Source organism: Streptomyces sp. NPDC006326 (genome assembly GCF_040612915.1).
Lineage (GTDB): Bacteria > Actinomycetota > Actinomycetes > Streptomycetales > Streptomycetaceae > Streptomyces.
Map to the genome: position 1 here is coordinate 55,006 of NZ_JBEXRC010000028.1, position 45,284 is coordinate 100,289.

The 45,284-nt window shown below is 72.0% G+C and carries 39 protein-coding genes and 3 tRNA genes (1 of these 42 running past the window's edge); 22 read left to right on the plus strand and 20 right to left on the minus strand.

Annotation, left to right across the window (positions count from 1 at the left end; translation table 11 throughout):
• On the minus strand, positions 1-761 hold the 5' portion of the coding sequence (locus tag ABZ128_RS21820) for an MFS transporter (RefSeq protein ID WP_356850432.1). The gene continues 502 nt to the left of window position 1, outside the view; only the first 761 of its 1,263 coding nucleotides appear in the window; it begins with the start codon at positions 759-761; the stop codon falls past the left edge of the window.
• 214 nt (positions 762-975) lie between these two features.
• On the opposite strand from ABZ128_RS21820, the gene ABZ128_RS21825 reads away from it, so the two are divergent.
• Positions 976-2,127: a glutamate--cysteine ligase gene (locus ABZ128_RS21825; RefSeq protein WP_356850433.1), complete on the plus strand. Its 1,152-nt coding sequence runs from the start codon at positions 976-978 to the stop codon at positions 2,125-2,127.
• Between the two features lie 169 nt (positions 2,128-2,296).
• On the opposite strand, the gene ABZ128_RS21830 is transcribed toward ABZ128_RS21825, so the two are convergent.
• From ABZ128_RS21830 to ABZ128_RS21840, 3 genes are all read right to left on the minus strand, one after another.
• Positions 2,297-2,373, minus strand: a tRNA-Ile gene (locus ABZ128_RS21830).
• Between the two features lie 182 nt (positions 2,374-2,555).
• Positions 2,556-2,628: transfer RNA gene (locus ABZ128_RS21835), tRNA-Asn, on the minus strand.
• A gap of 5 nt (positions 2,629-2,633) precedes the next feature.
• Positions 2,634-2,706, minus strand: a tRNA-Asn gene (locus ABZ128_RS21840).
• 145 nt (positions 2,707-2,851) lie between these two features.
• On the opposite strand from ABZ128_RS21840, the gene ABZ128_RS21845 reads away from it, so the two are divergent.
• The 4 genes from ABZ128_RS21845 to ABZ128_RS21860 all read left to right on the plus strand — a co-directional run bounded on the left by ABZ128_RS21845 (position 2,852) and on the right by ABZ128_RS21860 (position 8,471).
• A complete protein-coding gene (locus ABZ128_RS21845) occupies positions 2,852-3,163 on the plus strand; it encodes a YtxH domain-containing protein (protein WP_356850434.1) in 312 nt (103 codons plus the stop codon).
• Between the two features lie 49 nt (positions 3,164-3,212).
• Positions 3,213-4,682 carry an FGGY family carbohydrate kinase gene (locus ABZ128_RS21850; protein ID WP_356850435.1) on the plus strand — a complete coding sequence of 490 codons (1,470 nt, stop codon included), beginning with the start codon at positions 3,213-3,215 and terminating at the stop codon, positions 4,680-4,682.
• A gap of 136 nt (positions 4,683-4,818) precedes the next feature.
• Positions 4,819-6,552, plus strand: coding sequence for an ABC transporter ATP-binding protein (locus tag ABZ128_RS21855; RefSeq protein ID WP_356850436.1), 1,734 nt, complete (start codon positions 4,819-4,821; stop codon positions 6,550-6,552).
• Positions 6,549-8,471: an ABC transporter ATP-binding protein gene (locus tag ABZ128_RS21860; RefSeq protein ID WP_356850437.1), complete on the plus strand. Its 1,923-nt coding sequence runs from the start codon at positions 6,549-6,551 to the stop codon at positions 8,469-8,471. Before ABZ128_RS21855 ends, ABZ128_RS21860 begins: the two co-directional genes overlap by 4 nt.
• Before the next feature lie 158 nt (positions 8,472-8,629).
• Here the strand turns inward: ABZ128_RS21860 and ABZ128_RS21865 are convergent, their stop codons facing one another.
• The 4 genes from ABZ128_RS21865 to ABZ128_RS21880 all read right to left on the minus strand — a co-directional run bounded on the left by ABZ128_RS21865 (position 8,630) and on the right by ABZ128_RS21880 (position 13,655).
• Complete coding sequence (locus ABZ128_RS21865; RefSeq protein WP_356850438.1) at positions 8,630-9,706, minus strand: RNA polymerase sigma factor; 1,077 nt, start codon at positions 9,704-9,706, stop codon at positions 8,630-8,632.
• Between the two features lie 209 nt (positions 9,707-9,915).
• Positions 9,916-11,991 carry a molybdopterin oxidoreductase family protein gene (locus tag ABZ128_RS21870; protein WP_356850439.1) on the minus strand — a complete coding sequence of 692 codons (2,076 nt, stop codon included), beginning with the start codon at positions 11,989-11,991 and terminating at the stop codon, positions 9,916-9,918.
• 171 nt (positions 11,992-12,162) lie between these two features.
• Positions 12,163-12,927 carry a glucose 1-dehydrogenase gene (locus tag ABZ128_RS21875; RefSeq protein ID WP_356850469.1) on the minus strand — a complete coding sequence of 255 codons (765 nt, stop codon included), beginning with the start codon at positions 12,925-12,927 and terminating at the stop codon, positions 12,163-12,165.
• A gap of 53 nt (positions 12,928-12,980) precedes the next feature.
• The gene (locus ABZ128_RS21880; protein WP_356850440.1) at positions 12,981-13,655 is read right to left on the minus strand and encodes an ElyC/SanA/YdcF family protein; all 675 of its coding nucleotides are present in this window, start codon (positions 13,653-13,655) and stop codon (positions 12,981-12,983) included.
• 325 nt (positions 13,656-13,980) lie between these two features.
• Between ABZ128_RS21880 and ABZ128_RS21885 the strand changes: the two genes are divergently transcribed.
• From ABZ128_RS21885 to dnaG, 4 genes are all read left to right on the plus strand, one after another.
• Complete coding sequence (locus ABZ128_RS21885; RefSeq protein ID WP_356850441.1) at positions 13,981-14,721, plus strand: CbiX/SirB N-terminal domain-containing protein; 741 nt, start codon at positions 13,981-13,983, stop codon at positions 14,719-14,721.
• A gap of 65 nt (positions 14,722-14,786) precedes the next feature.
• Positions 14,787-16,091 (plus strand): deoxyguanosinetriphosphate triphosphohydrolase, encoded by a 1,305-nt coding sequence (locus ABZ128_RS21890; RefSeq protein ID WP_356850470.1) that lies wholly within the window; start codon positions 14,787-14,789, stop codon positions 16,089-16,091.
• A 93-nt stretch (positions 16,092-16,184) separates the two neighbouring features.
• On the plus strand, positions 16,185-17,459 hold the full coding sequence (locus ABZ128_RS21895) for an FAD-dependent oxidoreductase (protein ID WP_356850442.1): 1,275 nt from the start codon (positions 16,185-16,187) through the stop codon (positions 17,457-17,459).
• A gap of 78 nt (positions 17,460-17,537) precedes the next feature.
• A complete protein-coding gene (gene dnaG / locus ABZ128_RS21900) occupies positions 17,538-19,445 on the plus strand; it encodes a DNA primase (RefSeq protein ID WP_356850443.1) in 1,908 nt (635 codons plus the stop codon).
• A 67-nt stretch (positions 19,446-19,512) separates the two neighbouring features.
• Here dnaG and ABZ128_RS21905 read toward each other — a convergent pair whose 3' ends face one another.
• Together ABZ128_RS21905 and cutA are read right to left on the minus strand one after the other, a co-directional pair.
• Positions 19,513-19,929: a gamma-glutamylcyclotransferase family protein gene (locus tag ABZ128_RS21905; RefSeq protein ID WP_356850444.1), complete on the minus strand. Its 417-nt coding sequence runs from the start codon at positions 19,927-19,929 to the stop codon at positions 19,513-19,515.
• On the minus strand, positions 19,926-20,240 hold the full coding sequence (gene cutA, locus ABZ128_RS21910) for a divalent-cation tolerance protein CutA (RefSeq protein WP_356850471.1): 315 nt from the start codon (positions 20,238-20,240) through the stop codon (positions 19,926-19,928). Before cutA ends, ABZ128_RS21905 begins: the two co-directional genes overlap by 4 nt.
• A 357-nt stretch (positions 20,241-20,597) precedes the next feature.
• Between cutA and ABZ128_RS21915 the strand changes: the two genes are divergently transcribed.
• A complete protein-coding gene (locus ABZ128_RS21915; protein ID WP_356850445.1) occupies positions 20,598-21,140 on the plus strand; it encodes a hypothetical protein in 543 nt (180 codons plus the stop codon).
• A gap of 136 nt (positions 21,141-21,276) precedes the next feature.
• A complete protein-coding gene (locus ABZ128_RS21920) occupies positions 21,277-21,897 on the plus strand; it encodes a class F sortase (RefSeq protein ID WP_356850446.1) in 621 nt (206 codons plus the stop codon).
• Between the two features lie 57 nt (positions 21,898-21,954).
• Here ABZ128_RS21920 and ABZ128_RS21925 read toward each other — a convergent pair whose 3' ends face one another.
• Positions 21,955-22,731, minus strand: coding sequence for a TSUP family transporter (locus ABZ128_RS21925; protein WP_356850447.1), 777 nt, complete (start codon positions 22,729-22,731; stop codon positions 21,955-21,957).
• Positions 22,732-22,980: 249 nt separating this feature from the next.
• On the opposite strand from ABZ128_RS21925, the gene ABZ128_RS21930 reads away from it, so the two are divergent.
• The 3 genes from ABZ128_RS21930 to nirD are packed head-to-tail and all read left to right on the plus strand — an operon-like array spanning position 22,981 to position 27,166.
• Positions 22,981-24,288, plus strand: coding sequence for an FAD-dependent oxidoreductase (locus ABZ128_RS21930; RefSeq protein WP_356850448.1), 1,308 nt, complete (start codon positions 22,981-22,983; stop codon positions 24,286-24,288).
• Between the two features lie 2 nt (positions 24,289-24,290).
• Positions 24,291-26,825, plus strand: a complete 2,535-nt coding sequence (gene nirB, locus ABZ128_RS21935; protein WP_356850449.1) for a nitrite reductase large subunit NirB — start codon at positions 24,291-24,293, stop codon at positions 26,823-26,825.
• Positions 26,822-27,166: a nitrite reductase small subunit NirD gene (gene nirD, locus ABZ128_RS21940; protein ID WP_356850450.1), complete on the plus strand. Its 345-nt coding sequence runs from the start codon at positions 26,822-26,824 to the stop codon at positions 27,164-27,166. Before nirB ends, nirD begins: the two co-directional genes overlap by 4 nt.
• A 54-nt stretch (positions 27,167-27,220) precedes the next feature.
• On the opposite strand, the gene ABZ128_RS21945 is transcribed toward nirD, so the two are convergent.
• From ABZ128_RS21945 to dusB, 5 genes are all read right to left on the minus strand, one after another.
• The gene (locus tag ABZ128_RS21945; RefSeq protein WP_356850451.1) at positions 27,221-27,628 is read right to left on the minus strand and encodes a VOC family protein; all 408 of its coding nucleotides are present in this window, start codon (positions 27,626-27,628) and stop codon (positions 27,221-27,223) included.
• 133 nt (positions 27,629-27,761) lie between these two features.
• Positions 27,762-28,223, minus strand: a complete 462-nt coding sequence (locus ABZ128_RS21950) for a group III truncated hemoglobin (protein WP_356850452.1) — start codon at positions 28,221-28,223, stop codon at positions 27,762-27,764.
• A gap of 131 nt (positions 28,224-28,354) precedes the next feature.
• Positions 28,355-29,407, minus strand: coding sequence for a winged helix-turn-helix domain-containing protein (locus ABZ128_RS21955; protein ID WP_356850453.1), 1,053 nt, complete (start codon positions 29,405-29,407; stop codon positions 28,355-28,357).
• A 393-nt stretch (positions 29,408-29,800) separates the two neighbouring features.
• Positions 29,801-32,509, minus strand: a complete 2,709-nt coding sequence (gene ppdK / locus ABZ128_RS21960) for a pyruvate, phosphate dikinase (protein WP_356850454.1) — start codon at positions 32,507-32,509, stop codon at positions 29,801-29,803.
• Positions 32,510-32,885: 376 nt separating this feature from the next.
• Positions 32,886-34,028: a tRNA dihydrouridine synthase DusB gene (gene dusB / locus ABZ128_RS21965; protein ID WP_356850455.1), complete on the minus strand. Its 1,143-nt coding sequence runs from the start codon at positions 34,026-34,028 to the stop codon at positions 32,886-32,888.
• Positions 34,029-34,092: 64 nt separating this feature from the next.
• Between dusB and ABZ128_RS21970 the strand changes: the two genes are divergently transcribed.
• From ABZ128_RS21970 to ABZ128_RS21985, 4 genes are all read left to right on the plus strand, one after another.
• Positions 34,093-35,535 (plus strand): MFS transporter, encoded by a 1,443-nt coding sequence (locus tag ABZ128_RS21970; protein ID WP_356850456.1) that lies wholly within the window; start codon positions 34,093-34,095, stop codon positions 35,533-35,535.
• 122 nt (positions 35,536-35,657) lie between these two features.
• Positions 35,658-36,701 (plus strand): aldo/keto reductase, encoded by a 1,044-nt coding sequence (locus ABZ128_RS21975; RefSeq protein WP_356850457.1) that lies wholly within the window; start codon positions 35,658-35,660, stop codon positions 36,699-36,701.
• 21 nt (positions 36,702-36,722) lie between these two features.
• Positions 36,723-37,316, plus strand: coding sequence for a TetR family transcriptional regulator (locus tag ABZ128_RS21980; RefSeq protein ID WP_356850458.1), 594 nt, complete (start codon positions 36,723-36,725; stop codon positions 37,314-37,316).
• A 208-nt stretch (positions 37,317-37,524) separates the two neighbouring features.
• The gene (locus ABZ128_RS21985) at positions 37,525-38,178 is read left to right on the plus strand and encodes a VC0807 family protein (protein ID WP_356850459.1); all 654 of its coding nucleotides are present in this window, start codon (positions 37,525-37,527) and stop codon (positions 38,176-38,178) included.
• A gap of 81 nt (positions 38,179-38,259) precedes the next feature.
• Here the strand turns inward: ABZ128_RS21985 and ABZ128_RS21990 are convergent, their stop codons facing one another.
• Positions 38,260-39,642 (minus strand): glycine--tRNA ligase, encoded by a 1,383-nt coding sequence (locus tag ABZ128_RS21990; RefSeq protein ID WP_356850460.1) that lies wholly within the window; start codon positions 39,640-39,642, stop codon positions 38,260-38,262.
• A 167-nt stretch (positions 39,643-39,809) separates the two neighbouring features.
• Here ABZ128_RS21990 and ABZ128_RS21995 point away from each other — a divergent pair, with 167 nt between their 5' ends.
• Genes ABZ128_RS21995 through ABZ128_RS22010 form a run of 4 tightly spaced genes read left to right on the plus strand, consistent with a single transcriptional unit; the run spans position 39,810 to position 42,957 of the window.
• Positions 39,810-40,787 carry a metal ABC transporter substrate-binding protein gene (locus ABZ128_RS21995; RefSeq protein ID WP_356850461.1) on the plus strand — a complete coding sequence of 326 codons (978 nt, stop codon included), beginning with the start codon at positions 39,810-39,812 and terminating at the stop codon, positions 40,785-40,787.
• Positions 40,788-40,816: 29 nt separating this feature from the next.
• The gene (locus ABZ128_RS22000) at positions 40,817-41,608 is read left to right on the plus strand and encodes a metal ABC transporter ATP-binding protein (RefSeq protein ID WP_356850472.1); all 792 of its coding nucleotides are present in this window, start codon (positions 40,817-40,819) and stop codon (positions 41,606-41,608) included.
• Positions 41,608-42,474, plus strand: coding sequence for a metal ABC transporter permease (locus tag ABZ128_RS22005; protein WP_356850462.1), 867 nt, complete (start codon positions 41,608-41,610; stop codon positions 42,472-42,474). Before ABZ128_RS22000 ends, ABZ128_RS22005 begins: the two co-directional genes overlap by 1 nt.
• Before the next feature lie 51 nt (positions 42,475-42,525).
• A complete protein-coding gene (locus tag ABZ128_RS22010; RefSeq protein ID WP_356850463.1) occupies positions 42,526-42,957 on the plus strand; it encodes a transcriptional repressor in 432 nt (143 codons plus the stop codon).
• A 53-nt stretch (positions 42,958-43,010) separates the two neighbouring features.
• Here the strand turns inward: ABZ128_RS22010 and ABZ128_RS22015 are convergent, their stop codons facing one another.
• Genes ABZ128_RS22015 through recO form a run of 3 tightly spaced genes read right to left on the minus strand, consistent with a single transcriptional unit; the run spans position 43,011 to position 45,157 of the window.
• The gene (locus tag ABZ128_RS22015) at positions 43,011-43,553 is read right to left on the minus strand and encodes a YcxB family protein (protein ID WP_356850464.1); all 543 of its coding nucleotides are present in this window, start codon (positions 43,551-43,553) and stop codon (positions 43,011-43,013) included.
• A 24-nt stretch (positions 43,554-43,577) separates the two neighbouring features.
• Positions 43,578-44,399 (minus strand): isoprenyl transferase, encoded by an 822-nt coding sequence (locus tag ABZ128_RS22020; protein ID WP_356850465.1) that lies wholly within the window; start codon positions 44,397-44,399, stop codon positions 43,578-43,580.
• Between the two features lie 11 nt (positions 44,400-44,410).
• Positions 44,411-45,157: a DNA repair protein RecO gene (recO, locus tag ABZ128_RS22025; RefSeq protein WP_356850466.1), complete on the minus strand. Its 747-nt coding sequence runs from the start codon at positions 45,155-45,157 to the stop codon at positions 44,411-44,413.
• Positions 45,158-45,284 lie beyond the last annotated feature (127 nt).

Below are 45,284 nucleotides of genomic sequence, written 5' to 3' on the forward strand. Positions count from 1 at the left end.
AACAGCGCCTTCGGCTGCGCCAGCACCATGGCGGCCAGGTCGGAGAAGAAGGTCATCCGGATGTTGGGCCGGGTCCCGAGGAAGCGCAGCCCGTCCAGCACCGAGGCCCGGCCCCGCTTGCCGTCCGCCCGGTCGGGCAGCATGGCCGGCAGCCGCCACATGGCGTAGAGGGCGGCGCAGAAGGTGACGGCGTCGATCAGATAGGCGGACTGGTAGCCCCACCAGCCGACGGCGAGCCCGCCGAACACCGGGCCGATCATCGTCCCGGAGGTCATGGTGACCGAGTTCAGCGCGTTGGCGGCGGGCAGCTGTTCGGCGGGCAGCAGCCGGGGGATCATCGCCGACCGGGCGGGCCCGTTGAGCGCGCCGCAGACGGCCTGGAGCGCGACGACCGCGTACAGCAGCCAGACCCGGTGGAAGTCGAGCACGGCGGCGCCGGCCAGCGTGACCGACAGGGCGGTCAGGCCGAGGGAGCTGTAGAGGCCGAGCTTGCGCCGGTCCACGGTGTCGGCGATGGCTCCGCCGTAGAGCCCGAAGGCGACGAGCGGGACGAGCGAGAAGAGGCCGACCAGCCCGACGGAGAAGCTGGAGCCGGTGATGTCGTAGACCTGGAGCGAGATCGCGAGGGCGGTCATCGCCTGGCCCATCCAGGAGATGGTGCCGCCGATCCACAGCCGCCGGTAGTCGGGAGAGGTGCGCAGCGGGGTCAGGTCCGCGAATATGCGCCGCGGGGGCCGGGTGGGGGTGCTCGTACCAGTCACAGCGGATGATAACCGGCGGCCCGGCGGTCTCCCGGGGACCGCTCACCGTGTTCACGCACCCGCAACAGTCGTCCCACCGGGTTCCGGACGCCCCGGCGCGGGCTGCACGGTGCGGTAACTCGCCATAGTCACAAGACATTTGACCGAATCGGCGTGCGCTGCTCCCCCGTTGCTCGGCTCATGATGAAAAGACTCGTATGTCCAGGGAGGCGTAGTGATCGAACCTGGCAACAGCACCACGAGCACCGGCAACGCGGACAACGGCGTCCCCGCTGCGCTGACCGTCGGCGTCGAGGAGGAGTACCTCCTCGTCGACGCCCGTACCTTCCGGGTGGTCCCCGCCGCCCCGCTCGTCCTCGACACCGCCGCGGGCCTGCCGCACGAGGTGCACCCCGAGGGCACCCGCTACCAGGTGGAGATCTCCACCCCGGTCGCCGATTCGGCGACGATGCTGCGCGCGGAGCTCGCGACGCTGCGGCGCACCCTCGCCCGGGCGGCCCGGGCCCACGGCTGCCGGCTGCTGGCCGCGCCCTCGCCGGTCGTGGCGGTGGAGCAGCCGCTGCACCTGACCGACGACGAGCCGCGCCAGCGGGAGCAGCACCGCCGCTTCGGCGCGCTCACCGACACCCTGGTGAGCTGCGGCCGCCACATCCACATCGGCACCCTCGACGTGGACACGGCGGTGAGAGTGTCCAACCGGGTCAGGCCCTGGCTGCCCACGCTGATCGCGCTGGCGGCGAACTCGCCGTTCTGGGGCGGACGTGACACGGGCCACGCCAGCTGGCGGGCGATGGCCTGGGCGGGCTGGCCGTCGGCCGGCCTGCCCCCGCACTTCACGTCCACGGCCCACTTCCGGCGCTCCGTACAGACCCTGCTGGGCTCGGGGGCCGCCCTCGACACCAAGATGGTCTACTGGGACCTCCGCCCTTCCGGGCACTGGCCCACCCTCGAAATGCGGGCGCCCGACATGTCGGCGGACATCGACACGGCCGTCCTCCAGGCCGAACTGGTCCGGGCCCTGGTGGCCACCGTACTGCGCGACATCGCGGAGGACCGCCCGGAGCCAGCGCTGCGGGAGGACGTCCTGCGCCTGGCCCGCTGGCGGGCAGCCCACGACGGCCTGGAGGGCTTCGGCCTGGACCCGCACACGGGCGCGGAGCTCCCGGCGGCGGACCTGGCGGAGGCCCTGCTGGACCTGGTGGCCCCGGAACTCGCGGCGGCGGGCGAACTCGACCACGCGGCCAAGACCCTGGGCGGCCTCCTCCGCGACGGCTCGGGCGCCCACCGCCAACGCGCGGCCTTCGCCCGCCGCCAGGACCTGCTGGACGTACTGCGCCACATGGCGGACGAAACGGAGGACTTCTGACCCGCGGCCGCCCACGCGAGCGCGTCCGGCAGCCCGGCTGCGAGGAGTTGGCGCAGCACCGGAACGGGCGGCGGACACCACGGCGGCCGAAACGCGAAGGTGCCCCGCCCCGGAAAGCCCGGGCGGGGCACCATACGGCCGGCCGAAACGTTTCTTCCGACCAGTGCTGTGGTGGGGCGGGTGGGACTCGAACCCACGGCCGACGGATTATGAGTCCGCTGCTCTAACCGGCTGAGCTACCGCCCCTTCACGGCGTGGCGCGTACATGTGTGCGCGCCGTCTGCCGCAGCATAGCCGCTCATACGATCTCCTGCCTCGGATGCCTCGCATGATCGGCTTCGCCTGTTGAGGGAGACCGTTCTGAGGGCTGCCCGGTTCCACGACCAGGCAAAAAAGAAGAGGACCCGCACGGGTCCTCTTCTCTCACGCTCCCCCGGCTGGACTCGAACCAGCAACCCTCCGGTTAACAGCCGAATGCTCTGCCAATTGAGCTACAGGGGACTGCGCTCCCCCGACTGGACTCGAACCAGTAACCTGCCGGTTAACAGCCGGCTGCTCTGCCAATTGAGCTACAGGGGATTGCTGCGGTGCACCGAACAGCCCACCTCCGGCCTTGCCGGGGGGCGAGCGCCCGTTGCGAGTCATAGATTAGCGCAAGCAGGGGGGTGCTCCGCCAATCGGTATCTCCAGCAGGCCGGGCACCACACGACGAAGGGTGGCAGGCATGCGGTACAAGGTCACGTTCATGCTCGGAGTGGCCGTCGGGTACGTCGTCGGGACCAGGGCCGGGCGCGAGCGGTACGAGCAGATGAAGAAGTCCGCACGCGACCTCGCGCAGAACCCGGCCGTGCGCAATGCGGCCGAGACCGCCGGGCATACCGGGCGGGCCTTCGCGGGCAAGGCGTTCGCGGCGGTGGGCGACAAGGTCGGCGGCGTCGTACCGCCCTCGCTGGCCGGGCGGGTACGGGGCCTGCGCGACCGGGTCGGCGGCGGTGGCGGCGGCGCCGAGGACGAGTGGGGAACCAGCAACACCTGAGGCGTCGGAGGCGGAGGAGACGGGCCCGGGGTGCGGCAGAATTCTCCGTATGGGGATAGTCGCCGGGCTGGACAGCTCTTCCGCCTTCACTCGCATCGTCGTCTGCGACACCGACACCGGTGCCGTGCTGCGCCAGGGGTACGCGCCCCATCCGCAGCCCGCCACGGATCCCGAGAGCGTCCATCCCCACGAGACCGACCCCCAGGCCTGGCTGCTGTCCCTCGGCGAGGCCGCGGGCGGCGGCCTCCTGGAAGGGGTCCAGGCCATCGGCGTCTCCGCGCAGCAGCACGCGCTGCTCCCGCTCGATGCGCAGGGCGGGCTCGTCCGCCCCGCGCTCGTCGGCAACGACAAGCGGGGGCAGGTCGCCGCCGCCGACCTGATCGAGGCGCTCGGCGGCCGGCAGGCCTGGGCCGAGGCCGTCGGGTCCGTCCCCCAGGCCGCGCAGCCGATCGCGAAGCTCGCCTGGCTGGCCCGGACGGAACCGGAGGCGGCCCGGCGGGTGGCCGTGCTGATGTCCGCGCACGACTGGCTGGTCTGGCAGCTGCTCGGCCGTCCGGCCCGCCGGACCACCGACCGGGGCGGCGCCTCCGGTACGGGGTACTGGTCGCCGGCCACCGGCGCCTACCGCCCCGACCTGGTCGAGCTGGCCCTCGGCCACATGGCGCTGCTGCCCGAGGTCCTCGGGCCGGCCGAGGCCGCCGGGACCACTCCGGAGGGGCTGCTGATCTCCGCGGGCACCGGCGAAACCATGGCCGCCGCGCTCGGGCTCGGCCTCGGCCCCGGCGACGCGGTGGTCTCGCTGGGCGCCTCCGGCTCCGTGACGGCCGTCCACCACGAGGCGCTGTCGGAGCCGAACGGTCTGATCACCTCGCTCGCCGACGCCACCGGCATGCACCTGCCGGTGGTGAACGTCTCCAATGCCGTACGGGCCCTGCGCGGCACCGCCGATCTGCTGGGCACCGACCTCGAAGGGCTGTCGGAGCTCGCGCTGAAGTCGACGCCGGGCGCGCACGGCCTCGTACTCCTGCCGTACCTGGAGGGTGAGCGGACGCCGAACCTGCCGCACACCGCCGGGACCCTGTCCGGGCTGCGGCGGGACTCGATGAAGCCGGAGCACCTCGCGCGGGCCGCGTTCGAGGGGATGCTGTGCGGGCTGGCCGACGCGCTCGACGTGCTGCGCTCGCGCGGGGTCGAGATCCGGCGGGTGTTCCTGCTGGGCGCGGCGGCCGAGCTGCCGGCCGTACAGGCCGCGGCGCCGGGGCTGTTCGGGGCGCAGATCGTCGTACCGGCGCCGGCGGATTACGCGGCGCTCGGCGCGGCCCGCCAGGCGGCGTGGGCCCTCGGGGTGCAGCAGGGGACGCTGGCCCCGCACACCCCGCCGGTCTGGCCGGCGCCGGCGGCGCAGGCCTTCGAGCCCGGCGAGGAGTATCCGGCCTGGCAGGCGGTGCGCCAGCAGTACGTGGCGACGCGCGAGCAGATCCACCCGGGGGCGTTCCAGCAGGTCCCGCAGGTTCTCTAGGGTCCAGGCTGCGGTCCTGCGCGAGGCGGAGGCCGGTCTGGTCCTTTTGACCGGCCTTTGCGAAAACCGGTGGGGTTCGGCCGCGCGGTGGCCGAAGATGGAGTGACCCCTCGATCTTGCCGACCGGAGCCTACGCGTGCTCATACGACTTCTGCGGACCCACCTGAGTCCGTACCGGAAACCGATCGCCCTCCTGGTGCTGCTGCAACTGCTGCAGACCAGTGCGAGCCTCTACCTCCCGACGCTGAACGCGGACATCATCGACAGCGGTGTGGTCAACGGCGACACCGGCTACATCCTGCGCTTCGGCGCGCTGATGCTCGGCGTGTCCCTCGTCCAGCTCACCTGCAACATCGGTGCGGTGTACTTCGGTGCCCGCACCGCGGCGGCCCTCGGCCGCGACATCCGGGCCGCCGTCTTCGACCGGGTGCAGAGCTTCTCCGCGCGGGAACTGGGTCAGTTCGGCGCGCCTTCGCTGATCACCCGTACGACGAACGACGTCCAGCAGATCCAGATGCTGGTGCTGATGACCTTCACGCTGATGGTCTCGGCCCCGATCATGTGCGTGGGCGGCATCGCCATGGCGCTCTCGCTCGACGTGAAGCTGTCGGGCGTGCTCCTGGCCGTGGTGCCCGTCCTCGGCCTCTCGGTCGGAACGATCGTCTTCAGGACGCGACCGCTGTTCCGGAAGATGCAGGAGCGCCTGGACGTCGTGAACCGGGTGCTGCGCGAGCAGATCACCGGCAACCGGGTGATCCGCGCCTTCGTCCGCGACGACTACGAGAAGGACCGCTTCCGGGACGCCAACACGGCCCTGACCGACGTCTCGCTCGCCTCCGGCAGGCTGCTGGCCCTCATGTTCCCCACGGTGATCGTGGTCGTGAACATCTCCAGCGTGGCCGTGATCTGGTTCGGTGCGATGCGCATCGACAGCGGCGGCATGGAGATCGGTCAGCTGACGGCCTTCCTCGCCTACCTGATGCAGATCGTCATGTCCGTGATGATGGCCACCTTCATGTTCATGATGGTGCCGCGCGCCGAGGTCTGCGCCGAGCGGGTCCAGGAGGTGCTGGACACCGAGTCCAGCGTGGTCCCGCCCGCCGAGCCGGTGCGCGAACTCGCCCGCCGCGGGCAGCTGGAGCTGCGCGGCGCCGACTTCCGCTACCCCGGCGCCGAGGTGCCGGTGCTGCGCGGGGTGGACCTGGTCGCCCGCCCGGGTGAGACCACCGCGGTCATCGGCTCGACCGGCAGCGGCAAGTCGACGCTGCTGGGCCTGGTGCCACGGCTGTTCGACGCGACCGGCGGCGAGGTGCTGGTCGACGGCGAGGACGTACGGCGCCTCGACCCGGAGCTGCTCGCCAGGACGGTCGGCATGGTCCCGCAGAAGCCGTACCTCTTCTCCGGGACCGTCGCCTCCAACCTGCGGTACGGGCGGCCCGAGGCCACCGACGAGGAGCTGTGGCGCGCGCTGGAGGTGGCGCAGGCCAAGGACTTCGTGTCCGAGCTGGAGGGCGGTCTCGACGCGCCCGTCACCCAGGGCGGGACCAATGTCTCCGGTGGTCAGCGCCAGCGTCTGGCGATCGCCCGCACGCTCGTGCAGCGTCCGGAGATCTACCTGTTCGACGACTCCTTCTCGGCTCTGGACTACGCGACGGACGCGGCGCTGCGCGCGGCGCTGGCCCGCGAGACCGAGGACGCCACCGTCGTCATCGTCGCCCAGCGGGTCTCCACGATCCGTGACGCCGACCGGATCATCGTCCTCGACGAGGGCCAGGTGGTGGGCGAGGGACGCCACCACGAGCTGATGGCCGACAACGAGACCTACCGGGAGATCGTGCTCTCCCAGCTGACGGAGGCGGAGGCCGCATGAGCGGGCCCGGAGGACGGATGATGATGGGGCCGGCTCAGCGGTCCCTGGACTTCAAGGGCTCGGGCAAGCGGCTGCTGCGGCAGATCGCCCACGACCGGGCCAAGCTGTGGGGCATGGTCGCCGCCGTCGTCGCCAGCGTCGCCTGCTCGGTGGTCGGCCCGAAGATCCTCGGCCGGGCCACCGACCTGGTGTTCGCGGGGATCGTCGGCCGGCAGCTGCCGGAGGGGATCACCAAGCAGCAGGCCCTGGACGGGATGCGCGCCCGGGGCCAGGGCGGCATGGCGGACATGCTGTCCGGCACCGAGTTCACCCCCGGCGAGGGCATCGACTTCGGCGCCGTCGGGACGGTGGCGGTCTGGGCGCTGGTGGTCTTCACCCTGGCCGGTCTGATGATGCTGGTGGCCACGCGGCTGTCGAACCACATCATGAACGGCACCGTGTACCGGATGCGCGAGGACCTCCAGGCCAAGCTGTCGCGGCTGCCGCTGTCGTACTTCGACCAGCAGAAGCGCGGCGAGGTGCTCAGCCGGGCCACGAACGACATCGACAACATCGGCCAGACGCTCCAGCAGACGATGGGGCAGCTGCTCAACTCGCTGCTGACGATCGTCGGTGTGCTGGCGATGATGTTCTGGATCTCCCCGCTGCTGGCGCTGGTGGCGCTGGTGACGATTCCGGTCTCGGCCGTGGTGGCCGGGAAGATCGGCAAGAAGTCGCAGCCGCAGTTCGTGGAGCAGTGGAAGTCCACGGGCGCGCTGAACGCCCATGTGGAGGAGATGTACTCCGGCCACAACCTGGTCAAGGTGTTCGGCCGGCAGAAGGAGTCGGCGGCCGTCTTCGCCGAGCAGAACGAGGCCCTGTACCGGGCCTCCTTCAAGGCGCAGCTGGTCAGCGGCATCATGCAGCCGGTGATGTTCTTCATCTCGAACATCAACTACGTGCTGGTCGCGGTCGTCGGTGGTCTGCGGGTGGCCTCGGGCAGCCTGTCGATCGGTGACGTGCAGGCCTTCATCCAGTACTCGCGCCAGTTCTCGATGCCGCTGACCCAGGTCGCCTCGATGGCGAACCTGGTGCAGTCGGGGGTCGCCTCGGCCGAGCGGGTGTACGAGCTGCTGGACGCGCAGGAGCAGGACCCGGACGTCGAGGTTCCGGAGCGTCCGCAGAAGGTGCGCGGCCAGGTCACGCTGGAGGAGGTGGCCTTCCGCTACGAGCCGGACAAGCCGCTGATCGAGAACCTGTCGCTGAGCGTCGAGCCCGGCCAGACGGTCGCGATCGTCGGCCCCACGGGCGCGGGCAAGACCACGCTCGTGAACCTGCTCATGCGGTTCTACGAGGTCACGGGCGGCCGGATCGCCCTGGACGGGGTGGACATCGCGAAGATGACCCGCGAGGAGCTGCGCGGGGACATCGGGATGGTGCTCCAGGACACCTGGCTGTTCGGGGGCACGATCGCGGAGAACATCGCGTACGGCGCCTCGCGCGAGGTGACGCGGGCCGAGATCGAGGAGGCGGCGCGGGCCGCGCACGCCGACCGCTTCATCCGCACCCTGCCGGACGGCTACGACACGGTGCTGGACGACGAGGGCGCCGGTGTCAGCGCCGGTGAGAAGCAGCTGATCACCATCGCCCGGGCGTTCCTGTCGGACCCGGTGATCCTGGTGCTGGACGAGGCGACGAGCTCGGTGGACACCCGTACCGAGGTGCTGATCCAGAAGGCGATGGCGCGCCTCGCGGACGGCCGTACGTCCTTCGTGATCGCGCACCGGCTGTCCACGATCCGCGATGCGGACGTGATCCTGGTGATGGAGAACGGCTCGATCGTGGAGCAGGGATCGCACGAGGAACTGCTGGAGTCCGAGGGGGCGTACGCGCGCCTGTACGCGGCGCAGTTCGCGCAGGCGGTCGCCGAGGTCGACTGAGGCCGGCCTGCCGGCCGGCGGACGCCGGTCGGCAGGGAGGGGGTGCCCGGGATGCCGGGCGCCCCCTTTCCTCTTTCGTGCACTCGTCCTCGTGTCCTCGTTTTCTTGTCGGTCGTCTGCGTGCCGGTCGTCTGCGTGCCGGTCGTCCTCTGCGGTGGTCAGTCGAGGTAGCCGCGGAGCTGGTCGGCGAAGGCGTGGTCGCGCAGTTTGCCGAGGGTCTTGGACTCGATCTGGCGGATCCGCTCGCGCGTCACGCCGAAGATCCGGCCGATCTCCTCCAGGGTGCGGGGCCGTCCGTCGACGAGGCCGTAGCGCAGCTGGACGACCTTGCGCTCGCGCTCGCCGAGGGTGGAGAGCACGGCTTCGAGGTGCTCGCGCAGCAGGAAGAACGCGGCGGACTCCACGGGGGAGGCGGCGTCCCCGTCCTCGATCAGGTCGCCGAGCGCGACGTCGTCCTCCTCGCCGACCGGCGCGTGCAGCGAGACCGGCTCCTGGGCGAGGCGCAGCACCTCCGTGACCCGCTCCGGGGTCAACTCCAGGTGGACGGCGACCTCTTCGGCGGTGGGCTCGTACCCGCGCTCCTGGAGCATGCGGCGCTGGACGCGCACCACGCGGTTGATCAGCTCCACGACATGGACGGGCACGCGGATGGTCCGGGCCTGGTCGGCGAGGGCCCGGGACATGGCCTGCCGGATCCACCAGGTGGCGTACGTGGAGAACTTGTACCCGCGGGCGTAGTCGAACTTCTCAACGGCCCGGATGAGGCCCAGGTTCCCCTCCTGGACGAGGTCGAGCATCGTCAGGCCGCGGCCCACGTAGCGTTTCGCGACGGAGACGACGAGGCGGAGGTTCGACTCGATGAGGCGGCGTTTGGCCATCCGGCCCATGACGACCAGCTTGTCCAGGTCGAGGGCGAGCGCCAGGTCCAGGTCGGGGGTGTTGCCGAGCTTTTCCTCGGCGAACAGTCCGGCTTCCACGCGGCGGGCGAGCTCGACCTCCTCGGCGGCGGTGAGCAGCGGAATCCTGCCTATCTCGCGCAGGTACTGCCGGAACAGGTCGGCGGAGGGTCCCGCTGTGCCGCTGTCGCCGCGCCGGGGCTGCTCCGGCACCTGCTCGATCAGCTCCAGTACCTCGGGCTCGTCGTCCACGCTCTCGACCTCGGGCTCTTCGCCTGCTGTGGCCTCGGTGTCGTGGACGGGCGGGCTCACGTTGACGGTCAGGATCTGGGTCTGCACGGGGGCGACCTCCAGGGCTCCGAGGACGGGGGCACCGCACCTCAGTGTGGGGTACGACACATCGCCGCCACGAGGGGCGTGCGAGCACTTTCTGAGCCCGCTGCGTGACCGGATGGTTACCCGCCGCCGGAAACCCCGATGCGGATCGGACGCATGTCCGACAAGACCGGCGGCACTTCCCCCGCACGAACCGCACGTGACCGCGGCGGTCAGGCCGGTTCGACGCGGACCGCGCAGACCTTGAACTCCGGCATGCGGGAGGTGGGGTCGAGGGCCGGGTTGGTCAGGGTGTTGGCACGTCCCTCCCCCGGCCAGTGGAACGGCATGAAGACCGTGTCCGCGCGGATGGTGTCCGTGATGCGGGCCGGGGCCACCGCGCGGCCGCGCCGGGAGGTGACCGCGAGCGGGGTGCCGTCGGTGGCGCCGATGCGGGCGGCGAGGCGGGGGTGCAGTTCCACGAAGGGGCCGGGGGCGGCCGCGTTGAGCTCGTCCACGCGGCGGGTCTGGGCGCCCGACTGGTACTGGGAGACCACGCGGCCGGTGGTGAGCAGGACGGGGTACTCGGCGTCCGGGACCTCGGCCGCGTCGCGGTGCGAGACGGGGACGAACCGGGCCCGGCCGTCGTCGGTGGCGAAGGCGTCCAGGAAGAGGCGCGGCTGCCCCGGGGAGCCCTCGGGGCAGGGCCAGTAGACGCCCTGCTCGGCCTCGATGCGGGCGTAGGAGATGCCCGAGTAGTCGGCCGGGCCGCCGGCCGAGGCGCGGCGCAGCTCCGTGAAGACCTCCTCGGGGTCGGTGGGGAAGCCCTTCTCGATGCCGAGGCGGGCCGCCAGGCCGTGCAGCACCTCCAGGTCGGTGCGGACGCCGGGCGGCGGGGTCAGGGCCCGGCGGCGCAGCAGGACCCTGCCTTCCAGGTTGGTGGTGGTGCCGGTCTCCTCGGCCCACTGGGTGACCGGCAGGACCACGTCCGCGAGGGCTGCCGTCTCGGAGAGCACCACGTCGGCGACGGCCAGGAAGTCCAGGGAGCGGATGCGGCCTTCGACGTGGGCGGCGCGCGGGGCGGAGACCACCGGGTTGGAGCCCATCAGGAGCAGGGCCTTCACGTCCGTGCCGAGGGCGTCGAGGAGTTCGTAGGCGCTGCGGCCCGGGCCGGGCAGGGTGGCGGGGTCGACTCCCCAGACACCGGCGACGTGCGCCCGCGCCGCGGGATCGGTCAGCTTGCGGTAGCCGGGGAGCTGGTCCGCTTTCTGGCCGTGCTCGCGGCCGCCCTGGCCGTTGCCCTGGCCGGTGAGGCAGCCGTAGCCGGAGAGCGGGCGGCCCGCACGGCCGGTGGCGAGGCACAGGTTGATCCATGCGCCGACGGTGTCGGTGCCCTTGGACTGCTGCTCGGGTCCGCGGGCGGTGAGGACCATCGCGGAGGAGGGCGCGCAGAACAGCTCGACCGCCTCGCGCAGGCGCGGGACCGGGATGCCGGTGATCCGTTCCACCAGCTCCGGCCAGTGCGCCATGGCCGCCGCCCGGGCCTCCTCCCAGCCGGTGGTGCGCTCGGCGATGAACTCCTCGTCGGTGCGGCCCTGGGCGACGACGAGGTGCAGCAGGCCCAGGGCCAGGGCGAGGTCCGTTCCCGGGCGGGGGGCCAGGTGCAGGTCCGCCTGCTCGGCGGTGCGGGTGCGGCGCGGGTCGACGACGATCAGCGTGCCGCCGTTCGCCTTGAGCTCGGTGAGGAAGCGCAGGGCGGGCGGCATGGTCTCGGCCAGGTTCGAGCCGACGAGGATGACGCAGCCGGTGCGCGGGATGTCCTCCAGCGGGAAGGGCAGTCCGCGGTCCAGTCCGAAGGCCCGCTGGTGGGCGGCGGCGGCGGAGGACATGCAGAAGCGGCCGTTGTAGTCGATCTGCGAGGTGCGCAGGGCGACCCGCGCGAACTTGCCGAGCGCGTACGCCTTCTCGTTCGTGAGACCGCCGCCGCCGAACACCCCGACGGCGTCCCGCCCGTGGGCACGCCCGGTGCGGGCGAGCCCTTCGGCGACGGCGTCGAGGGCCTCCTCCCAGGTGGCCGGGGCGAGCTCTCCGGTGCGGGTGCGCACCAGCGGCTCGGTCAGGCGTACCCGGGAGGACAGCACGGCGGGGGCGGTACGGCCCTTGCCACACAGCGCGCCCCGGTTCACCGGGAAGTCCCGCCGCTCCTCCACCACCACGCCCTCCCCGCCCGGCTCGGGCCGCAGGAGCATCCCGCATTGCAGCGCGCAGTAGGGACAGTGCGTGGCGGTGGCTGATTCCGGGGTGTGCATACGCCTCAGCCTGGGGCGGTGGTGTTACGTCCAGCCGCCGCGTCCGGTTACGCCTCATGTACGAGCACCTCAGCGCGCCCCCCGGCGGCCCGTGAGGGGCCGGGCCCACCACCCGGGGCCGCGGCGCGTGCCCCTGCCGGGGGTTACCCTCCGCGTCCCTGCCTGCCCGGGTCACTGCCCGGTCAGGTGCCTCACCGTCGGGCCGGCCGTCCAGCCGCCGTCCACCGCCAGCTCGGCGCCGGTCACGTACGCGGAGGCGTCGGAGAGGAGGAAGGCGACGGCCGCGGCTATCTCCTCCGGGACGCCGACGCGGCCCAGCGGGGCGCCGGGGAAGTTGCCCGCGCCGGCCTGTATGCCCACCGGGGCGGTCATGGGGGTCAGCGTCATACCGGGGTGCACCGAGTTCACCCGGATCCCCGCTTCGGCGAGCTCGACCGCGCCGATCTTCGACAGTCCGCGCACGCCCCACTTGGAGGCGCCGTACCCGGCGGTGAGGGCCAGGCCGGTCAGGCCCGCCGCCGAGGAGATGTTGACGATGGAGCCGCCGCCCGCCGCCCGCATCAGCGGGACGGCGGTCTTGATCCCGATGAACACGCCGACCAGGTTGGTCTCGACGACCTCGCGGAAGTGCTCGACGCTCTCTTCCTCCAGGAGCCGCCCGGCGGCTATGCCCGCATTGTTGACCAGGCCGTCGATACGGCCGAACACGGCCATCGCGTGGTCGAGCGCGGCCTGCCAGTCCGCCTCGCTCGTCACGTCGTGGCGCAGGAACCGCGCCGCGCCGCCGAGCCGGTCGGCGGTCTCGGCGCCCTCCGCCTCCAGCACGTCCGTGATCAGCACCCGGCCGCCCCCGTCCACCACGGCCCGCGCGGCCGCGGCGCCCAGCCCGCGGGCTCCGCCGGTGATGACGACGGTCTTGCCGCCCAGATCCACCACAGCCATGGTCCCCACCCCTTGGTATATGACTGATCGGCACAGCCGACGGTGCGTCAGTGTGGCAGAGCTCCCAGGGCCTGCGACACCCCCGGCTCCTTGGGCCCGAGGAACCGCGGCTCCGGCTTGAAGGCGGCGTCCAGCGCCGCCTTGCCCGCGGCGAAGACCTCGCGCGCCCCGCCGTAGTACCAGGTCTCGTCGTGCTCGTCGTCGACCCCGACCCCGTAGGACTCCACGCCCGCCGCCTCGCACAGGGCGACGGCCCGGTGTATGTGGAAGCCCTGGCTGACCAGCACCGCCCGCTTCACCCCGAAGATCTCCCGGGCCCGGACGCAGGAGTCCCACGTGTCGAACCCGGCGAAGTCGCTGACGATCCGCTCGCCCGGCACCCCGTGCCCCGTCAGGTACGTCCGCATCGCGTCCGGCTCGTCGTACTCCGTGCGGCTGTTGTCACCGGTCACGAGGACGACCTTGACCTTGCCCGTGCGGTACAGCTCGGCCGCCGCATCGAGCCGGTTCGCCAGATACGGCGTCGGCTTGCCGTTCCACAGTCCCGCCCCGAAGACCACCGCCACCCCCGCGGCCGGCGCGTCGGCGGTGCTCCGCAGCCGGTCCGCGGCCACCGCATGGGTCCACGCCGACGGCAGCAGCGCCAGCACGCAGCCCGCCATCACCGCCTGCACGGCCCGCCGCCGGCCCGCCACCGACCTCATCCAGCCCGGCATCCTCATGATCGGTCCCCCCTTGCCACACCCCGTACATCGTTCGCACGGATTGACGATCACGCCCCGGTCCCCAGTTCCCCCCTCCTCCTCTTTCACTCGGACGAATGAGCGAGTGAGCTCCCGGTAAACGCCCGTCACCCCCGCGCAACGCCGACGCAACGTGCGGCCCGCAGGATCGGTTCATGACGGAGCTGGTGCACCCTCCCGAGTCCCTGTCCTTTCCGCTTCCCCCCGCCACGGCCACCGAGCTGCTGACCCGGATCACGGCCCAACTGGGCGCACAGCTCAGCGGACTGCGGCCCCCGGGGGCCCGGACACACGGAGTCCACGCATGCAGCCCACCCTCGTCGCCGTCGCCCACGGCAGTCGCGACCCGCGCGCCCTCCACACCGTCCGCGCCCTCCTCGACCGCGTCCGCGAGCTCCGCCCCCGCCTCGACGTCCGGCTCGGGCACATCGAGCTGAACGAGCCGCTGCTCGGCGAGACCCTCCACCGCACCACCGGCGCGGCCGTGCTCGTCCCGCTGCTGCTGGGGCGCGGGCACCACGTCAAGCGCGACCTCCCGGCGGCCGCCGCCCGCGCCGCCCACCTGCGCACCCGCGTCGCCGCACCGCTCGGCCCGCACCCGCTGCTCGTGGAGGCCCTGTACGAACGGCTCCTGGAGGCCTGCCCGGACCCGGAGGACCGCTCCGCCGTCGTCCTCGCCGCCGCCGGCTCCCGCGACCCCGACTCCGCGGCCGACACCCGGCGCACCGCCGCCCTGCTCTCCGAACGCCTCGGCGGAGCGCCCGTCGTTCCGGCCTACGCGTCCGCCGCCGCCCCCGCCGTCCCCGACGCCGTGCGCGCCCTCGCCGCCCGCGGCCACCACCGGGTCGCCGTGGCCTCGTACTTCACCGCCCCCGGCCGCTTCGCCGCCCAGAGCGCGGCCGCCGCGTCCGGCCCGGCGTCGGCCCCGCTCGGGGACCACCCCGCCCTGGCCCGCCTCGTCCTGCTCCGCTACGACCAGGCCCTGGCCCGCCGGCGCGGCGAACGGGACGAGCACGCAGGCCGCCTGGAACTCGCCAGCGCATGAAGGGCCCGCGGGTTCGGAATGCTCGGATTGTCGGCGCCTGCGGTTAACGTCGGAGCATGGAAGGCATGGAAGGCTCCGCACCCGCCCCGTACGCTCCGGCCGACACCGAACGCTGGGCCGCCGAGCCCGACAAACGGCCCGGCCGCACCGCCTTCCAGCGCGACCGCGCCCGCGTGCTGCACTCGGGCGCGCTGCGCCGCCTCGCCGGGAAGACCCAGGTCGTCACCCCGGGCAGCCGCTCGTACGACTGGGACGCGAGCCCCCGCACCCGGCTGACCCACTCGCTGGAGTGCGCCCAGGTCGGCCGGGAGCTGGGCGCGGCCCTGGGATGCGATCCCGATCTGGTGGAGGCGGCCTGCCTCTCGCACGACATGGGTCACCCGCCCTTCGGCCACAACGGCGAGGAGGTGCTGAACGAGTTCGCCAAGGACTGCGGCGGCTTCGAGGGCAACGCCCAGTCGCTGCGCCTGCTGACCCGCCTGGAGCCGAAGCGCTTCGTACCCGATCCGGAGACGGGCGAGCCGGCCAGCGTCGGCCTCAACCTCACCCGGGCCTGCCTGGACGCGGCCACCAAGTACCCCTGGCCCCGCGGCGGGCACCCCACGGATCCCGACTCGGTCAAGTTCGGCGCGTACGACGACGACCTGCCGGTCTTCGAGTGGCTGCGCCGCGGCGCGCCCGCGGACCGCAAGTGCTTCGAGGCCCAGGTCATGGACTGGTCCGACGACGTCGCGTACTCGGTGCACGACTTCGAGGACGGCCTGCACGCCGGACACCTGGACCCCAACCTCCTCTTCGCCGAACCGGAGCGCGCCGCCATCTGGCGGGTCGCGATCGGCCGGTACGTGCCCGCCGGCACCGATCCGGAGGAGCTGCGGGAGGCCTTGGACCGGCTGATGGAGCAGGACTGGTGGCCGCACGGGTACGACGGATCGGCCGTCGCCCAGGCCCGGCTGAAGGACGCCACCAGCCAGCTGATCGGCCGGTTCTGCCTGGCCGCGGAGGGAGCGACCCGGGAGGCGTACGGTTCCGGCCGCCTCACCCGGTACGCCGCCGAGCTGGTCGTCCCGCGCGAGGCGCGCAACGAGTGCGCGGTCCTCAAAGCGGTGGCGGACCTCTACGTCATGCAGCGCGACGAGCAGGAGCGGCTTCGGGCCGATCAGCGCATCGTCCTGGCCGAACTCGCCGAGGCGCTCAGCGCCCGCGCGCCCGAGGGCCTGGACCCGCAGTTCCGGGCGCTCTTCGACGCGGCCCCGGACGACAGAGCGCGCAAACGAGCGGTCATCGACCAGATCGCGGCGCTCACGGACGCCTCGGCGCGCTCTCTACACGCCCGGCTCACGATGCACAGGCGCAGCGCCGAGGGGTGAGCCGATCGGGCCACTCCCCCTTCACGCAGCCCGCTCAGTGCGGGACGCTCGCATGTGGTGGCAAGTGGCGGAGAGGTTATGAGGAGGCATCAGGTGGTCGACGCACATCGGACGTTCGTCATCGTCGGCGCAGGTCTGGCCGGGGCCAAGGCGGCCGAGACGCTGCGGTCGGAGGGGTTCACGGGGCGGGTGATCCTGATCGGCGACGAACGCGACCACCCCTACGAACGGCCGCCGCTCTCCAAGGGGTACCTCCAGGGCAAGGAGGAGCGCGACAGCGTCTTCGTCCACGAACCGTCCTGGTACGCGCGCGCCGACATCGAGCTGCACCTGGGCCAGCCCGCCGTCCAGTTGGACCGGGAGGCCAAGCGGGTGGTCCTCGGCGACGGCACGGCGCTGCACTACGACAAGCTGCTGCTGGCCACCGGAGCCGAGCCGCGCCGCCTCGACATCCCGGGGACCGGCCTGGCCGGGGTGCACCACCTGCGCCGGCTGGCCCACGCGGAGCGGCTGCGGGGCGTGCTGACCACCCTCGGCCGGGACAACGGCCATCTGCTGATCGCGGGCGCGGGCTGGATCGGGCTGGAGGTCGCGGCCGCGGCGCGCGGGTACGGGGCCGAGGTCACCGTCATCGAGCCGCTGGCGACGCCGCTGCACGCGGTGCTCGGCCCGGAGATCGGCCGGCTCTTCGGCGATCTGCACACCGAGCACGGGGTCCGCTTCCACTTCGGCTCGCGGCTCACCGAGATCGTCGGCCACGACGGCATGGTGCTGGCCGCCCGGACGGACGACGGGGACGAGCACCCGGCGCACGCCGTGCTGGCGGCGATCGGGGCGGCGCCGCGGACCGCGCTGGCGGAGACCTCGGGGCTGGCGCTGATCGACCGCGAGCACGGCGGCGGCATCGCGGTGGACGCCTCCCTGCGCACCTCCGACGCCGACATCTTCGCCGTCGGCGACGTGGCCGCCGCCCACCACCCGCTGCTGGGCACCCGGCTGCGGGTGGAGCACTGGGCGAACGCGCTCAACGGCGGACCGGCGGCGGCGCGGGCGATGCTGGGCCAGGAGGTCTCCTACGACCGCATCCCGTACTTCTTCTCCGACCAGTACGACGTGGGTCTGGAGTACTCGGGGTACGCCCCGGTCGGCGGCTACGACCAGGTGCTGATCCGCGGGGACGTGGCCCGGCGGGAGTTCATCGCCTTCTGGCTGTCGGAGGGGAGGGTGCTGGCCGGAATGAACGTGAACGTGTGGGACGTCACCGAGCACATCCAGGCCCTGATCAGGTCGAAGGCGCCCGTCAACCGCGAGGCGCTGGCGGACCCGACCGTTCCGTTGGCCTCCCTGGTACCGGCTCCGGGGGCGTGAGCGGAGGCTCGCGCGGGGCTGCCCGGAGACGGGCGGGGGCCTGACGGGATTGTCTGCGCCCGGCCGTAGACTTTGCGGGTGGCAGGACGGATCAACGACGACGACGTGAAGGCGGTACGGGACGCGGTCCCGATCGACGCCGTCGTGTCCGACTACCTCCAACTGCGCAACGCGGGCGGGGGCAACCTCAAGGGCCTGTGCCCCTTCCACGACGAGAAGTCCCCGTCCTTCCAGGTCAGCCCCAGCAAGGGCCTCTACCACTGCTTCGGCTGCCAGGCGGGCGGGGACACCCTCGACTTCATCATGAAGATCGACCACCTCTCCTTCTCAGAGGCGGTCGAGCGGCTGGCCGGACAGGCCGGCATCACCCTGCGGTACGAGGAGGGCGGCTACACCGCCGGCACCAGCGGCCGCGGTGAGCGGATCCGGCTCGTCGAGGCGCACAAGGCGGCCGCCCAGTTCTACGTCGAGCAGCTGGACGGCCCGGAGGCGGAGATCGGCCGCACGTTCCTGGCCGAGCGCGGCTTCGACCAGGCGGCGGCCGCCCACTTCGGCGTGGGCTACAGTCCGGCCGGCTGGGACCACCTGACCCGCTTCCTTCGCGGCCGGGGCTTCAGCGACAAGGAGCTGATCCTCTCCGGGCTGGCCCAGGACAGCCGCAGCGGGAAGCCCATCGACCGCTTCCGCGGCCGGCTGATGTGGCCGATCCGCGACATCACCGGCGAGGTGGTGGGCTTCGGCGCGCGCAAGCTGCGCGAGGACGACAACGGGCCGAAGTACCTGAACACGCCCGAGACGGCGATCTACAAGAAGTCCCAGGTGCTGTACGGCATCGACCTGGCGAAGAAGGAGATCGCGAAGACCTCGCGGGCCGTGGTCGTCGAGGGCTACACGGACGTGATGGCCTGCCACCTGGCCGGGGTGACGACCGCGATCGCGACCTGTGGCACGGCCTTCGGCGGTGACCACATCAAGATCCTGCGCCGCCTGCTGATGGACAACGCGACGGCCGAGGTGATCTTCACCTTCGACGGCGACGCGGCCGGGCAGAAGGCCGCCCTGCGCGCCTTCGAGGACGACCAGAAGTTCGCCGCGGAGACCTCGATCGCGATCACCCCGGGCGGCATGGACCCGTGCGACCTGCGGCTGGCGCAGGGCGACGCGGCCGTGGCGGGCCTGGTGGAATCGCGCACCCCGCTGTTCGAGTTCGCCCTGCGGCACATCGTGGCCCGGCACAACCTGGAGCACCCGGCGGGGCGGGCGGCCGCCCTGGACGAGGCGGCGCCGGTCGTCGCCCACATCAAGAACATCGCGATCCAGCACGAGTCGGCGGTCCAGCTGGCGGGCATGCTGGGCATCCGCGACGAGCAGTTCGTGGTCAAGCGGGTCGCGCAGCTGGCCCGCTGGGCGCGCGAGCGCGGCGACCGGCCCGGCGCCGACCGGCAGCCCGGCCCGCGCAGCCGCCCGTACGAGGCCGCGCCGGCGCCCGCCGCACAGCCGGGCGGCCCCGCGCTGAACCTGCGCAGCCCCGCGCACCGCACCGAGCGCGAACTGCTCAAGCTGGCGCTGCAGCGGCCGGAGCTGGTGTCCCCCGCCTTCGACGCGTACGGGGTGGACGAGTTCACCGCTCCCCCGTACGCGGCGGTCCGCCAGGCCGTCCAGGACGCGGGCGGCGCCTCGGCGGCCGCCTCGGACTACCTGGCCCGGGTCCGCGAGGCCGCGCCGAACGACACGGTGCGGGCGCTCGTCACCGAACTGGCGGTCGAGGCCATCCACGCGAAGACGGTGGACGAGGTGTACGCCGGCGTCCAGCTGGTCCAGGTCCGGCTGCGCGCGGTCGACCGCCGGGTGCACGAGGTCCAGGGCACCCTGGCGCGCATGGGCCCCCAGGCCCCGCCGGAGCAGCTGGCGGCGGTCCAGGAGGAGCTGTGGGTGCTCCAGCAGTACGGCCAGCGCCTGCGCAACCGCGGCGCCGAGGGTCTGTAGCCCCCGAGAGCTCCCCGGAATGCTCCCCGCCGGCTCCTCGCAGGCTCCCGGGTGCGGCGGGCATGCCTCAGCGCTTGAGCCAGTCGCCGCCGGGTATCTCGACGCCGGTGGCGCGCAGGCGGCGGGCGAGCAGGGGGGCCGCCAGGTAGACCCAGGCGGTGGTGCGGGTGCCGTCCGGGCGGACCGCTTCGCGCCGGACCCGGTCGTAGACGTTCAGGGGCCGGTCCGGGCCGTAGTACTCCTCCAGCCGGTCGAGCTCGGCCAGCAGGCTCTCGTACGCCTCCGGCGCCGGGGTGACCAGCTCGCCGACGATCTCGGAACCCGTGTGCGGGACGGCGTACGGGAATCCGGGGCCGTCGTAGAGCAGCGCGCCGGGGAGCCGGGCGGGCTCCTCGGCGGCGGTGCGGCCCCGCAGGAACAGGTCGTGGTTGACCTCGCCGGGCCGCAGGGTCCCGTAGACGAAGAGGGGGAGCCCGGCGCTCATCCGGCGCTCACCTCGGCCGCGACCCAGGCCAGGTAGTCCGCGCTGCCCCGCACCACCGCAGTGGCGATGATCTCCGGGGTGTCGTAGGGGTGCTCGGCGGTGAGCCGGGCCTCCAGGGCGGGGTAGGCGGACGCGGTGGTCTTGAACGAGACCTGCCACTCCTGGGAGGTCTCCAGGGCGCCCTTCCAGTGGTAGACCGAGGTCACCGGGCCGGTCACCTGCGCGCACGCGGCCAGCCGGGCCTGCACCGCGGTCCTGGCGAGGGCCGCTGCCTGCTCGGCCGAGTCGACCGTGGTCAGCACGGTGAGCACCTGGCCGTGCGGGGTCTGCGGCTGGTGCGGCCCTTGCGGCTCTTGCGGCTCTTGCGGCCGGTCGACCGATGTCACGGGGCCCTCCCTCGATGTCCCACGGAACAGCTCCTGGTCCGGGACCTGCGGGTCCCGAGTTTCCCAGCGTGCCCCCACCGTACGCACTGCTGTGCCGCAAACTCCCGCCGCCGGCAGCGGTGCAGCCATCACCCGGACGGGGTCAGGGCGCAGAGGGCGGCGGACACTGCCGTGACCTGGGCAGACAGGGTCGAGCGTAGATCACCTGACGGCCCTTCAGCAGGCGGTGCGCCGGTATGCCGGGTTACCTCGGATCACGACCCCGTGTTTCCAGGAGCCGCCATGCGCCGACGCACCGCCCATGTGCTCACCGCCACCGCGCTGACCGCTGCCGCGTTCACCGGCCCGGTCGCGGGCGCCGTCGTCGCCGCGGAACTCGGGACGGCGGGCTTCGCTCCGGGCGACTTCGCCGCGCTGGAGGTCTGGCCCAAGTCCGGCGCCACGGGGGCCACCGTCACGGTCAACACCACCGCCTGCGGCGCGGGCGGCCACGCCGACGGCGACGCGACCACGGTCGGCGGCGGCCGGTTCAAGCTGGTGCCGGGCACCCACAAGGAGGTGGTCGTGGGCCAGTTCCAGATCGCCCGCGGCACCCGCGCCGGCACCTACGCCATCGGCGCGACCTGCGCGAACGGCAAGTTCGCCACGGGCAACCTGATCGTCACCGAACGCGGCCCGCAGGGCCACGTCCGTACGGGAGTGGGAGGCGGGACGAGCACCACCACCGACCCCACCAAGATCGCGGCGGGAGCGGCCGTGCTGGCCGCGGCCGCCGTCGGCGGTACCTGGCTCCTGCGTCGCCGGGCGAGCGGCACGCGGAGCTGACGGGCGCCCACCGCGGCTGCGGCCGCGGTCCGACCGGTACCGCCCCCCGTCGCCCGCCCCGCGAGGTCCCCCCCGTTCGCGGGGCCGGGCGACGGCCTGTTCCACGCAGAGCACATCGATCGCCAAGGGGGCGCGCATGGGCACGGGCCAGGCCCGCCGCGGCGGGCTCGTCGCGCTCACCGCCTGCGTGGGCATCTGGCTCGTCACCAGCGGCTCCGGCGAGTCCGTACAGCCCCCACTGCCCTCCCCCGCCGAGGCGCTGAACGGGCAGACGTCCTACTCCGGCAGCATCGACCCGCTGCCCGGCTCTCCGCCGACCCGGATCCGGATCCCGTCGATCCGGGTGGACGCCCCGCTGACGGGGCTCGGCCTCGGGCCGGACGGCAGCCTTGAGGTACCGCCGCCCGCCCGCCGCGACCTGGCCGGGTGGTACCGCGACGGCACCACGCCCGGCGCGGTCGGCACCGCCGTCATCCTCGGCCACGTCGACCACGCCTCCGGGCCTGCGGTCTTCTACCACCTGGGCGCGCTGCGCCGCGGGGCGACGATCGAGGTGCCGCGCGCAGACGGGAGCACGGCCGTGTTCACCGTCCACGCCGTCGAGGTCTACGACGCCAAGGCCTTCCCGGACGCGCGCGTGTACGGGCCTTCGCCGCGCGCCGAGCTGCGGGTGATCACCTGCGGCGGCGGTTTCTCGCCCCGCACCGGCTACCGGGGCAACGTGGTCGTCTTCGCACACCTCACCGGGACCCGCTGAGGGACGCCTGCCCGGTCGGCTGCGGCCGGATCAGCCGGATCAGCCGGATCAGCCGGATCAGCCCCACTGCTCCAGGCCGAGCTTGACCACGAGGGCGCCGACCACGGTCAGCAGCACGCCCCGGACGAACCCGCTGCCCTTCTTCAGCGCCATCCGCGCGCCGACCATGCCGCCGGCCAGGTTGAAGGCGGCCATCAGTGCGGCCAGCTGCCACAGCACCATGCCCTGGTACGCGAACATCGCGAGGGCGCCGGCGTTCGTGCAGCAGTTGACGATCTTGGCGGTGGCGGAGGCGGTGACCAGGTCGAGGTGGAGCAGCGCGGTCAGTGCGAGGACCAGGAAGGTCCCGGTTCCCGGCCCGATGAGGCCGTCGTAGAAGCCGATCCCCAGACCGGCGAGCCCGATCGCGAGCAGCACGCGCCGGCGGCTGACGGGCGAGGCCGAGGGGGCGGTGCCGAAGGCGGGCCGGAAGGTGACGAAGGCACCGACGACCAGGAGCACCACCATGATCAGCGGGCGGAGTGCGTCCTTGCTGATGCCGCCGGCCAGCGCCGCGCCGCCCATGGATCCCGCGAGGGCGGCCAGGCCGATCCGGACGGCGAGCTTCACGTCCAAGGGCGCCTTGCGCACGTACGTCACCGCAGCCCCCGCGGTGCCGACGATGGCCACGGCCTTGTTGGTGCCGAGCACCGCGGCGGGCTGGGCGTTCGGAAGGCCGAGCAGCAGGGCGGGCAGGAGCAGCAGTCCGCCGCCGCCCACCACGGCGTCGATCCAGCCGGCCGCCGCGGCGGCCACGCACAGCATGATGATCATGGTCGTCGATATGTCAGGCACGGTCCCGACCCTAGGAAGAAGTCGGCTGTACGGGCCATCGATCGCCGAAAACTTGCGCAAAGGTTGAGCTTCGTCCCGGGCGCGCCACCCGTCCCACCGGGCGCGCCACGCGTCCCACCGGTCTCACCGCCCGTCCCGCGCGCCCCGGCCCCTCCCTCACCGGCCTCCGGCCGGGACGCTGAGGTGCGCGTTCCGTCCGGGTAACAACGGCGATGCGGCAGGGAAACAGCGGCGGCGCACGCTCGTGCCATGACCTCGAAACAGCGTGTGGTGGTGATCGGCGCCGGACTGGCCGGCCTGCGGTTCGCCGCGCGGCTGGGCGCCGGCGCCCAGGTGCGGGTCCTCGGCGAGGAGCCGCACCTGCCGTACAACCGGGTGCTGCTGGCGGAGGTCCTGGCGGGCCGGTACGCCCCCGACGTGACCGCCCTCCCGGCCCCCGGCGCGACGGTGCGGCGGGGCGTACGGGCGGTCCGGATCGACCGGGCCGAGCAGCTCGTGCACTGCGACGACGGCAGTGCCGAGGCGTACGACACCCTGGTCCTGGCCACCGGCTCCAACCCGGTCCTCCCGCCGCTGCGCGGGCTGTTCACCCCGTGCGGCCGGGAACTCCCCGACGGGGTGCACGCGTTCCGCACGATGGACGACTGCCTGGCGCTGTCGGCGGCCGTGGCGGCGCGGCCCGGTGTGCGGGCGGTGGTCATCGGCGGCGGTCTCCTCGGGGTCTCCGCCGCCCGGGCACTGGCCGAGCGGGGGGCCCAGGTGGTCCTGGCCCAGCAGGGCGAGCGCCTGATGGAACGCCAGCTGGACGCGGACGCCTCGGAGCTGCTGCACGCCCATCTGGCCGCGCTCGGCATCGAGATCCACACCCAGTGCCGGGTCCGCGGCCTGGTCACGAGCCCGGCCGCCGCGAGGCCGGGGGCGGATCCTGAGGGGCGCGCCGTCACCGCCGTCGAGCTCGCCGACGGCTACCGCCTCGACGCCGACCTCGTGGTGCTCGCCTGCGGCGTACGCCCCCGTACGGGCCTCGCGCTGGCCGCCGGGCTGCCCGTACGCACCGGCATCGTGGTCGACGACCGGCTGCGGACCGCCGACCCCCGCATCCACGCCATCGGCGACTGCGCCGAGCACGCCGGGCGGGTGTACGGCCTGGCCGGTCCCGCGCTGGAACAGGCCGACGCCCTGGCCGCCGTCCTCGCCGCGGGCGCACCCGCCGACGAAGCCGACGCCGGAACCGACGGCGACGGCACCGGGAGCCCCACCGCCCCCGGCTACGGCGGAACCCGCGCCCTGACCCGCCTCACCCTCGCGGCCGCCGGCCCCGGTCCCTTCGACCTCGCCGTCTTCGGCGAGACGACCCCGCTGCCCGGGGACGACGTGGTCCGCCTCACCGACGCCACCCGCCGCACCTACCGCAAGGTCGTGGTCCGCGGCGACCGGCTCGTCGGCGGCGTCCTGCTCGGCGAGCTGTCCACCGTGGGCGCCCTCGCCCGCAGCTGGGAAGGCGACCAGCCCCTCAACGACCTGACGCACCTGCTCACCGACGACGGAGGCTCCTGAACATGGCCGCTCCCACGCCCACGCCCACCCCCGCCATCGTGCTCATCGGCCACGGCATGGTCGGCCAGCGCTACCTGGAGGCACTCGCCGAGCGCGGCGCCACCGCCACCCACCGGATCACCGTGCTCTGCGAGGAGCCCCGGCCCGCCTACGACCGTGTGCACCTGACCTCGTACTTCTCCGGCAGCACCCCCGAGGACCTCTCCCTGACCCCGGCCGGGTTCATGGAGGAGCACGGGATCGAGCTCCTCCTCGGCGATCCCGCCGAGACCATCGACCGCGACGCCCGCACCGTCACCTCCCGCTCCGGGCGGGTGGTCCCGTACGACGTGCTCGTGCTCGCGACCGGCAGCTACCCCTTCGTGCCGCCCGTTCCGGGCAAGGACGCCCCGGGCTGCTTCGTGTACCGCACCATCGAGGACCTCCTCGCGATCGAGGAGTACGCGAAGACCCGGACCACCGGCGCCGTCGTCGGCGGCGGCCTCCTCGGCCTGGAGGCGGCCGGAGCCCTCCAGGGCCTGGGCCTCTCCTCCCGCATCGTGGAGTTCGCCCCCCGCCTGATGCCCGTCCAGGTCGACGACGGCGGCGGCGCCGCCCTGCTGCGCACCATCGAGTCGATGGGCCTGACCGTGCACACCGGCGTCGGCACCCAGGAGGTCGTGACCGGCGAGGACGGCGCGGTGTGCGGGATGCGGCTCTCCGACGGCACCACCGTCCCGACCGAACTGGTCGTCTTCTCCGCCGGCGTCCGCCCCCGCGACCAGCTGGCCCGCGACTGCGGGCTGGAGACGGGCGAACGCGGCGGCATCCGCGTCGACTCCCGTTGCCGCACCTCCGACCCCTTCGTCTACGCCATCGGTGAGTGCGCACAGGCCGTGGACGGCCGCGTCTACGGCCTGGTCGCCCCCGGGTACGAGATGGCCGAGACGGCCGCCGAGGACCTCCTGGGCCGCGAGAAGGAGTTCACCGGAGCCGACCTCTCCACCAAGCTCAAGCTCCTCGGGGTCGACGTGGCCTCCTTCGGCGACGCCCACGGCGCCGCCGACGGCAGCCTCGACGTCGTCTACTCCGACTCCCGCTCCGGCGTCTACAAGAAGCTGGTCGTCTCCCCCGACGGGGTGCTGCTCGGCGGCGTCCTGGTGGGCGACGCGGACGCGTACGGGCTGCTGCGCCCGCTCACCGGAAGCGTCCCGCCCATCGCCCCGGACCAGCTGGTCCTGCCGGCCGGCCTCGGCCCCGCCGCACAGCTCGGCCCGGCGTCCCTGCCCGACAGCGCGGTGATCTGCTCCTGCCACAACGTCACGAAGAAGGCGATCGCCGCCTGCGCGAGCCTGGCCGAGGTCAAGCAGTGCACGAAGGCGGGCACCGGCTGCGGCGGCTGCCTCAAGGTGATCGGCCAGCTGCTGCCGCCCCCGGCCGACAAGGGCCTGTGCGCCTGCTTCCCGTTCACCCGGGCCGAGCTCTACGAGATCGTCCGCACCCGCCGCCTGACCTCGTACGAGCAGCTCCTCGACGGCCACGGCAGGCCGGAGGCGCGCGGCGGGGACGGCTGTGAGGTGTGCAAGCCCGCCGTCGGCTCGATCATCGCCTCGCTCGCCCCGACCCTCGGTGCGAGCGGCTACGTCCTGGACGGGGAGCAGGCCTCCCTCCAGGACACCAACGACCACTTCCTCGCGAACCTCCAGCGCAACGGCTCCTACTCGGTCGTCCCGCGCATCCCCGGCGGCGAGATCACCCCCGACAAGCTGATCGTGATCGGCGAGGTGGCCCGCGACTTCGGCCTCTACACGAAGATCACCGGCGGGCAGCGCATCGACCTCTTCGGTGCCCGCGTCGACCAGCTCCCGCAGATCTGGGCCCGGCTCGTCGATGCCGGCTTCGAGTCCGGCCACGCGTACGGGAAGGCCCTGCGCACGGTGAAGTCCTGCGTCGGGCAGACCTGGTGCCGCTACGGCGTACAGGACAGCGTGCGGATGGCCATCGACCTGGAGCTGCGCTACCGCGGGCTGCGCGCCCCCCACAAGCTCAAGTCGGCGGTCTCCGGCTGCACCCGGGAGTGCGCGGAGGCGCAGAGCAAGGACTTCGGGGTGATCGCCACGGCGAACGGCTGGAACCTCTACGTCGGCGGCAACGGCGGGGCCACGCCGCGCCACGCCGACCTGCTGGCCCAGGACCTGTCCGACGCCGAACTGGTCCGGCTGATCGACCGGTTCCTGATGTTCTACATCCGCACTGCCGACCGGCTGGAGCGCACGTCCAGCTGGCTGGACCGGCTGGAGGGCGGCCTGGACCACCTGCGGGACGTGGTCGTGCACGACTCGCTCGGGCTGTGCGCGGAGCTGGAGGCCCTGATGGCCGACCACGTGGCGCACTACCGCGACGAATGGTCCGAGACCCTTCAGGACCCGGAGCGGCTGCGCCGGTTCGTGTCCTTCGTGAACGCGCCGGGCGCCCCCGATCCGACCGTGCGCTTCGTACCCGAACGCGATCAGGTCAAGCCCGACCTCGCCGTACTCACCCTGGGAGGCACCCGATGACCGTGGAACTGCAAGTGGCCGAAGGCTGGCTGACGGTGTGCGAACGGTCCGCGCTGACGCCCGGGCGCGGGGTCGCGGTGCTGCTGCCGGACGGCGGCCAGGCCGCGGTGTTCATCGGCCGCTCGGGGAACCTGTACGCCATCGACAACCAGGACCCCTTCACCGGGGCGTTCGTGCTCTCGCGGGGGCTGGTGGGCTGCGCGGAGGGCCGGCCGTTCGTGGCCTCGCCGCTGCTCAAGCAGCGTTTCGACCTGGCGTCGGGACACTGCCTGGACGAGGAGGGGGTGGCGGTCCGGACCTATCCGGTGCGGACCGCCGTCACCTCGGGCGTCGGGGCGTAGCCGGGCCCCGGAGTGGGCCGGGCCGCGTGGTGCGGCCCGGGCCGTGGCCCGGCGTCAGCCCTGGACGGCGGCCGGGTCCATCCAGAAGACCTCCCAGGTGTGCCCGTCGAGGTCCTCGAAGGCCCGCCCGTACATGAAGCCGTGGTCCTGGGCGGGGCGGGGCTCGCTGCCGCCGGCGCCGAGGGCCGCGTCGACGAGCTCGTCGACCGCGGCGCGGCTGTCGGCGCTCAGGGCGATCAGCACCTCGGTGGTGGTGGAGGTGTCGGCGATGGCCTTGTGGGTGAAGTCCTTGAAGCGGGACTCGGTCAGCAGCATCGCGTAGATGGTGTCGCTGATGACGAGGGAGGCGCCGTTCTCGTCGGTGAACTGGGCGTTGAACGCGTAGCCGAGCTTGGTCCAGAAGCCCTTGCTGGCCTCCAGGTCCTTGACCGGCAGGTTGACGAAGATCATCGTGGAGGACATCGCGGTCTCTCTTCTCTCTCGGATCGCCCGTGTTTCGCGGTGCTGTCGAGAGGTAGACCGCGGGCGGCCGGGGAACTCATCGCTCCCGGGGAAAGATTTTTCCGCCGCTTCCCGGAGGGGGCCTACCCGCAGGTCAGGCCACCGTACGGAGTTCCAGGGCGGCCAGCGGGATGAAGCCCCGGCCGTCCCCGCCCTCCAGCGGTGCGTCCCGGCCGGCCAGCCGGGCGTGCAGGGCCAGCGCGATCCGTTCGCCGTGCGCCTTGGCCTGCTCCGCCCGAGGCCCCCGGTGCAGGCCGTCGATCGTGGCCCGCCACAGCTGCACCCAGCGCCCGAAGTCCTCGGCGGTCATCTCCCGCGCCGCGTTCAGGGCGGCGTGCGGGGCGAAGGCGTTGCCCGTGTAGTCGGTGCTGCGGAACAGGGCCCGCTCCCAGAAGTCGGCGATCCGGGGCAGATGGGCGTCCAGGTCGGTGCCGGCGATCTCGGTGAAGAAGGGTCCGATCCTGCGGTCGGCGAAGGCGGCCGCGTAGAAGCGGCGCAGCAGCGCGAGGAGGTCGGCGCGGCCCGCAATGTCCTGGTCGGCGGCAAAGTGGTTCATCGGTCCACCATTCTCGCGCATACGGGGGCTCCCCAGGGCCGGAAGTCCCCGAGTACGTCACCACGGTACGGGGGCGCCCCGGACCGCGGGAGCGGTCCGGGGCCCTCGCGGCGCCTGTGGGGACGGGCCGGCTAGGAAGCCACCGCGCCGCCCTTGAGCAGGGCCGCGCCGAGCGGGGTCACCGTGTGCAGGACGGCGTTGCCGCGGCGCAGGGTGGTCACCAGCCCGGCTTCGCGCATGACGCAGGCGTGCTGGCTCGCGGAGGCCAGGGAGACGCCGGCCCGGCGGGCGAGCTCGCTGGTGGTGGCGCCGTCGCCGATGGCCCGCAGCACCACGGAGCGGGTGTGCCCGACGAGCTTGCCGAGGGTGCGCTGACGCTGCTCCTCCAGGGGCCGAATCGATTCGCCACCGGCAGGCGCGGAGGCCAGCTGCGCCGCCGCCGGATAGACCAGCACGGGCGGCAGCTCGGGGTCGTGCAGCGTCACCGCCGTGCGCCGGCAGAAGAACGACGGCTGGAGCAGCAGGCCGCGCCCGCGCAGCCGCACATCGCGGTCCACGGGGTAGTCGCACTCCAGGACCGGGGCTCGCCAGCGCAGCATGGGCGGCAGCGAGGCCAGCAGCTCGTCGGCGCCGCCGTCGAGCAGGGCCCGGCCGCGGGCGGCGCGTTCGGCCTCGATCTGGGCCTGGATGTGGGTCCAGTACGGGGCCACGGCCGCCCGGTGGTAGCCGCGCAGCTCCCCCAGCAGCCGGGGCACGTGCTTGGTGCCGCCGTCCATGAACTCCCGCAGGCGCCGCGGGACGGGTGCGTCGACCCGGCCGCTCGGACCCGAGGGCATGCCGAAGGCGTCGCCCACGCCCGTGCCCGCCCCCATCAGGGCGAGCTCGCGCCGGATCCGCTCGGGGCGGATGGCGCGCAGGGCGTCGAGGCCCACGTCCCACCCGTACTGCCCCTCCACAGGGGTCAGGAAATCGGGGAAATAGCCGCGACTCGGTATGAGCGCGCCGAGCAAGCGTGTTTCACCATTCAACCTGCTGCGGGCTTCTGTTCGCCATTCACCGAAGAACCGGGGGTCACGCCGGTCTCTTAAGCGGTGAAAACTCAGAATCGTTTCCCACAACGCATCGGGACGCCCTGCCATCCGTACGCGTGCCAGGTCCACTCCAGTGAAATGGATACGCAGCACCGAACCCCCACCTGTGCAACCGCAATCCCCCCGCCCCATGAGTATGCATGCCGTCACACGACGTCACCACGCCCTTTCAGCCACAGTTGAAACCCCTTTCGGCAGGGGCGTGACAACCGAAATCCTGTACTCCGCCAGGCACACTCCAGTGCGACCGAAACGCTCCGTGAAGGCCGTGGGGGGCTTTGCGGGGCCTGGCGGTCGGTCGCACCGGGAAGCGCCGACGTGCCTGGCGGATTGACAGCAGGCGGTGGACGGGTGGGGATCCGTCCACCGCCTGCTGGCGTAAGCAACTTTGTTGAAGAGGAAAAAATTGGACGCGCCTGCCCACGGGGGTCAGGGAACCCGAAGGCAGGCGCGGTCACGGGGCGGCCCGGCAAGGGCCGCGGGGGGTCAGCGGCTGTCGCTGCCCTTCGCCTCGGCGGCGGCACGGCCGGCCTCCAGGCGCGCCACCGGAATCCGGAACGGCGAGCAGGAGACGTAGTCGAGGCCTACCTCGTGGAAGAAGTGGACGGACTCGGGGTCACCGCCGTGCTCGCCGCAGACGCCGAGCTTGAGGTCGGGGCGGGTGGCCCGGCCGGCCTGGACCGCGCTGCGGACCAGGGAGCCGACGCCGTCCTTGTCGATGGTCTCGAAGGGCGAGACACCGAAGATGCCCTTCTCCAGGTACGCGGTGAAGAAGCTGGCCTCGACGTCGTCGCGGGAGAAGCCCCACACCGTCTGGGTCAGGTCGTTCGTGCCGAAGGAGAAGAACTGCGCGGCCTCGGCGATCTGCCCGGCCGTCAGGGCGGCGCGCGGCAGCTCGATCATGGTGCCGATGGTCAGCTTGAGGCTGGTGCCGGTGGCGGCCTCGACCTCGGCGATGACCGCGTCGGCCTCCTCGCGGACGATCTCCAGCTCCTGGACGGTGCCCACGAGCGGGATCATGATCTCGGCGCGGGGGTCGCCCTTGGCGTTCTTGCGCTCGGCCGCGGCCTCGGCGATCGCCCGGACCTGCATGGCGAACAGACCGGGGATGACCAGGCCGAGGCGAACACCGCGCAGACCCAGCATCGGGTTCTGCTCGTGCAGCTTGTGCACGGCCTGGAGCAGGCGCAGGTCGTTCTCGTTGGCGTCCTTGCGGGACTCGGCGAGGGCGACGCGCACCGACAGCTCGGTGATGTCGGGCAGGAACTCGTGCAGCGGCGGGTCGAGGAGCCGGACGGTGACCGGCAGGCCGTCCATCGCCTCGAAGAGCTCGACGAAGTCCTTCTTCTGCAGCGGGAGGAGGGCACTGAGTGCCTCTTCGCGCTCGGAGTCGGTGTCGGCGAGGATCAGGCGCTCGACCATCTCGCGGCGCTCACCGAGGAACATGTGCTCGGTGCGGCACAGGCCGATGCCCTGGGCACCGAAGCGGCGGGCGCGCGAGGCGTCCTCGGCGTTGTCGGCGTTGGCCCGCACGCGCAGCCGGCGGACGCGGTCCGCGTAGGCCATGATCCGGTGGACGGCGGCGACCAGCTCGTCGGCGTCGTCGGCGCCGGCGTGCATCCGGCCCTCGAAGTACTCGACGACCGGCGAGGGTACGACGGGTACCTCACCGAGGTAGACCTTGCCGGTGGAGCCGTCGATGGAGACGACGTCGCCTTCCTCGATCACCGTGCCGCCGACCGTCATCCGGCGGCGCTTGGTGTCGACCTCCAGGTCCTCGGCGCCGCACACACAGGTCTTGCCCATGCCGCGGGCCACGACCGCCGCGTGGGAGGTCTTGCCGCCGCGCGAGGTCAGGATGCCCTCGGCGGCGATCATGCCGTCCAGGTCGTCCGGGTTGGTCTCGCGGCGGATCAGGATGACCTTCTCGCCGGAGCGGGACCACTTGACGGCCGTGTAGGAGTCGAAGACGGCCTTGCCGACCGCCGCGCCCGGGGAGGCGGCGATGCCGCGGCCGAGCAGCTCGGTCTGCGCGCTCTCGTCGAAGCGCGGGAACATCAGCTGCGCGAGCTGGTGGCCGGTGACGCGCTGGAGGGCCTCGGCCTCGTCGATCAGGCCCTGGTCGACGAGCTGGGTGGCGATGCGGAAGGCGGCGCCGGCGGTGCGCTTGCCCACGCGCGTCTGCAGCATCCACAGCTGGCCGCGCTCGATCGTGAACTCGATGTCGCAGAGGTCCTTGTAGTGGGTCTCCAGCGTCTCCATGATCGTCATGAGCTGGTCGTACGAGGCCTTGTCGATGGCCTCCAGGTCCGCGAGCGGGACGGTGTTGCGGATGCCCGCGACGACGTCCTCGCCCTGGGCGTTCTGGAGGTAGTCGCCGTAGACGCCCTGGTGGCCGCTGGCGGGGTCGCGGGTGAACGCGACGCCGGTGCCGGAGTCGGGGCCGAGGTTGCCGAAGACCATGGAGCAGATGTTGACCGCGGTGCCCAGGTCGCCCGGGATGCGCTCCTGGCGGCGGTAGAGCTTGGCGCGGTCGGTGTTCCAGGAGTTGAAGACCGCCTCGACGGCGAGGTCCATCTGCTCGCGGGCGTCCTGCGGGAACTCGCGGCCGGCCTCCTTCGCGACGATCTTCTTGAAGACCTTGACGAGCTTCTTCAGGTCGGCGGCGTCGAGGTCGGTGTCGACGGTGACCTTCTTGGCGGCCTTGGCCTCGTCGAGGGCGTCCTCGAAGAGCTCGCCCTCGACGCCGAGGACGGTCTTGCCGAACATCTGGATCAGGCGGCGGTACGAGTCCCACGCGAAGCGCTCGTCACCGGCCTGGGAGGCGAGGCCGGTCACGGACTCGTCGGAGAGGCCGATGTTGAGGACCGTGTCCATCATGCCCGGCATCGAGAACTTGGCGCCGGAGCGCACGGAGACCAGCAGCGGGTCGTCCGACTGGCCGAGCTTCTTGCCCATCTTGGCCTCAAGGGCGGCGAGGTGGGCGCTGACCTCGTCGCGCAGCGCGGCCGGGGCCTCACCGCTCTCCAGGTAGACCTTGCAGGCCTCGGTGGTGATGGTGAAGCCGGGAGGGACCGGGAGACCCAGGTTGGTCATCTCGGCGAGGTTGGCCCCCTTGCCGCCGAGAAGGTCCTTGAGGTCGCGGTTTCCCTCGGTGAAGTCGTAGACGAACTTCTGCTCTTTGTTTTCCGACACGGGTCTCGACTCCTCGAGGACTCGGTGGCTGCCCTGACGGCCAGGAACATACCCAGATCGAAGGCTTCTGGGTACGTCCACTTGGTCGTCATGCGGCTGTAACCACTCGTGCGCCAGCAGATCGAAAGTGACTGATGGGTAGCTGAAACCTACGAAGAGCGTTCACGTCCCGAAGGATGAGGGGGCTCCTGAGGCTTGTTTACGCTCGGATGAGCGATCATCGATACATTTGCGTTCAAGTAGTGAACAAACAAAGGGTGGCACCCAGTGCCACCCTTTGGAAGTCTTACCCGTGACTTTCGCGCTCATGTGAGCGCAACCCCACCCATGCGTGGCGTATGTCACGCCGCCGACGGCATAATTTGTCAGCTGTTTCTCAGCCTCCGGACGTGTCCAGTTCCGCGTCTTCACTCACCCCGGCGCAGTCGTAGGGATCCTTCAGCCAGCCGTCCGGGAGGACAACCCGGTTGTTTCCGGACGTCCGGCCGCGCGGGCCGTCCGCGCTGTCGGGCCACGGCTGGTCCAGGTCGAGCTCGCTCAGATGAGCATCCAGCTCGGCCAGGGAGGAGGTGACCGCGAGCTTCTTGCGCATCTCCGAACCCACCGAGAAGCCCTTGAGGTACCAGGCCACGTGCTTACGGAAGTCGATCACCCCGCGCGCCTCGTCGCCGATCCACTCGCCGAGGAGCTCGGCGTGCCGGTGCATGGTGCCGGCGACCTCGCGCAGCGTGGGCTTGTGGAAGTCCTCGGGGCGCCCCTCGAAGGCCGCCACCAGGTCGTTGAACAGCCACGGGCGGCCGAGGCAGCCGCGGCCCACGACCACGCCGTCGCAGCCGGTCTCGCGGACCATGCGCAGCGCGTCCTCGGCGCACCAGATGTCCCCGTTGCCGAGGACCGGGATCTCGGGGACGTGCTCCTTGAGCCGCGCGATGGCGTCCCAGTCGGCGGTGCCGCCGTAGTGCTGGGCGGTCGTACGGCCGTGCAGGGCGATGGCGGTGACGCCCTCCTCGACGGCGATCCGGCCCGCGTCGAGGTAGGTGAGGTGGTCGTCGTTGATGCCCTTGCGCATCTTCATGGTCACCGGCAGGTCGCCGGCGCCCGCGACGGCCTCGCGCAGGATGGCCCGCAGCAGGTTCCGCTTGTAGGGGAGCGCCGAGCCGCCGCCCTTGCGGGTCACCTTGGGGACCGGGCAGCCGAAGTTGAGGTCGATGTGGTCGGCGCGGTCCTCCTCGACGATCATGCGGACCGCCTTGCCCACCGTCGCCGGGTCGACTCCGTACAGCTGGATCGAGCGCGGCTTCTCGGTCGCGTCGAAGTGGATCAGCTGCATGGTCTTCTCGTTGCGCTCGACCAGCGCGCGGGTCGTGATCATCTCGCTCACGAACAGCCCCTTGCCGCCGCTGAACTCGCGGCAGAGGGTGCGGAACGGGGCGTTGGTGATACCGGCCATGGGGGCGAGCACCACCGGGGGCTGCACGGTGTGCGGGCCGATCGCGAGCGGCGGGGGGAGCGTGGTCATCCCCCCATTGTCGCGCAGCCTCACGGGATCCCGCATTTCTTTAGTTAGCCGTACTATCGGAAGCATGGTCGAGTTGAGTGCCCGGCGGAGGATGCTGATCCTGGCGATCTGCTGCATGAGCCTGCTCCTCGTCAGCCTGGACACCACCGTCCTGAACGTCGCACTGCCCTCGATGCGCCGCGAGCTGGGCGCCTCGGTCGCCGGGATGCAGTGGACCATCGACGCGTACACGCTGGTCCTGGCCTCGCTGCTGATGCTGGCGGGCTCCACCGCGGACCGGATCGGCCGGCGCCGCGTCTTCACGGTGGGGCTGGTGCTCTTCACGGCCGGCTCGCTGCTGTGCTCGCTCGCGCCCGGTCTGCACTGGCTCATCGCCTTCCGCACGGTCCAGGCCGTCGGCGGCTCGATGCTCAACCCGGTCGCCATGTCGATCATCACCAACACCTTCACGGAACCGCGCGAGCGGGCGCGGGCCATCGGCGTCTGGGGCGGCGTGGTCGGCATCTCCATGGCCGCGGGGCCGCTGATCGGCGGCCTGCTGGTCGAATCGGTCGGGTGGCGGTCGGTGTTCTGGGTGAACCTTCCGGTCGGGCTGCTCGCCCTGGCGCTGACCCTGCGCTTCGTCCCCGAGTCGAGGGCGGCGCACCCGCGCCGGCCGGATCCGGTGGGGCAGCTGCTGGTGATGGCGCTGCTCGGGTCGGTGACGTACGGGATCATCGAGGCCCCGAGTGCCGGGTGGAGCTCACCGCTGATCCTGGGCTGCACGGCCCTGGCCGTCGCCTCGCTGGCGGCGCTGCTGGTGTACGAGCCGCGGCGGGCCGAGCCGCTGATCGACCCGCGGTTCTTCCGGAGCGCGCCCTTCAGCGGGGCCACGCTGATCGCGGTCAGCGCCTTCGCCGCGCTGGCCGGGTTCCTCTTCCTGAACACCCTCTACCTCCAGGACGTGCGAGGGCTCGACGCCCTGCACGCCGGGCTCTACATGCTGCCGATGGCGGCGCTGACCCTCGTCTTCGCGCCGCTGTCCGGGCGGCTCGTCGGCAGCCGGGGGCCGCGGCTGCCGCTGCTGGTCGCCGGGACGGCGATGGCGGCGAGCGGGCTGCTGTTCGCGGCCTTCTCCGCCGAGAGCTCGACCCCGCTGCTCTTCACCGGTTACGTGCTCTTCGGGCTGGGCTTCGGCATGGTGAACGCGCCCATCACCAACACGGCCGTCTCGGGGATGCCGCGGGCGCAGGCGGGCGTCGCGGCGGCCGTCGCCTCCACCAGCCGGCAGACCGGCGGCACCCTGGGCGTGGCCGTGATCGGCGCGGTGCTGGCGGCCGGCACCGCGGGCGGCGCGGACTTCGTCGCCGCGGCCCGGCCCGCCTGGTGGATCGTCACGGTCTGCGGGCTGCTCGTGCTGCTGGTGGGCGCCGTGACGAGCGGGCGCTGGGCGAGCGGGACCGCCCGGCGCGCGGCCCGCGCGCTGGAGCGTGCGCCGGTGGACCCGCGGGCCGGCCACCGCCGCTGACCACCCCACGCAGGGCCCCCCTGCCGTTCCGGTCCCCGCCGTTTCCCTGGCTTCGCGGGGCGGCTCCGCACTATCGAGTGACAGATATTGAAATCTGTCATCGGTCATGCCATTCTCGTTCCATGACCACGAACGTGAACGCAGAAGCGACCACCGCCGGCCGACCCACCCGCACCCTCGGGTCCACCGGCCCCTCCGTCTTCCCGCTGGGGCTGGGCTGCATGGGCATGTCCGCGCTCTACGGGGAGACCGACCGGGCCGAATCCATCGCCACCCTCCACGCCGCCCTGGACGCCGGGGTCACCCTGCTCGACACCGGCGACTTCTACGGCATGGGGCACAACGAGCTCCTCATCGCCGAAGCCCTGCGCACCGCACCGGCCGCCGCCCGCGAGCAGGCCCTGACCAGCGTGAAGTTCGGTGCGCTGCGGACGGTCGAGGGCGGCTTCACCGGCTATGACGGGCGGCCGGAGGCCGTCAGGAACTTCCTGGCCTACTCGCTCCAGCGGCTCGGGCGCGACCACATCGACATCTACCGGATCGCCCGGGTGGACCCGGCCGTCCCGATCGAGGAGACCGTCGGAACCATCGCCGAGGCCGTGCAGGCCGGGCACGTGCGGCACATCGGCCTCTCCGAGGTCGGCGCCGACACCCTGCGCCGGGCCGCGGCCGTGGCGCCGATCGCGGATCTGCAGATCGAGTACTCCCTCGTCTCCCGCGGCATCGAGGCGGAGATCCTGCCGACCGCCCGTGAGCTCGGCATAGGCATCACGGCGTACGGGGTGCTGTCCCGCGGCCTGATCAGCGGCCACTTCGGGCGGGACCGGGAGCTGGCCCCGGGTGACTTCCGCGGCATGAGCCCCCGCTTCCAGGGCGAGAACCTCCAGCGGAACCTGGACCTGGTCGACGCCCTGCGCAAGGTGGCGGAGGAGAAGGGGATGTCCGTCGCCCAGACCGCCATCGCGTGGGTGCTCGCCCAGGGCGAGGACATCGTGCCGCTGGTGGGTGCCCGGCGGCGGGACCGGCTCGCGGAGGCACTCGGTGCCATGGAGGTGGAGCTCAGCCCGGCCGATCTGGGCGCCATCGAGGCGGCGGTCCCGGCGGGAGCGGCGGCCGGCGAGCGGTACCCGGCGGCGCAGATGGCCCACCTCGACAGCGAGCACTGAGCTGGCGGTACGGTCATACCCATGCCCCCCGCTGCCGCCGAGCCCCTGACCCCCGAGCGCATCCTCGAAACCACCGAGGACGTGCTGCGCCGCTACGGCCCGACCAAGGCGACCGTGGTGGACGTGGCGCGGGCCCTGGGCGTCAGCCACGGCAGCGTGTACCGGCACTTCCCGTCGAAGTCGGCGCTGCGCGAGGCCGTCACGGACCGCTGGCTCGCCAAGAGCGTCGACCGCCTGGAGGAGATCGCCTCGGCGCCCGCCGAGCCGGCTCCCTCCAAGCTCGAAGCGTGGCTGGAGGCTCTCTTCGACGCCAAGCGCCACAAGGCGGGTGACGACCCGGAACTGTTCGCGACGTACACGGTGCTGCTCGCCGAGAACAGCGGGGTGGTGGACCAGCACCTGAGCGCGCTGATCGACCAGTTGGCCCGGATCATCGGAGAGGGTGTCGAGGCGGGCTCGCTCGCCGCGCCCGATGTGCGGGCCGCCGCCCGCGCGGTGTTCGACGCCACCGGCCGCTTCCACGATCCGCAGTACGCGGCGGACTGGCAATCACCCACGATCGTCGCGGAGTTCGAGGCGGTCACCGGACTGGTCATCCGGGGCCTGCGCGCCTGATCAGGGCCGCACTGTCCGGAAGCAGCCACTCCGCACAGCTTGATGATCATTTTGTGCGTGGTCGGCTTGTCCGTAACCCGTCAAGTTCCATACGGTCCCCCTACCGCACTTCATCAGGCACGTTCCAGGGGGAACCTTGTCCGCTCCAGCAACTCAGGCAACGCCGTCCACGCCTCCGGCCCGTTCGGGTGGCGCCGCCGCGATCGGCTTGATCCTGACCATCGCGCTCAACGTGGTGGCACCGATCGTCACCTACAACACCCTCGTCGACGACCACGGCTGGAGCGAGGCCTCGGCGCTGCTGGCCAGCGGCGCCTGGCCGGTACTGGACAGCGCTGTCATGGTGGCCTGGCGGCGCAAGCTCGACGAGTTCGCCATCGTCACCCTGGTGTTCCTGGTGATCACCGCCGTGGTCTCCCTCGTCGGCGCCCAGTCCACTCAGGCCCTGCTGGTCAAGGACTCCGCCGTCACCGGCCTGTTCGGGGTCCTGTGCCTGGCGACGCTGCTCGCGCCGCGTCCGCTGATGTTCTACTTCGGCCGGAAGTTCGGCACGGACGGCACCCCGGCGGGTGTGGCGTACTACAACGACCTGTGGCGGTTCGAGGGCTTCCGCAACGCCCAGCGCCGCATGACCCTGGTCTGGGGCGTGTTCTACCTCATCGAGGCGGCGGTCCGGATCGTCCTGTCGTACGTCCTGGACACCTCCACCATGGTGACCCTCAGCCCGTTCATGATCTACGGGACGCTCGGCGGCCTGGCCCTGTGGACGGTCCGCTTCGTCAAGCGCACCAAGGCGGAGGGCGAGAAGCGGGCCGCCGCGGCGGCCGCAGCGGCTGAGCAGGCCACGGGGTCCGCGGCCTGACCACCCGGACAGTCCGTACGGACAAAGACCGGTGGCCCGGTGCGCGGATCGCGCACCGGGCCACCGGTCTTCCAGCGTGACCTAGCAGCCGAGCAGGCGGCTGCCGAGGTAGCTCTGGATCTGGTCCAGGGAGACGCGCTCCTGCTTCATGGTGTCGCGCTCGCGCACGGTCACCGCGTTGTCGTCCAGGGTGTCGAAGTCGACGGTGACGCAGAACGGCGTACCGATCTCGTCCTGGCGGCGGTAGCGGCGGCCGATGGCGCCCGCGTCGTCGAACTCGATGTTCCAGTTCTTGCGCAGGTCGGCGGCGAGGCCCTTGGCCTTCGGCGACAGCTGCGCGTTGCGGGACAGCGGCAGGACGGCGACCTTGATCGGGGCCAGGCGCGGGTCGAGGCGCATCACGGTGCGCTTCTCCATGACGCCCTTGGCGTTCGGGGCCTCGTCCTCGTTGTACGCGTCGAGCATGAAGGCGAGCATGGCGCGGTTGACACCGGCCGCCGGCTCGATGACGTACGGGGTGTAGCGCTCACCGGCTTCCTGGTCGAAGAAGGTGAGGTCCTGGCCGGAGGCGGCGGAGTGGGCCTTGAGGTCGAAGTCGGTGCGGTTGGCCACGCCTTCGAGCTCGGAGAACTCGTTGCCGCCGAAGTTGAAGCGGTACTCGATGTCGGCGGTGCGCTTCGAGTAGTGGGACAGCTTCTCCTTCGGGTGCTCGTACCAGCGGATGTTCTCCTCGCGGATGCCGAGGTCGCGGTACCAGTTCCACCGCTCCTGCATCCAGTACTCCTGCCACTGCTCGTCCTCGCCCGGCTTGACGAAGAACTCCATCTCCATCTGCTCGAACTCACGGGTGCGGAAGATGAAGTTGCCGGGGGTGATCTCGTTGCGGAAGGACTTGCCCATCTGCGCGATGCCGAACGGGGGCTTCTTGCGCGAGGTGGTCTGGACCTGGGCGAAGTTGGTGAAGATGCCCTGGGCGGTCTCGGGGCGCAGGTACGCCTTGGAGCCGGTGTCCTGGGTCGGGCCGAGGTGGGTCTCCAGCATGCCGGAGAACTGCTTCGGCTCGGTGAACTGGCCCTTCACGCCGCAGTTGGGGCAGTTGATGTCGGCGAGGCCGTTGGCGGGCAGGCGGCCGTGCTTGGCCTCGTACGCCTCTTCCAGGTGGTCCGCACGGTGACGCTTGTGACAGGAGGTGCACTCGGTCAGCGGGTCGGAGAAGGTCGCGACGTGACCGGAGGCCACCCAGACCTCGGGGGCCAGGATCACGGAGGAGTCGATGCCGACGATGTCCTCGCGGCCGGTGACCATGGCCTTCCACCACTGGCGCTTGATGTTCTCCTTGAGCTCGACACCGAGCGGGCCGTAGTCCCAGGCAGCCCTGGAGCCGCCGTAGATCTCACTGCACGGGAAAACGAAGCCACGGCGCTTGCTCAGGCTGACGATGGTTTCGATCTTGTCGGCGGCCACGGTGCTCTCTTCATTACGAGGACGAACGGCGAAGTCTTAAGGTTACCGGCGCCCGCACCCCCCCTTTCAAATCGGGCTCCCCTTCAACGATCCCTCCTCGGCCGCCCGAGCGGGCCCCCCACCTGCGTTTTTGACAACGGTTTCCATCTTTGATGAAAATGGATGTCATGAACGCACGACGCCTCATATCCGCAGCCGCCCTCACCGGAGCCGTCGCCCTGGGCGCGACGGCCCTGACCGCCTGCTCCGGAGCCTCCGCCCCCGGCGCCGACGAGGACGGAAAACTGCACGTCACGGCGTCGTTCTACCCGATGCAGTTCCTCGCCGAACAGATCGGCAAGGAGCATGTGAAGGTCACCTCGCTGACCAAGCCGGGCGTCGAACCGCACGATCTGGAGATCACCCCGAAGCAGACCGGACAGCTCGGCGCCTCCGATCTGGTCGTCTACCTCAAGGGCCTCCAGCCCGCCGTGGACAAGGCCGTCGCCCAGTCCGGCGTCAAGAACACCGTCGACGCCGCCACCCTCACCGAGCTGGAGGTCCACGCAGGCGCGGGCCACGAGGGACACGAGCACGCACAGGAGGGCGAGCCCTCCGGCCACGACCACGACCACGGCGAGGCCGGCGCGGACCCGCACGTCTGGCTCGACCCGGCCAAGTACGCCGAGATCGCCAAGGGCGTCGGCGCGGCCCTGGAGAAGGCCGACCCCGCCCACGCGGCCGACTACCGCAAGAACACCGACGAGCTGACCGGCAAGCTGACCGCCCTCGACACGGAGTTCAAGGACGGCCTGGGGAACAGCGCCTCCAAGACCTTCATCACCACCCACTCCGCCTTCGGCTACCTCGCCGAGCGCTACGGCCTCGACCAGGAGGGGATCTCGGGCGTCGACCCCGAGTCCGAGCCGAGCCCGGCGCGGATGAAGGAACTCCAGGCCCTCGCCAAGAAGGACAACGTCTCCACCGTCTTCTTCGAGACCCTGGCCAGTGACAAGACCGCCAAGTCCCTCGCCGCCGACACCGGCCTGAAGACCGACGTCCTCGACCCCCTTGAGGGAATCACCGATTCGTCCCAGGGCGCCGACTACTTCGCGGTCATGCGGTCCAACCTGAAGAACCTGCAGAAGGCACTGGGTACCAAGTAATGGCAGTAGCAGCAACGGAGGCGCGCGCCATGCAGTCCACGCCCGCACAGGCCCCGGACCAGCCCGTCATATCCCTGCGCGGGGCCACGGCCTCGCTCGGCTCGCGCCCCGTGCTGCGCGGGGTCGACCTCACCGTCCACCGCGGCGAGGTCGTCGCCCTGCTCGGCGCCAACGGCTCCGGCAAGTCGACGGCCGTGCGCGCCGTCGTCGGCCAGGTGCCGCTGTCCGACGGCGCACTGTCCCTGTTCGGCACCGACTTCGCCCGTTTCCGGGAGTGGTCCCGCATCGGGTACGTCCCGCAGCGCACCACCGCGGCCAGCGGAGTCCCCGCCACGGTCCGCGAGGTCGTCTCCTCCGGCCGCCTGGCCCGCTCCCGCTTCGGCATCCTGCGCAAGGCCGACAAGGCCGCCGTCGAGCGGGCACTGGACCTGGTCGACATGGGCGGGTACGCCGACTCCTCGGTCAACGCCCTCTCCGGCGGTCAGCACCAGCGGGTGCTGATCGCCCGGGCCCTCGCCGTGGAGCCCGAACTGCTGATCATGGACGAGCCGATGGCCGGCGTAGACCTCGCCAACCAGGAGGTCCTCGCGACCGCCGTCCGCGAGCAGGTCGCCGCCGGCTCGACCGTGCTGCTCGTCCTGCACGAGCTGGGCCCGCTGGAGCCGCTGATCGACCGGGCGGTCGTCCTGCGCGACGGCTGCGTCGTCCACGACGGCCCGCCCCCGCAGGCCGTGGGCCAGCACGCCCTGCCCGGCCACGACCACGTACACCCCCACGCGGCGCACGACGCCGAGCCGCTCCGGACGGGACTGCTGAGCTGATGGACCTCCTGGACTACGCCTTCATGCAGCGGGCCCTGATCGCCGCCGCCCTCGTCGGCATCACCGCGCCCGCGATCGGCACGTACCTCGTCCAGCGCCGCCAGGCGGTCATGGGCGACGGCCTCGGGCACATCGCCATGACCGGCGTCGCGCTCGGCTTCCTGCTCAACACGAGCCCGGTGTGGATGGCCACCCTGGTCGCGGTCGTCGGCGCCGTCGGCATGGAGCTGATCCGCTCCCGCGGCCGGACCAGCGGCGACGTGGCCCTGGCCATGCTCTTCTACGGCGGCCTCGCGGGCGGCGTGATGATCATCAACCTGGCTCCGGGCGGCTCCACGACGAACCTGCTCAGCTCGATGTTCGGCTCGATCACCACCGTCTCGGACGAGGACGTCCTCGCCATGGCGGTCCTCGCGGTGTTCGTCATCGCCGTCACCATCGGACTGCGCCGGCACCTGTTCGCCGTCTGCCAGGACGAGGAGTTCGCCCGCGTCACCGGGCTCCCGGTGCGGTTCCTGAACCTGCTGATCGCGGTCACCGCGGCCATCACCGTCACCGTCGCCATGCGCATCGTGGGGCTGCTCCTGGTCAGCGCCATGATGGTGATCCCGGTCGCCGCCGCCCAGCGGCTGACCCGCAGTTTCGCCGCCACGCTGGGACTGGCCGTCGCCATCAGCCTCACCGTCTCGCTGACGGGAACGGCCGCGACCTACTACATCGACGTCCCCTCCGGCGCCACCATCGTCCTGCTGGCCATCGGCGTCTTCATGGTCATGACGGCGCTCTCCACGCCGCTGGCCCGGCGCCGGGCGGACGCGGCGAGGACCGCCGAAGCGGTCTGCACGCGCGATGATGTGAAGGTCTAGGAGGAACGGCCTCCTGGCACAATGGGCCGAGGCCGATACGAGGAGGAACCGGTGGCGACTGCGCCTGGCGAGACGAATACCGCGCCAGTACGAGGACGATCCACCCGGCAGCGGGCAGCCGTGGCGGCGGCGCTGGACGAGGTGGACGAGTTCCGCAGCGCCCAGGAGCTGCACGACATGCTCAAGCACCGCGGTGACTCCGTGGGCCTGACCACCGTGTACCGCACCCTCCAGTCCCTCGCCGACGCGGGCGAGGTCGACGTGCTGCGCACCAGCGACGGCGAATCGGTGTACCGGCGCTGCTCCACCGGGGACCACCACCACCACCTGGTCTGCCGCAAGTGCGGCAAAGCCGTCGAGGTGGAGGGCCCGGCGGTGGAGAAGTGGGCGGAGTCCATCGCCGCCGAGCACGGCTATGTGAACGTCGCCCACACGGTGGAGATCTTCGGCACCTGCGCGGACTGCGCGGCCGCCGCTTCCTAGGGCCTGAGCAGGCTCGGGTTTCCCAGGGCCTGAGCAGGCTCGGGCCAGGGCCGCTACAGCCGGCGCAGGTTCCGGTCGATCAGTCCCCGGACCTGCTCCAGTTCGGCGGGGGTCAGGGCGCCCCGCTTGGGCAGCCAGGCCAGGTCGCCGGTCCCGTGGTACTCGAAGACGAACAGACCCCGGGTCTCGGCCCAGCCGGTCAGTTGGTGCCACACGGTGGCGGCGGTGGACCCGTCCGGCCGGTGGCTCGTCATCCCCGCCCCCGAGACGGTGCAGCGGTACTCGGGGTACTCCGAGGCCCAGGCGTACATCCGGCGCGCCGTCCGCCACCAGTCCAGCGCCAGGAAGACGCCGCCGAGGCAGACCCCGGCCCCGGCCGCGAAGGCCAGCGCGGCCGGGTCCGTCTCCCGGCCGTGCTGGACCACGATCGCCGCGCACACCGCCAGCGGGAGCAGCAGTAGCCAGATCAGCAGCTGCCCGCGGGCCCCCGGGGCTCCGGCGGCACGCCATCGCAGCACCTCGCGTACGTCACTGCGGGCCGTGCAGTAGTACAGCTCCACCGCCTCGGAGTTCTCCGGGGCCTCCGGCACGTCCATGGCGGCAGAGCCTAGCGGGCGGGCTCAGCCGGCCGGGGCCACCGGCTGGTTCGGGACGGCGCCGCCGAAGCGGCGGTCGCGCTGGGCGTACTCCAGGCAGGCCTGCCACAGGTTGCGGCGGTCGAAGTCAGGCCACAGCACGTCCTGGAAGACCATCTCGGCGTACGCGCTCTGCCAGATCAGGTAGTTGGACGTGCGCTGCTCACCGCTCGGGCGCAGGAAGAGGTCCACGTCCGGCATGTCCGGGTAGTACATGTACTTCGCGAAGGTCTTCTCGTTGACCTTCGACGGGTCCAGCCGGCCCGCGGCCACGTCGCGCGCGATCGCCTGCGCCGCATCCGCGATCTCCGCGCGGCCGCCGTAGTTCACGCAGAAGTACAGCGTCATCGCGTCGTTGTCGACGGTCTGCTCCTGGGCGACCTGGAGCTCCTGGACGACCGACTTCCACATCTTCGGCATGCGGCCGACCCAGCGGATGCGGATGCCCAGCTCGTTCATCTCGTCGCGGCGGCGCCGGATGACGTCGCGGTTGAAGTTCATCAGGAAGCGGACCTCGTCGGGCGAGCGCTTCCAGTTCTCCGTCGAGAAGGCGTACAGGGAGAGGTTCTTGACGCCCATCTCCAGGCAGCCCTTGAGCACGTCCAGCACGACGCCCTCGCCGACCTTGTGTCCCTCGGTGCGCGGCAGCCCGCGTTCCTTGGCCCAGCGGCCGTTGCCGTCCATGACCACCGCGACGTGGTTCGGGACGAGCTCGCTCGGGATCTTCGGCGGGCGCTCACCGGACGGGTGCGGCTCGGGAACCTTGTACTCCCGGCGAGAGCGTCCCAGAATCCCGCGTCGTGCCATGTGCCCAGCTCCTATTTCTCGACGTATCGCAGGGAGCGTAGCCCGCGCTCCAGATGCCAGTGCAAATAGGCGGAGACGAGCCCGCTGCCCTCCCGCACGTACCGCGCCTCGCACGCGTCCGCATGCCCCCAGTCGCCCGTCAGCAGGGCGCTGAGCAGGGCGATGGCCTCCGACGAGGGTACGACGCTGCCGGCCACCCGGCAGTCCCCGCATATGACCCCGCCCGCGGCGACGGAGAAGTGGCGGTTGGGGCCGTGGATCCCGCACTTCGCGCAGTCCGTGAAGCTGGGCGCGTAGCCGTTGACGGCGAGCGAGCGCAGCAGGAAGGCGTCGAGGATGAGGTGCGGCTCGTGTTCCCCCCGCGAGAGCGTGCGCAGGGCGCCGATGAGCAGCAGGTACTGCTGTACGGCGGGCTCGCCCTCGTTCTCGGTGAAGCGCTCGGCGGTCTCCAGCATCGCGGTGCCCGCGGTGTAGCGGGCGTAGTCGGTGGCGATGCCGTTGCCGTACGGGGCGATGATCTCTGTCTGGGTGCACAGCGGGAGGCTGCGGCCGACCAGTTCGCTGCCGCGGGCGAAGAACTGCACATCGGCGTGGGAGAAAGGTTCCAGCCGGGCGCCGAACTTCGACTTCGTGCGCCGGACCCCGCGGGCGACGGCGCGCACCCTGCCGTGGCCGCGGGTGAGGAGCGTGATGATGCGGTCCGCCTCACCCAGCTTCTGGGTGCGCAGCACGATGCCGTCGTCGCGGAACAGACTCATGGGGCCATTGTCCCCTGTGCGGGTACGGCGTCGGCCCCCCCGCCCGGACACGGGTCCGGGCGGGGGGCCGACGCCCCGTGGGAGGGTCAGGGTGCGGGTGCGGCCGCCGCGTCCGCGGCCGCCGTCG

Excerpts from the sequence above, each read along its gene's own strand:
- ABZ128_RS22015 (WP_356850464.1), bottom strand. The coding sequence starts at position 43,553 with ATGGACGTGCCGGAGGCCCCGGAGAACTCCGAGGCGGTGGAGCTGTAC.
- ABZ128_RS21870 (WP_356850439.1), bottom strand. The coding sequence starts at position 11,991 with ATGCACACCCCGGAATCAGCCACCGCCACGCACTGTCCCTACTGCGCG.
- ABZ128_RS21945 (WP_356850451.1), bottom strand. The coding sequence starts at position 27,628 with ATGTCCTCCACGATGATCTTCGTCAACCTGCCGGTCAAGGACCTGGAG.
- recO (WP_356850466.1), bottom strand. The coding sequence starts at position 45,157 with ATGAGTCTGTTCCGCGACGACGGCATCGTGCTGCGCACCCAGAAGCTG.
- ABZ128_RS21905 (WP_356850444.1), bottom strand. The coding sequence starts at position 19,929 with ATGAGCGCCGGGCTCCCCCTCTTCGTCTACGGGACCCTGCGGCCCGGC.
- ABZ128_RS21845 (WP_356850434.1), top strand. The coding sequence starts at position 2,852 with ATGCGGTACAAGGTCACGTTCATGCTCGGAGTGGCCGTCGGGTACGTC.
- ABZ128_RS21950 (WP_356850452.1), bottom strand. The coding sequence starts at position 28,223 with ATGAACCACTTTGCCGCCGACCAGGACATTGCGGGCCGCGCCGACCTC.
- ABZ128_RS21850 (WP_356850435.1), top strand. The coding sequence starts at position 3,213 with ATGGGGATAGTCGCCGGGCTGGACAGCTCTTCCGCCTTCACTCGCATC.
- ABZ128_RS21880 (WP_356850440.1), bottom strand. The coding sequence starts at position 13,655 with ATGAGGATGCCGGGCTGGATGAGGTCGGTGGCGGGCCGGCGGCGGGCC.
- ABZ128_RS22005 (WP_356850462.1), top strand. The coding sequence starts at position 41,608 with ATGGACCTCCTGGACTACGCCTTCATGCAGCGGGCCCTGATCGCCGCC.
- ABZ128_RS21860 (WP_356850437.1), top strand. The coding sequence starts at position 6,549 with ATGAGCGGGCCCGGAGGACGGATGATGATGGGGCCGGCTCAGCGGTCC.
- nirD (WP_356850450.1), top strand. The coding sequence starts at position 26,822 with ATGACCGTGGAACTGCAAGTGGCCGAAGGCTGGCTGACGGTGTGCGAA.
- ABZ128_RS21920 (WP_356850446.1), top strand. The coding sequence starts at position 21,277 with ATGGGCACGGGCCAGGCCCGCCGCGGCGGGCTCGTCGCGCTCACCGCC.
- ABZ128_RS21930 (WP_356850448.1), top strand. The coding sequence starts at position 22,981 with ATGACCTCGAAACAGCGTGTGGTGGTGATCGGCGCCGGACTGGCCGGC.
- ABZ128_RS21970 (WP_356850456.1), top strand. The coding sequence starts at position 34,093 with ATGGTCGAGTTGAGTGCCCGGCGGAGGATGCTGATCCTGGCGATCTGC.
- ABZ128_RS21980 (WP_356850458.1), top strand. The coding sequence starts at position 36,723 with ATGCCCCCCGCTGCCGCCGAGCCCCTGACCCCCGAGCGCATCCTCGAA.
- nirB (WP_356850449.1), top strand. The coding sequence starts at position 24,291 with ATGGCCGCTCCCACGCCCACGCCCACCCCCGCCATCGTGCTCATCGGC.
- ABZ128_RS22020 (WP_356850465.1), bottom strand. The coding sequence starts at position 44,399 with ATGGCACGACGCGGGATTCTGGGACGCTCTCGCCGGGAGTACAAGGTT.
- ABZ128_RS21885 (WP_356850441.1), top strand. The coding sequence starts at position 13,981 with ATGCAGCCCACCCTCGTCGCCGTCGCCCACGGCAGTCGCGACCCGCGC.
- ABZ128_RS22000 (WP_356850472.1), top strand. The coding sequence starts at position 40,817 with ATGCAGTCCACGCCCGCACAGGCCCCGGACCAGCCCGTCATATCCCTG.
- ABZ128_RS21890 (WP_356850470.1), top strand. The coding sequence starts at position 14,787 with ATGGAAGGCTCCGCACCCGCCCCGTACGCTCCGGCCGACACCGAACGC.
- ABZ128_RS21975 (WP_356850457.1), top strand. The coding sequence starts at position 35,658 with ATGACCACGAACGTGAACGCAGAAGCGACCACCGCCGGCCGACCCACC.
- ABZ128_RS21915 (WP_356850445.1), top strand. The coding sequence starts at position 20,598 with ATGCGCCGACGCACCGCCCATGTGCTCACCGCCACCGCGCTGACCGCT.
- dusB (WP_356850455.1), bottom strand. The coding sequence starts at position 34,028 with ATGACCACGCTCCCCCCGCCGCTCGCGATCGGCCCGCACACCGTGCAG.
- ABZ128_RS21995 (WP_356850461.1), top strand. The coding sequence starts at position 39,810 with ATGAACGCACGACGCCTCATATCCGCAGCCGCCCTCACCGGAGCCGTC.